Annotated in this window: 55 protein-coding genes (1 of these 55 running past the window's edge); 29 read left to right on the forward strand and 26 right to left on the reverse strand. The window is 71.6% G+C overall.

Annotated elements, in window-relative coordinates; translation table 11 throughout:
• Nucleotides 1–322 precede the first annotated feature (322 nt).
• From H504_RS42310 to H504_RS0105590, 6 genes are all read right to left on the reverse strand, one after another.
• Nucleotides 323–1,258, reverse strand: a complete 936-nt coding sequence (locus H504_RS42310; RefSeq protein WP_211239265.1) for a GNAT family N-acetyltransferase — start codon at nucleotides 1,256–1,258, stop codon at nucleotides 323–325.
• Between the two features lie 178 nt (nucleotides 1,259–1,436).
• Nucleotides 1,437–3,074: a glycosyl hydrolase family 18 protein gene (locus H504_RS0105570; RefSeq protein WP_026421973.1), complete on the reverse strand. Its 1,638-nt coding sequence runs from the start codon at nucleotides 3,072–3,074 to the stop codon at nucleotides 1,437–1,439.
• Between the two features lie 152 nt (nucleotides 3,075–3,226).
• The gene (locus tag H504_RS0105575; RefSeq protein WP_026421974.1) at nucleotides 3,227–4,735 is read right to left on the reverse strand and encodes a glycoside hydrolase family 3 N-terminal domain-containing protein; all 1,509 of its coding nucleotides are present in this window, start codon (nucleotides 4,733–4,735) and stop codon (nucleotides 3,227–3,229) included.
• Nucleotides 4,735–5,565, reverse strand: a complete 831-nt coding sequence (locus H504_RS0105580) for a carbohydrate ABC transporter permease (RefSeq protein ID WP_026421975.1) — start codon at nucleotides 5,563–5,565, stop codon at nucleotides 4,735–4,737. Before H504_RS0105580 ends, H504_RS0105575 begins: the two co-directional genes overlap by 1 nt.
• A gap of 6 nt (nucleotides 5,566–5,571) precedes the next feature.
• Nucleotides 5,572–6,549: a carbohydrate ABC transporter permease gene (locus H504_RS0105585; RefSeq protein ID WP_026421976.1), complete on the reverse strand. Its 978-nt coding sequence runs from the start codon at nucleotides 6,547–6,549 to the stop codon at nucleotides 5,572–5,574.
• Nucleotides 6,550–6,558: 9 nt separating this feature from the next.
• Nucleotides 6,559–7,860, reverse strand: a complete 1,302-nt coding sequence (locus tag H504_RS0105590) for a sugar ABC transporter substrate-binding protein (RefSeq protein ID WP_026421977.1) — start codon at nucleotides 7,858–7,860, stop codon at nucleotides 6,559–6,561.
• Between the two features lie 183 nt (nucleotides 7,861–8,043).
• On the opposite strand from H504_RS0105590, the gene H504_RS33435 reads away from it, so the two are divergent.
• Nucleotides 8,044–8,841 (forward strand): GntR family transcriptional regulator, encoded by a 798-nt coding sequence (locus tag H504_RS33435; protein ID WP_051385522.1) that lies wholly within the window; start codon nucleotides 8,044–8,046, stop codon nucleotides 8,839–8,841.
• Nucleotides 8,842–9,023: 182 nt separating this feature from the next.
• Here H504_RS33435 and H504_RS0105600 read toward each other — a convergent pair whose 3' ends face one another.
• From H504_RS0105600 to H504_RS0105615, 4 genes are all read right to left on the reverse strand, one after another.
• Nucleotides 9,024–10,559 (reverse strand): beta-N-acetylhexosaminidase, encoded by a 1,536-nt coding sequence (locus H504_RS0105600; protein WP_026421978.1) that lies wholly within the window; start codon nucleotides 10,557–10,559, stop codon nucleotides 9,024–9,026.
• 111 nt (nucleotides 10,560–10,670) lie between these two features.
• Nucleotides 10,671–11,681 (reverse strand): lactonase family protein, encoded by a 1,011-nt coding sequence (locus H504_RS33440; RefSeq protein WP_051385523.1) that lies wholly within the window; start codon nucleotides 11,679–11,681, stop codon nucleotides 10,671–10,673.
• Nucleotides 11,682–11,747: 66 nt separating this feature from the next.
• Nucleotides 11,748–13,358 (reverse strand): N-acyl-D-amino-acid deacylase family protein, encoded by a 1,611-nt coding sequence (locus tag H504_RS0105610; protein WP_026421979.1) that lies wholly within the window; start codon nucleotides 13,356–13,358, stop codon nucleotides 11,748–11,750.
• Between the two features lies 1 nt (nucleotide 13,359).
• Nucleotides 13,360–14,661 (reverse strand): amino acid deaminase, encoded by a 1,302-nt coding sequence (locus H504_RS0105615; RefSeq protein ID WP_035303358.1) that lies wholly within the window; start codon nucleotides 14,659–14,661, stop codon nucleotides 13,360–13,362.
• 1,361 nt (nucleotides 14,662–16,022) lie between these two features.
• On the opposite strand from H504_RS0105615, the gene H504_RS0105620 reads away from it, so the two are divergent.
• The 4 genes from H504_RS0105620 to H504_RS0105635 are packed head-to-tail and all read left to right on the forward strand — an operon-like array spanning nucleotide 16,023 to nucleotide 18,566.
• Nucleotides 16,023–16,970 carry a sugar kinase gene (locus H504_RS0105620; RefSeq protein ID WP_026421981.1) on the forward strand — a complete coding sequence of 316 codons (948 nt, stop codon included), beginning with the start codon at nucleotides 16,023–16,025 and terminating at the stop codon, nucleotides 16,968–16,970.
• Nucleotides 16,967–17,722, forward strand: coding sequence for an IclR family transcriptional regulator (locus H504_RS0105625; RefSeq protein WP_026421982.1), 756 nt, complete (start codon nucleotides 16,967–16,969; stop codon nucleotides 17,720–17,722). The genes H504_RS0105620 and H504_RS0105625 overlap by 4 nt, the downstream gene beginning before the upstream one ends.
• Nucleotides 17,723–17,750: 28 nt before the next feature.
• Nucleotides 17,751–18,128 carry a RidA family protein gene (locus tag H504_RS0105630; RefSeq protein ID WP_026421983.1) on the forward strand — a complete coding sequence of 126 codons (378 nt, stop codon included), beginning with the start codon at nucleotides 17,751–17,753 and terminating at the stop codon, nucleotides 18,126–18,128.
• A gap of 54 nt (nucleotides 18,129–18,182) precedes the next feature.
• Entirely contained in the window at nucleotides 18,183–18,566 is a 384-nt protein-coding gene (locus H504_RS0105635) for a PPOX class F420-dependent oxidoreductase (RefSeq protein WP_026421984.1), read from the forward strand.
• A gap of 36 nt (nucleotides 18,567–18,602) precedes the next feature.
• On the opposite strand, the gene H504_RS0105640 is transcribed toward H504_RS0105635, so the two are convergent.
• Nucleotides 18,603–19,379 (reverse strand): hypothetical protein, encoded by a 777-nt coding sequence (locus tag H504_RS0105640; RefSeq protein ID WP_026421985.1) that lies wholly within the window; start codon nucleotides 19,377–19,379, stop codon nucleotides 18,603–18,605.
• 255 nt (nucleotides 19,380–19,634) lie between these two features.
• On the opposite strand from H504_RS0105640, the gene H504_RS0105645 reads away from it, so the two are divergent.
• Nucleotides 19,635–20,354 carry a response regulator transcription factor gene (locus H504_RS0105645; protein ID WP_026421986.1) on the forward strand — a complete coding sequence of 240 codons (720 nt, stop codon included), beginning with the start codon at nucleotides 19,635–19,637 and terminating at the stop codon, nucleotides 20,352–20,354.
• Nucleotides 20,355–20,505: 151 nt separating this feature from the next.
• Here the strand turns inward: H504_RS0105645 and H504_RS0105650 are convergent, their stop codons facing one another.
• The 3 genes from H504_RS0105650 to H504_RS41825 form a co-directional block, all read right to left on the reverse strand.
• On the reverse strand, nucleotides 20,506–21,330 hold the full coding sequence (locus tag H504_RS0105650) for a hypothetical protein (protein WP_026421987.1): 825 nt from the start codon (nucleotides 21,328–21,330) through the stop codon (nucleotides 20,506–20,508).
• 118 nt (nucleotides 21,331–21,448) lie between these two features.
• Entirely contained in the window at nucleotides 21,449–23,284 is a 1,836-nt protein-coding gene (locus tag H504_RS0105655) for a DNA/RNA non-specific endonuclease (protein ID WP_026421988.1), read from the reverse strand.
• A gap of 426 nt (nucleotides 23,285–23,710) precedes the next feature.
• On the reverse strand, nucleotides 23,711–23,869 hold the full coding sequence (locus H504_RS41825) for a hypothetical protein (RefSeq protein WP_169735329.1): 159 nt from the start codon (nucleotides 23,867–23,869) through the stop codon (nucleotides 23,711–23,713).
• Here H504_RS41825 and H504_RS0105660 point away from each other — a divergent pair.
• The 8 genes from H504_RS0105660 (at nucleotide 23,853) to H504_RS0105695 (ending at nucleotide 32,363) form a co-directional block, all read left to right on the forward strand.
• Nucleotides 23,853–26,357, forward strand: a complete 2,505-nt coding sequence (locus H504_RS0105660) for a nitrate- and nitrite sensing domain-containing protein (RefSeq protein WP_245614081.1) — start codon at nucleotides 23,853–23,855, stop codon at nucleotides 26,355–26,357. The two genes, H504_RS41825 and H504_RS0105660, sit on opposite strands and share 17 nt — an antisense overlap.
• 59 nt (nucleotides 26,358–26,416) lie before the next feature.
• Nucleotides 26,417–26,851 (forward strand): roadblock/LC7 domain-containing protein, encoded by a 435-nt coding sequence (locus tag H504_RS0105665; protein WP_026421990.1) that lies wholly within the window; start codon nucleotides 26,417–26,419, stop codon nucleotides 26,849–26,851.
• Complete coding sequence (locus H504_RS0105670; protein WP_026421991.1) at nucleotides 26,851–27,222, forward strand: DUF742 domain-containing protein; 372 nt, start codon at nucleotides 26,851–26,853, stop codon at nucleotides 27,220–27,222. Before H504_RS0105665 ends, H504_RS0105670 begins: the two co-directional genes overlap by 1 nt.
• Complete coding sequence (locus tag H504_RS0105675; protein ID WP_026421992.1) at nucleotides 27,203–27,799, forward strand: GTP-binding protein; 597 nt, start codon at nucleotides 27,203–27,205, stop codon at nucleotides 27,797–27,799. Before H504_RS0105670 ends, H504_RS0105675 begins: the two co-directional genes overlap by 20 nt.
• A gap of 146 nt (nucleotides 27,800–27,945) precedes the next feature.
• Complete coding sequence (locus H504_RS0105680; RefSeq protein WP_026421993.1) at nucleotides 27,946–29,268, forward strand: hemolysin family protein; 1,323 nt, start codon at nucleotides 27,946–27,948, stop codon at nucleotides 29,266–29,268.
• Entirely contained in the window at nucleotides 29,265–30,326 is a 1,062-nt protein-coding gene (locus H504_RS0105685; protein ID WP_026421994.1) for a hemolysin family protein, read from the forward strand. The genes H504_RS0105680 and H504_RS0105685 overlap by 4 nt, the downstream gene beginning before the upstream one ends.
• Before the next feature lie 69 nt (nucleotides 30,327–30,395).
• Nucleotides 30,396–31,199, forward strand: coding sequence for a hypothetical protein (locus H504_RS0105690; RefSeq protein ID WP_026421995.1), 804 nt, complete (start codon nucleotides 30,396–30,398; stop codon nucleotides 31,197–31,199).
• Nucleotides 31,200–31,277: 78 nt separating this feature from the next.
• Entirely contained in the window at nucleotides 31,278–32,363 is a 1,086-nt protein-coding gene (locus H504_RS0105695; RefSeq protein ID WP_026421996.1) for an FAD-dependent oxidoreductase, read from the forward strand.
• A gap of 3 nt (nucleotides 32,364–32,366) precedes the next feature.
• Here the strand turns inward: H504_RS0105695 and H504_RS0105700 are convergent, their stop codons facing one another.
• The gene (locus H504_RS0105700; RefSeq protein WP_026421997.1) at nucleotides 32,367–34,769 is read right to left on the reverse strand and encodes a glycoside hydrolase family 65 protein; all 2,403 of its coding nucleotides are present in this window, start codon (nucleotides 34,767–34,769) and stop codon (nucleotides 32,367–32,369) included.
• Nucleotides 34,766–35,497 (reverse strand): HAD family hydrolase, encoded by a 732-nt coding sequence (locus tag H504_RS0105705; RefSeq protein WP_026421998.1) that lies wholly within the window; start codon nucleotides 35,495–35,497, stop codon nucleotides 34,766–34,768. Before H504_RS0105705 ends, H504_RS0105700 begins: the two co-directional genes overlap by 4 nt.
• A 135-nt stretch (nucleotides 35,498–35,632) precedes the next feature.
• On the opposite strand from H504_RS0105705, the gene H504_RS0105710 reads away from it, so the two are divergent.
• Nucleotides 35,633–35,995, forward strand: coding sequence for an STAS domain-containing protein (locus tag H504_RS0105710; RefSeq protein WP_026421999.1), 363 nt, complete (start codon nucleotides 35,633–35,635; stop codon nucleotides 35,993–35,995).
• Nucleotides 35,996–36,375: 380 nt separating this feature from the next.
• Nucleotides 36,376–36,654, forward strand: coding sequence for a WhiB family transcriptional regulator (locus H504_RS0105715; RefSeq protein ID WP_245614082.1), 279 nt, complete (start codon nucleotides 36,376–36,378; stop codon nucleotides 36,652–36,654).
• Nucleotides 36,655–36,688: 34 nt separating this feature from the next.
• On the opposite strand, the gene H504_RS0105720 is transcribed toward H504_RS0105715, so the two are convergent.
• Together H504_RS0105720 and H504_RS0105725 are read right to left on the reverse strand one after the other, a co-directional pair.
• On the reverse strand, nucleotides 36,689–37,486 hold the full coding sequence (locus H504_RS0105720) for a SigB/SigF/SigG family RNA polymerase sigma factor (RefSeq protein ID WP_026422001.1): 798 nt from the start codon (nucleotides 37,484–37,486) through the stop codon (nucleotides 36,689–36,691).
• Nucleotides 37,483–37,884: an ATP-binding protein gene (locus H504_RS0105725; protein ID WP_026422002.1), complete on the reverse strand. Its 402-nt coding sequence runs from the start codon at nucleotides 37,882–37,884 to the stop codon at nucleotides 37,483–37,485. The genes H504_RS0105720 and H504_RS0105725 overlap by 4 nt, the downstream gene beginning before the upstream one ends.
• Before the next feature lie 226 nt (nucleotides 37,885–38,110).
• Here H504_RS0105725 and H504_RS0105730 point away from each other — a divergent pair, with 226 nt between their 5' ends.
• From H504_RS0105730 to H504_RS0105740, 3 genes are read left to right on the forward strand one after another with little or no spacing between them, the layout of a single operon-like run.
• Nucleotides 38,111–38,527, forward strand: coding sequence for a phage holin family protein (locus H504_RS0105730; RefSeq protein ID WP_026422003.1), 417 nt, complete (start codon nucleotides 38,111–38,113; stop codon nucleotides 38,525–38,527).
• Nucleotides 38,524–38,784: a DUF3618 domain-containing protein gene (locus H504_RS0105735; RefSeq protein WP_026422004.1), complete on the forward strand. Its 261-nt coding sequence runs from the start codon at nucleotides 38,524–38,526 to the stop codon at nucleotides 38,782–38,784. The genes H504_RS0105730 and H504_RS0105735 overlap by 4 nt, the downstream gene beginning before the upstream one ends.
• A gap of 3 nt (nucleotides 38,785–38,787) precedes the next feature.
• A complete protein-coding gene (locus H504_RS0105740; protein ID WP_026422005.1) occupies nucleotides 38,788–39,051 on the forward strand; it encodes a DUF4235 domain-containing protein in 264 nt (87 codons plus the stop codon).
• 23 nt (nucleotides 39,052–39,074) lie between these two features.
• On the opposite strand, the gene H504_RS0105745 is transcribed toward H504_RS0105740, so the two are convergent.
• Complete coding sequence (locus tag H504_RS0105745; protein WP_157440234.1) at nucleotides 39,075–39,464, reverse strand: hypothetical protein; 390 nt, start codon at nucleotides 39,462–39,464, stop codon at nucleotides 39,075–39,077.
• Between the two features lie 3 nt (nucleotides 39,465–39,467).
• Between H504_RS0105745 and H504_RS0105750 the strand changes: the two genes are divergently transcribed.
• The gene (locus H504_RS0105750) at nucleotides 39,468–41,372 is read left to right on the forward strand and encodes a SpoIIE family protein phosphatase (protein WP_026422007.1); all 1,905 of its coding nucleotides are present in this window, start codon (nucleotides 39,468–39,470) and stop codon (nucleotides 41,370–41,372) included.
• A 142-nt stretch (nucleotides 41,373–41,514) separates the two neighbouring features.
• Here H504_RS0105750 and H504_RS0105755 read toward each other — a convergent pair whose 3' ends face one another.
• Together H504_RS0105755 and H504_RS0105760 are read right to left on the reverse strand one after the other, a co-directional pair.
• Nucleotides 41,515–41,886: a Vir family protein gene (locus H504_RS0105755; protein ID WP_026422008.1), complete on the reverse strand. Its 372-nt coding sequence runs from the start codon at nucleotides 41,884–41,886 to the stop codon at nucleotides 41,515–41,517.
• A 9-nt stretch (nucleotides 41,887–41,895) separates the two neighbouring features.
• Nucleotides 41,896–42,990, reverse strand: coding sequence for a carboxylate-amine ligase (locus H504_RS0105760; protein WP_035303360.1), 1,095 nt, complete (start codon nucleotides 42,988–42,990; stop codon nucleotides 41,896–41,898).
• Nucleotides 42,991–43,067: 77 nt separating this feature from the next.
• Here H504_RS0105760 and H504_RS0105765 point away from each other — a divergent pair, with 77 nt between their 5' ends.
• Nucleotides 43,068–44,552, forward strand: coding sequence for a CYTH and CHAD domain-containing protein (locus H504_RS0105765; protein WP_026422010.1), 1,485 nt, complete (start codon nucleotides 43,068–43,070; stop codon nucleotides 44,550–44,552).
• Between the two features lie 69 nt (nucleotides 44,553–44,621).
• Entirely contained in the window at nucleotides 44,622–45,251 is a 630-nt protein-coding gene (locus H504_RS38420) for a hypothetical protein (protein WP_051385526.1), read from the forward strand.
• Nucleotides 45,252–45,341: 90 nt separating this feature from the next.
• Here H504_RS38420 and H504_RS39480 read toward each other — a convergent pair whose 3' ends face one another.
• Entirely contained in the window at nucleotides 45,342–45,758 is a 417-nt protein-coding gene (locus H504_RS39480) for an anti-sigma factor antagonist (RefSeq protein WP_169735330.1), read from the reverse strand.
• A 170-nt stretch (nucleotides 45,759–45,928) separates the two neighbouring features.
• On the opposite strand from H504_RS39480, the gene H504_RS41830 reads away from it, so the two are divergent.
• Genes H504_RS41830 through malQ form a run of 3 tightly spaced genes read left to right on the forward strand, consistent with a single transcriptional unit; the run spans nucleotide 45,929 to nucleotide 49,736 of the window.
• A complete protein-coding gene (locus tag H504_RS41830; RefSeq protein WP_026422011.1) occupies nucleotides 45,929–46,471 on the forward strand; it encodes a hypothetical protein in 543 nt (180 codons plus the stop codon).
• A gap of 20 nt (nucleotides 46,472–46,491) precedes the next feature.
• On the forward strand, nucleotides 46,492–47,853 hold the full coding sequence (locus H504_RS33460) for an SDR family oxidoreductase (protein ID WP_281173599.1): 1,362 nt from the start codon (nucleotides 46,492–46,494) through the stop codon (nucleotides 47,851–47,853).
• Nucleotides 47,854–47,879: 26 nt separating this feature from the next.
• Entirely contained in the window at nucleotides 47,880–49,736 is a 1,857-nt protein-coding gene (gene malQ, locus H504_RS0105790) for a 4-alpha-glucanotransferase (protein ID WP_026422012.1), read from the forward strand.
• Here malQ and H504_RS40865 read toward each other — a convergent pair.
• Both H504_RS40865 and H504_RS0105800 read right to left on the reverse strand, forming a co-directional pair.
• Complete coding sequence (locus tag H504_RS40865) at nucleotides 49,733–49,873, reverse strand: hypothetical protein (protein WP_157440235.1); 141 nt, start codon at nucleotides 49,871–49,873, stop codon at nucleotides 49,733–49,735. The two genes, malQ and H504_RS40865, sit on opposite strands and share 4 nt — an antisense overlap.
• A gap of 114 nt (nucleotides 49,874–49,987) precedes the next feature.
• Entirely contained in the window at nucleotides 49,988–50,584 is a 597-nt protein-coding gene (locus tag H504_RS0105800) for a DUF7711 family protein (protein ID WP_157440236.1), read from the reverse strand.
• A gap of 168 nt (nucleotides 50,585–50,752) precedes the next feature.
• Here H504_RS0105800 and H504_RS0105805 point away from each other — a divergent pair, with 168 nt between their 5' ends.
• Both H504_RS0105805 and H504_RS0105810 read left to right on the forward strand, forming a co-directional pair.
• A complete protein-coding gene (locus H504_RS0105805) occupies nucleotides 50,753–51,943 on the forward strand; it encodes a cytochrome P450 (RefSeq protein ID WP_026422014.1) in 1,191 nt (396 codons plus the stop codon).
• Between the two features lie 2 nt (nucleotides 51,944–51,945).
• Complete coding sequence (locus H504_RS0105810; protein WP_211239266.1) at nucleotides 51,946–52,161, forward strand: ferredoxin; 216 nt, start codon at nucleotides 51,946–51,948, stop codon at nucleotides 52,159–52,161.
• Between the two features lie 48 nt (nucleotides 52,162–52,209).
• On the opposite strand, the gene hisG is transcribed toward H504_RS0105810, so the two are convergent.
• Entirely contained in the window at nucleotides 52,210–53,067 is an 858-nt protein-coding gene (hisG, locus tag H504_RS0105815) for an ATP phosphoribosyltransferase (RefSeq protein WP_026422016.1), read from the reverse strand.
• Between the two features lie 919 nt (nucleotides 53,068–53,986).
• On the opposite strand from hisG, the gene H504_RS0105820 reads away from it, so the two are divergent.
• Together H504_RS0105820 and H504_RS33465 are read left to right on the forward strand one after the other, a co-directional pair.
• Entirely contained in the window at nucleotides 53,987–54,400 is a 414-nt protein-coding gene (locus H504_RS0105820) for a VOC family protein (protein ID WP_026422017.1), read from the forward strand.
• Nucleotides 54,401–54,501: 101 nt separating this feature from the next.
• A complete protein-coding gene (locus H504_RS33465; RefSeq protein WP_169735331.1) occupies nucleotides 54,502–54,990 on the forward strand; it encodes an STAS domain-containing protein in 489 nt (162 codons plus the stop codon).
• 49 nt (nucleotides 54,991–55,039) lie between these two features.
• Here H504_RS33465 and H504_RS33470 read toward each other — a convergent pair whose 3' ends face one another.
• Nucleotides 55,040–56,174, reverse strand: the 3' portion of a protein-coding gene (locus H504_RS33470; protein ID WP_169735332.1) for a bifunctional 3-(3-hydroxy-phenyl)propionate/3-hydroxycinnamic acid hydroxylase. 212 nt of this gene lie beyond the right edge of the window; only the last 1,135 of its 1,347 coding nucleotides appear in the window; the start codon falls outside the window, past its right edge; its stop codon occupies nucleotides 55,040–55,042.

The following is a 56,174-nucleotide window of genomic DNA, read 5'->3' on the forward strand; positions in this document are numbered from 1 at the left end:
CCGCGCGCCTCGGGACCCGCCGACACCAACCGCCCGTTGTGGTGGAGTTGTTTTGTTTGGGGGGAGCGGTGGCCTAAGCCGGCCGGCGGGTAAGGCCACGCTTTCCAGTGGCCCCGCCTTTTAGCCTTACCCAGGCTACCGCTAGGGGCCCCAAACAAAACAACTTCACCACAACGGGCACCCCAGCTTTAATCTGGCGCCCAAGCGCCGGCGTCGCCGAAGGCGACCAGGCCGAACCCCGAGGCGAAGCCGAGGCCCAGAGCCCCATCAAACGCAAATCGCGCCCCCAGCCCAAGCCAGAGACGCGATTCGCAGCAACACCTCACCCTATCGGCAACTCAGCCCGCACATCATCCCCATGATGAGTCAACGTAGCCCCACAAGTCCGCAACGCACCCAACGCCGCCGAGTTCCCCGACGCCGTATCCGCCACTATCGTCCGAACCCCCACCGCCGCAGCCTCAGCAACCAGAGCCCGCAAAGCGGCAGTCCCAATCCCCTTCCCCCGCGCCGACCGCCCCAACCACATCCCGGTCTCCGCCTCATCCTGAGAAACCCGCGCCATCCGAATCATCCCAGTCAGACTGCCTTCAGCTTCCACCGCATACATCACAGTCCCATTGGCCCCTTCAAAGTGCGACCGATGGAACTCACGAAAGGCGTTCTCCGCCGCAGGTGTCCACGTAATCGTCGCCTCCTGCACCGGCATCACATCCACCGGCCGCGCCTCATGCACAGCCACCGTCAGCAACCGCTCCGTAGTGGCCTCATCCAGCGGTAACAACCGAACCACCGGCTTGCTCGGCTTGTCCGCTCGCACCACGTCGTGCATGCGTTCCAGGAAGCGGCGGGCGACCGCCAGCTCGCCCCCGTCGAACTCGCGCATGGCGTCGACCATGTCGGTGATGATGCCGCCGTAGAAGGACCAGCCGAGGCGCACGGCCTCGTCCTGCACCGTCAGCAGCACCCGTCTGCGGTCCCTGTTGTCCCGGGTCCGGCGCACGTACCCGGCGCGGACCAGGCGGTCGACCAGCGCGGTGACCGAGGCGGAGTTGAGCGCCAGCTTGCCGCTGAGCCAACCCGGTGTCGCCGGGATCTCCTCGCGCCGCGCGTCCAGCAGGTGGATCAGCGCGCGCAGATCGGTCGGGTGCAGGCCGTTGGCAGCGGCGAACTCCGAGCCCATCAGGTCGAGCCTGCCGGTGATCCGGCGCAGCAGGTGTACCAGCTCCAGTCCCGCGTCCCCGTCGTCCACGTCCACGTGGCACCTCCGCGTGAGCACTCCGCCCAGTACCGAGTGGACGGCAGTGAGATGAAGAGAGATGAAGTCCGTTCGGTCTACACCGGGAGGCTTTCCCGGGCTTGGCGGCAACGGGCTGAGCGGCTGCCCGGGGTTGACCCGGGCAGCCGCCCACATCCGGCCCGTCCCAGCCGGAGATCTAGCCGCGCAGTGCGCTGATCAGCTCGCCGTTGGTGGTGTCACCGGACAGCTCCCAGAAGAAGGTGCCGCCGAGACCCTGCGAGTTGGCCCAGTTGCGCTTGCCCGCGATGGTCGCCGGGGTGTCGTAGCTCCACCAGTTGGAACCGCAGTAGGCGTACGCGGTGCCCGCGATGGTGCCGTTCGACGGGCAACTGTTCTTGAGGACCTTGTAGTCCTCGATGCCCGCCTCGTAGGTGCCCGGGGCCGCGCCGGTCGCCGTGCCGCCGGGGGCGGCCTGGGTGACGCCGGTCCAGCCGCGGCCGTAGAAGCCCACGCCCAGCAGGATCTTGTTCGACGGGATGCCCTTGGCCTTCAACTTGTTGATCGCGTCAGCGGTGTTGAAGCCGTCGTGCGGGATACCGGCGTACGAGGTCAGCGGGGAGTGCGGGGCGGTCGGGCCCTTGGCGTCCCACGCGCCGAAGAAGTCGTAGGTCATCGGCGAGACCCAGTCGAGGTACTGCACGGCGCCGTTGTAGTCGGTGACGTCCATCTTGCCGCCGTCGGAGGCGTCGGCGGTGATGGCGGCGCTGATCAGGAAGCTCGAGCCGAACTTGCTGCGCAGCGCGGACAGGAGGGTCTTGAGAGCGTCCGGGCCGCTGGTGTCGCAGGACAGACCACAGGCGTTCGGGTACTCCCAGTCGATGTCGATGCCGTCGAACAGGCCCTTCCAGCGCGAGTCGTTGATCAGGTTGTAGCACGAGTTCGCGAAGGCGGCGGCGTTCTTCGACGCCTGGCCGAAGCCGCCGGACCAGGTCCAGCCACCGAAGCTCCAGAGGACCTTCAGGTTCGGGTACTTCTTCTTCAGCTTGATCAACTGGTTGAACGAGCCGCGCAGCGGCTGGTCCCAGTTGTCGGCGACACCGTCGACGCTCTGGTCGGCCGTGTAGGCCTTGTCGTAATCGGCGTAGGAGTCGCCGATGGCGCACTGGCCGTTGGTGACGTTGCCGAACGAGAAGTTGATGTGCGTCAACTTCGCGGCCGAGCCACTCGTGTCGATGTTCTTGACGTGGTAGTTGCGGCCGTAGACGCCCCAGTCCACGAAGTAGCCGATCGTCTTGCCGCCGCCACCGCCGGGGTTGGTCGTGGTGGTGGTCGTCGTCGTGGACGGCTTCGTGGTGGTCGTGCTGCTGGTGGTCGTCGTGGTCTTGGTGGTGCTCGTGGTGGTCGTCGTCTTGGTCGTGGTGGTCGTGGGACCCGTACCACCGGAGCAAGCCGCGCCGTTGAGCGTGCAGTTACTCGGATTCCCCGGCCCGGTGCCGTTGAAGCCGAACGAGGCGGTGCCACCGACCGGGACGGAGCCGTTCCAGGACAGGTTGGCGAACTTGTAGTGGTCGCCCGTCTTGGTCAGCGCCGCGTCCCACGCGGACGGGATGGAGGTGCCCGACGGAAGGTCGAACTCCACCGCCCAACTGGACAGCGCCGTGGAGCCACCGTTGGTGATGGTCACCTTGCCGCTGAAGCCGGTGCCCCAGTCACTGGTTTTCTGGAATTCGGCTGTGGGAGTGGTCGCGCCACTGGCTGGCGCGACCACGATCCCGAGCGTGACAGCCGCCGCGGCCACAGCGGCCGCGGTGAGATGCCATCGGAACCTGGACAATTGTTCACCTCGAAGGGGAGCAGGGATAACAGTGTCTACCGTGGTCCAGACCAATTATTCGGGACAAGGTCTAGACCAATAGTCTCACTCGGACGGACTAATCGTGTCAATCGAGTGGACCGCACTGGTGCGCGTGGGACTACGCGCGGTCACTAATTCGTCAGGCCGGTGGGGTCGGTATGTCTGAGTCGCCCGGAAACCGCCGAACCGGCGATCACCTCGGCGGCGGCACGCAGGCTCGCCCACGAACCGCCGAAGGTGTCGATCCGGCCCAGCGTGCCCAGTTCGGGCCCCGGTGCGCCGGTCTCGACCTGCACGACCGAGGCCGCGGCCCGGACCAGGCCGCTGACCAGGTCGAGCACCGCCGGGTGCCGGTGGGCGTCCCGGGTGGCCACCACGACCTCGCGCCCGTGCGCCCGCTCCAGCAGGTCGCCCGGCTCGGCCGCGGTCACCCGCACCGCCGTGGACCCCGGCAGCAGCTCCGCCACGTGCGGGCCCAGGCCCCACGGGACGTTGCCCGCCGCGATGGTCGGTTCCACCACGACGTCGACCACCAGCGGTCGGTCGGACAGCGCGGGCAGGTGGGTGGTCCGCAGCGCCTTGCGCGCCACGGTCATCCCCAGCTCGACCTCGTCCCTGGTCACCAGGGTGCCGGTGCCCAGGCTGCTCAGCGACCTGGTCCGCTCGGCGGCCTCGGCGAGCCGTTCCTCGGTGAGCGTGCCCGCCTCGACCGCGGCCACGATCCGGTCGATCACCGCCGAGATCGCGTCGGCGTCGGAGATCTCGCCGCCGACGCACAGCGCGTCCGCACCCGCCCTCAGGGCGCGGACCGAGGCGTCGGCGAGCCCGGCGGCGTTGCCCAGGTGCCCGGCGACCGCCCCCATCTCCAGCGCGTCGGTGACGACCGCGCCGGTGAAGCCCAACTGCCCGCGCAGCACCTCCTGGATGGCGGTGGCGTTGACCGTGGCGGGGTCGTCGCCCCAGCGCGGCACCACCAGGTGCCCGGTCATCACCGACCGGGTGCCCGCGGCGATGGCGGCCCGGAACGGCACCAGTTCCATCGCGTCGAGCTCCTCCGGTGTGCGGGGCAGCACCGGGAGGGTGAAGTGCGAGTCGGAGGTGGCCGCCCCGTGCCCGGGGAAGTGCTTGGCGCAGGTCGCCACGCCCGCGCTCTGCATGCCGCGGATGTAGGCGCCCACGTGCGCGGCCACCGCGTACGGGTCGGAGCCGAAGGCGCGCACGCCGATGATCGGGTCGTCCAGGGTGAGCGTCAGGTCCGCGCACGGCGCGAGGTCCAGGGTGACCCCGCAGGCGGCGAGCCGGGCGCCCAGCGCGGCGCCGACGTCGGCGGTGAGGCCGAGGTCGCCCGCCGCGCCGAGCGCCAGCGGTCCGGGCAGCCTGGAGCCGGTGGCGACGTCGAGCCTGGTGACGTCGCCGCCTTCCTCGTCGATGCCGACCACCACGTCGTCGCGTTCGGCGCGCAGTTGCGCGGTCAACGCGGCGACCTGCTCGTCGTCGACGATGTTGCGCCCGAACAGCACCACCCCGCCCAGCCCGGCGGCGAGCCGGGCGCGGACCCAGTCCGGGGCGGTGGTGCCGGTGAAACCGGGCAGCAGCACCGCCTCGGCCAGTGCGCGCAGACGGGAGTTCGCCTCGGCCATCAGCCCTTCACCGCCCCGGCGGTCGCGCCGGAGACCAGCTTGCGCTGGACCAGCAGGAAGAAGATCAGCGCGGGAATCGCGTAGATCACCGAGGCGGCCATGATGCCGCCCCAGTCGGTGCCGAACGCGGTCTTGAACGACGAGAGCCACACCGGCAGCGTCTGCTTGTCCTTCTCGCGCATGAACACCAGGGCGTAGAGGAACTCGTTCCACGCGGTGATGAAGCTGAACACCGAGGTCGCCACCAGGCCGGGGCCCAGCAGCGGGAAGGTGATCCGGCGGAACACCCCCCAGCGTCCACAGCCGTCGACCATCCCGGCCTCCTCCAGCTCAACCGGGATGCCCTTGACGAAGCCGCGCAGCGTCCACACGGTGAACGGCAGCGTGAAGGCCACGTAGACCAGGCCGAGGCCGAGCAGCGAGTTGAGCAGGTCGGCGTCGCGCATGATCAGGTACATCGGCACGAACAGCGCCTCCAGCGGCGCCATCTGGGCGACGAGCACCAGCAGGATGAAGCCCTTGCGGCCGCGGAAGCGCAGCCGGGCCAGCGGCACCGCGGCCAGCATGCCCGCGAGCAGCGCGCAGGCGACCGCGCCGAGGGTCACGACGAGGCTGTTGGTGAGGAAGGTGCCGAAGTCGGGCTTGGTGATGGCGTTGGTGAAGTTCTTCAGCGTCGCCGACAGCGGGATCAGGTCGTAGTCCGGGGACAGGATCTGCGCCGGTGTCTTCAGGGCGGTGGTGAACATCCAGTACACCGGGAACACGAAGACCGCGGCGACCAGCAGCCCGAAGACCGTGAGCACCACCCGCTGGGCGCGGGACTTTCGCAGCATGGCTCAGAGCTCCGTTTCCGGTGAGCGGACCAGCAGCCGGACGTACCGCCAGGTCACCGCGACCAGGATGACCAGCATCAGCACCGCGACCGCGGCCGAGACGCCGAAGTGGCTGCCCGCGATGCCCTTGAGGTAGAGCAGCACCGGCAGGGTCGTGCTCTTGCCGTCCGGGCCGCCTTGGCGGATCGCCCAGACCTGGGTGAACGCCCGGAAGTCCCACAGCACGGACAGGAACGTGGTCAGCATCAGCAGCGGGCGCACCGAGGGCCAACTGACCGCGCGGAACGCGGACCAGCCGTTGGCGCCGTCGATGGCGGCGGCCTCGTAGAGGTCCTTCGGCGTGCCGATGAGCCCGGCGTAGAGGGTGAACGCGATGAACGGCACCGCCTGCCACACGATCAGGATGCCGATGACGGTCAGCGTGCTGGTGCCGGTGCTGAACCAGGAGTAGCCCTGGTAGGAGTCGAAGCCCAGCTTGACCAGGGTCTTGTTGAGGATCCCGTAGTTCTGGTCGAACATCCACTGGAAGATCGTGGTGGTCGCCACGATCGGGGTGGCCCAGGCCAGCACCAGGCAGACCTGCAGCACCACCCGCACCCACCCGGCGAGGTGGCGCATCAGCACGGCGATGCCCAGGCCGATCAGCAGCGTCGAGGCGACCAGGACGACGGTGAAGACGGCGGTGCGCAGGCTGATGACCCAGAAGTCCGGGTCGGTCAGCACGTTCTTGTAGTTGTCGAAGCCGACCCACTTGACCTCGCCGCGCACCAGTTCGCCGAGGTCGAGCTTGCGGAAGCTGATGAACAGCACCTGCACCGCGGGCCAGCACAGCAGCGCCAGCATCACCAGCACGGCGGGGCCCAGCATCAGGTAGGGGGTGGCCAGGTCGGACAGGGAGCGACGGGCCCGGCGCCGGACGCCGGGCCGCGCGGCCGGCGGGGGAGTCCCCGCCGACCGCGCGGTGTCCACGGTTGAGGTCATCATGTCCCTCTAGCTGGAGAACGCCTTGTTCAGCGCGTCGTCAGCGTCCTTGGTGGCCTGCTCGAAGGTCTTCGCCCCGGTCAGGTAGGCGGTCAGCATGTCCTTGATCGGGTTCTGACCGGCCTCGATGGTGGCCCAGCCCGGGGTGGCCGGGGTGGACTTGCCGTTGGGGGAGGCCTTGGCCATGGCCGCGTTCACCGGGTCCGCCTGCAGCGCGCTGACGTCCTTGGAGGTGCCCGGGATCATGCCCGCCTTGGCGAACTGGGCCTGGTACTTGTCGCTGGTGATCAGCTTCAGGTACTCGCGGGCCAGGTCCTTGTTCTTGCTGTTGCCCGGGATGGCCAGGTCCGAACCGCCCTGGAAGACCGGCGCGGTCTGCCCGGCGGTCTTCGACGGGATCGGGAAGCCCGAGGTCTTGTCCTTGATGGTGGGGTCGGACTTGGCCGCGGTGGCGACCTCCCACGGCAGCGCGACCATCATCGCGACCTTGCCCTGGCCGAAGATGCCCGCCTGCTCCGGGGTCTGCTCGTCGGCGTCCTTGGGCGCCTTGGTGCCGGAGACGTCCACGAGCTGCTTGTAGAAGTCCAGCGCCGCCTTGACCTCGGGGGTCTCCAGCGAGCCGGTGAACTTCTTGCCGTCCTGCTTGGCGATGTCGCCGCCCTCGTCGTAGATGAACGACAGCAGGGTGTACCAGTTCTGGCCGGGCAGGTAGAGGGCCTGGAAGTTCGGGTCGCTGCCGAACTTGGCCTTCAGCTTGCCGATCGCGTCGAGCCACTCCTGCCGCGAGGTCGGGGGGGCGGTGATGCCCGCCTGCTCGAACAGGTCCTTGCGGTAGAGGATCTCGCGGTTGGCCGCGTAGAACGGCACGGCGTACTGCTTGCCGTCCCACTGGCCGGAGGCCTTGAGGCTGGCCAGCCAGTTGGCGCCGTTGAAGTCGTTGACGTTGGCGGTGACGTCCTCGAGCACGCCGTCACTGGCGAACTTCGGCGCCTGGGTGTTGCCGATCTCGATGACATCCGGCGGGTTGTTGCTGGCCAGCGCGGTGGTGAGCTTGTCCTGGATGCCGTTCCACTGCTGGATCTCGTACTTGACGGTGACGTCCTTGTGCGAGTCCTGGAACTCCTTGTTCAGCTCGTCGGTCAGCGTGGTGGGCGCCGAGCCGTTCATCAGCCACACGGTGATGGTGCGCGGGCCGGCGGGCGGTGCCGTCGTGGTGCCGCTGGAGCTGGAGCTGCTCCCGGACCCGGCACACCCCGCGACCGTCAGGGCGACCGCGACCCCTCCGATCAAAGCCTTCGACCAAACTCTCACAGTGATGCATTCCTTCCGGACGCTGCTCCCCCCGGCACGAGGGGAGCGAAGGACTTGAGTGGTTTAGACCATTGCGATTAGAGTGGTCCGTACTTCTCGGGCTTGTCAAGATAAATGCTTAAACGTGACATCAGATGTCCGTCTCGACGCGGGTCGCCGACGCATGGGCGAGCAAGGAACAACATGGGTGAGAACCTGCCCGGCGATGCCGTGGAAAACGGCAAAAAATCGCCTCGAACACCGAAGCACTGGGAGCTCAAGGAGCGGCTCGCCGAGCTGCTGCGCGCCGTCTCCCCCGGCGGCTCGCTGCCCGGGGAGCGAGCCCTGGCCAGCGAGTTCGGCGTGTCCCGCACGACCGTGCGCAAAGCGCTCGCCGAGCTGACCGCGGAGGGCAGGCTGACCAGGGTGCACGGCAGCGGCACCTTCGCGGGCGAGGGCAAGCTGACCCAGCGGCTGCAACTGTCCTCCTACACCGAGGACATGCGCTCGCACGGCCGCAGACCGACGTCGTCCCTGCTCGACGCCCGGATAGGGGCCGCCGACCCCGAGCTGGCCGCCCTGCTGGGCATCCGCTCCGGCGACGACGTGCTGCGGCTGCGCAGGCTCCGCCGGGCCGACGGCGAGCCGATGGCGATCGAGACCTCGCGGCTGCCGCTGCCCCGCTTCCCCGGCCTCGACCGCTACGTCGGGGACAGCTCGCTCTACGGCGTGCTCTACGAGCGCTACGGCGTTGAACTGGGCCACGCGGAGGAGACGATAGAGACCGCGTTGGCCACCCCGGCCGAGGCCGCGCTGCTCGGAAACGAGGCGGGCGCGTTGATGCTGCTGCTCTCCCGCCATTCCTTCGACACCGAGGGCAGGCCGGTGGAATGGGTCCGCTCCGTTTACCGGGGCGACCGTTACAAGTTCGTTGCCACCCTCGTCTCGCCGAACGTCGTCCACTCGTCGGACGTATCCGGGGAAGGCGGCCGAGAACTCTGAGCGCGTTATCCGGTCCGGTCGGCGAACCGGACCGGAATGAATTCCCCGGCCGCGTTCGGACCGCGGTCCGCCTGGCTCCTCTCCTGTCCGCCGTGCTGGGTCTGTCCACCGTGCTGGGTCGAGCGGTGGTCGGTAGAGCGGTCGGTCCGGCGTGCCGCGCGGTGGGGACGGTGCGGCGGCGCTCACCGGTCCGCGCGGGGGCGGCCCGGCACGCCGGGTCTGCGCTGCCAGGGCAGCGGACCGGTCAGCGGCCGGTACTCCACCCCGAGTGCGTCGAGCCGGGGCAGGTGGTGCTCGGCCACGCGGTCCACGAACTCCTCGACGGGACTCGCGTCGTCGGCACCGGTTCCCGGTTCCAGCCGCGGGCTCCACACCACCTCCGCGAACGCCGCGAGGCGGGGGAAGGCAGCGTAGTCGACCCGGCGCGGATTGTCGAAGTACTCCGACCACAGTTGCGCCTGCGCGCCGAGCACCCGGTGGTGCGCGTGCTCGGGCAACTCCGCCGGGATGGGCTCGTACGCCCGCACGTCGGCCAGGGTGCGCACGAAGCCGACCGGGATCGGCTCGTCCGGGCTGTCGGACTGGCGGTGGTCGAGGTAGACCCGCTGTTCCGGGCACATGACCACATCGTGCCCCCCGACGGCGGCGCGCACACCCGCTGCCTCGCCCCGCCAGGACGCCACGATCGCGCCCTCCGGCAGGTCACCGGCGTCGATGATCTCGTCCCAGCCCAGCGTGCGTCGCCCGTTCGCGGCGAGGTGGCGGGCCAGCGTCCGGATGAACCAGCCGTGCAGGTCGTCCGGGGAGTCCAGGTCCAGGTCGCGGACCCGCTCCTTGACCGGGACGCTGTCGTGCCACTGGGTGGTGGGCACCTCGTCGCCGCCGAGGCAGATGACCTCGGAGTCGAAGATGTCCATGACGTGGTCGAGCACCGCGCGCAGGAAGGTCAGCGTGGTCTCCGACGGGTCGAGCACGACCTCGCTGACGCCCCAGCCGTGCCAGACGTCGACCTGGTCCCCGGTGACGCCCAGTTCCGGGTAGGCGGCGATGGCGGCCTGGCTGTGTCCGGGCAGGTCGACCTCGGGGACCACGGTGATGTGCCGGGCCTTGGCGTAGGCGACGATCTCGCGCAGGTCGGCGGTCGGGTAGTAGCCGCCGTGCGGGCGGTTGTCGTGCGTCGGGTCGCCGTCGGGTTGCCTGCCCACCCAGGTGCCCGCCCGCCAGGCGGCGACCTCGGTGAGCCTGGGGTAGCCGGGGACCTCGACCCGCCAGCCCTGGTCGTCGGTCAGGTGCAGGTGCAGCACGTTGAGCTTGTGCGCGGCCATCAGGTCCAGGAACCGCAGTACCGCGGCCTTCGGCATGAAGTGCCTGGCCACGTCCAGCAGCACGCCGCGCCAGCCGAACCGCGGGTGGTCCTCGATCTCGCCGCACGGCAGCGTCCACGGGCCGTCGTGGATGTCGGCGGCGCGGAAGGCGTCCGGGCCGAGCAGTTGGCGCAGGGTCTGGGTGGCGTGGAAGGCGCCTGCCGGATCGTGCGCGACGGCGGTGACCCCGGTGGGCGAGATGGAAAGTCGGTATCCCCCGGGGTGTGGCACGGCGGTCGGGTCGAGCGCCACTGTGGAGGGGTCGAGCAGCGCCGCGGGCGAGTCCACCGCCAGCTCTCCCGCCGCCGCCCTGGCCGACACCGGCCGGGGGAGCAGGGTCGCGAAGCCGGTCATCGGGTCCGTTCCCTTCAATCCACCAGGTTGCACAATGTGCAACCTATGTTTCACTGGCGGCAATGCTGTGGATGGTAGGGCGGCCGCTCCGGTGGCACAAGCTCCACCCGGTCAGGCGAAGGCGACCCAGCAGGCACCACGCACAGTGACGGCCACCGCCGCCGGTCCGAGCCGCCCCGCGGCCGGGTCCCAGGGCAGCCGGGTGACCGCGCCGGAGTTCTGGTTGGCCACGTACAGACTGGTCCCGTCCGGTCCGAACGCGCAGTGCCGCGGCCACGCCCCACCGGTCGGTGAGGTCTGGACCAATTGTGGCGCACCCGGCTCGATCCGCAAAACCGCCACCGCGTCCTCGCCGCGCGTGGTCACGCAGAGGAACCGCCCGTCCGGGCTCACCGCGATCTCCGCCGGGTAGGTCGGCACCGGCGCGCCCGGCCCGGTCACCACGACGTTCCCGGTGGCCGCCAGGGTGCCCGCGTCGGCGTCCCAGGTCGCCGTGGTCAGCGTCGGCTTGAGCTCGCCGAGCACGTGGACCCGGCTGCCGTCCGGGTCGAACACCAGGTGCCGGGGGCCGGTGCCCTCGGGCAGCCGCAGCCGGGAGTGCTCGGTGATCTGCCCGGTGACCTGGTCGAGCCGGTGCACGAACACCGTGTCCAGGCCGAGGTCGACCGCCAGCAGCCACCGCCCGGACGGGTCCGGCACGACCTGGTGCGCGTGCGGGGCGGCGCCGGTGGTCGGGTCCTCGTGCAGCAGCGCGCAGGCCAGCGGGCCGATCGAGCCGTCACCGGCCAACGGGTGCGAGGCGACCACGCCGTCGGTGTAGTGCGCGGTGACCAGGTAGTCGCCGAACACGGCCAGGTGCGTCGGTCCCGCGCCGCCGGAGGGTTGCGAGCCCCAGACGGCGGGTTGCCGCGGGTCGGTGATGTCCACGGCGCTCACCCGGCCATCGGGCAGTTCCGCCGTCGCGTACAGGGTCTTGCCGTCGGCGGAGAACGCCAGCGCGGACGGCTCCGGCAGTTCGGGCAGCGCGCCGACCACGGTCAGCGCACCGTCCTCCCCGCCCGCGACGACGAGCCCGTCGCCGCCCAGTGTTCCGATGTACGCGGTCAGGTCTGCGGTGGTCACAACGGTGCGCCTGTTCGTTTCGGGGCCGGGAATCGAGGAGGTCGGTCAGAGCTGTCGGTCCGGGGTTCAGAGCGTGGCGCCGGTGCGGCGCAGGGAGTGGCCGGGCAGGGCGCCGGTCGGCTCCCCGTCGGTGAGGACCGGCACCCCGTTGACGAGAACGTGCTCGATCCCGGTTGCCCGCTGCCGCGGTTCGGCGAACGTGGCGGTGTCGCCGACCGTGGCCGGGTCGAACAGGACCAGGTCGGCGGCGTGGCCAACCCGGACCAGGCCGCGGTCGGTCAGCCGCAACCTGCGGGCGGCCCGGCCGGTCAGGTGCGCCACGCACTCCTCCAGGCCGAGGACGCCGAGCTCGCGCACGTAGTGGCCGAGGTAGCGGGGGAAGGTGCCCCAGCCGCGCGGGTGCGGCCGGTCGCCGACCAGCAGGCCGTCGCTGCCGCCGGTGTGCGCGGCGTGCCGCATGATCGCCCGCACGTTGTCCTCGTGGCCGACGTGCATCAGGCAGGAGGTGCCCAGCCGCTCGGCGACCAGCGTGTCGGCGAACAGGTCGAACGGGTCCACCCCGGCCGCGGCGGCCGACTCGGCGACGGTGCGGCCGACCAGGTGCCGGTTGCGGTCCAGCCGCACCCCGTTGATCTCGATGGTGGTCCAGTCCACCGGGACGCCGTGGCAGCCGTCCGAGCCGGTCACCTCCAGATCGGCCCTGACCAGCGCCCGGGTGTCCACATCGGACAGTCGGGCCAGTGTGTCGTCGGCGCCGCCCGCCGCCGCCCAGCTCGGCAGCAGCGCGGACAGGTAGGTGGCGCCCGCCAGGTACGGGTAGCTGTCCAGGGTGATGTCCGCGCCGCGCGCCGCCGCCTCGTCGAGCAGCGCCAGCAGGTCACCCGCGCGGCCCTTGTTCTCCGGGAAGTTCATCGTGGCGTGCGCCAGGTGCAGCGGGCAGCCGGTGCGCAGGCTCAGGTCCACCATCTCCCGGTAGGCGTCCAACGCGCCCGCGCCGTAGCTGCGGTGGTGCGGGCTGAAGTAGCCGCCGTGCGCGGCGACGACCTCGCACAGCGCATCCAGTTCGGCCAGGTCGGCGTACATGGCGGGGGCGTAGGTGAGCCCGGCGGACAGGCCGACCGCGCCTTCCCGGAGCCCGGTGGCGACGACCGCGCGCATGCGGTGGATCTCGTCGGTGGTGGCGGGGCGGTCGTCCCAGCCCATCACCAGCATCCGCACCGTGCCGTGCGGCACCAGGTAGGCGGCGTTGACGGCGATGCCCTTGTCCAACCTGCCCAGGTAGCAGCCGACGGTGCGCCAGTTCCAGTCGAACCCCTCCGGGTCGCCGTTCCAGCCAGCCAACTGCGCCCGCAGCACCTCGATCGTCGCGTCGTCGACCGGCGCGTACGACAAGCCGTCCTGCCCCAGCACCTCCAGCGTCACGCCTTGCGACACCTTCGCCACGTGGTCGGGCTCGGCCAGCAGCCGCAGGTCCGAGTGCGAGTGCATGTCGACGAACCCGGGCGCCAGCACCAACCCGCCCGCGTCCACCGCGCTCGCGCCGGTGGTCGGCAGGCAGCCGGTCGGGTCGATCGCGGCGATCCGACCGGCCACCACCCGAACGTCGGCCCGGTAACCGGGGGAGCCGGTGCCGTCCACGACTGTTGCCCCTCGGAAGAGGAGTTCCGGTGCGTCCATGTCAGAAGAAGGTACGGACAAGGTCCACGACCGTCTCCCCGTCGGTCCCCGTCAGCGGCACCAGTTGCCACTTGTCGAACACCGTGCACGGGTGCGACAGGCCGAGCCCGACCCAGTCACCCACCTCGACGGTCGAGTCGTCCTCGAGCGCCAGGAACGCGTGCTGGTCGTTGAGAGCGGTCACCCGCGCCCCGTTGAGCGCGTGCGTCCCGGCGGCGTTGCGCAGCACCTGCGGCTCGGGCAGGTCCAGGTCGTAGGGCACGTCCCGCTTGCCGACCGCCAGCAGCGCCAACCCCGGCTCGGGCCGCGACGTCACCTGCGCCCACGCCCGCAACGCCGACCGCAGCGGCGGGGCCTCGGTCAGCCTCGGGTGCGCGCCCAACGGGGAGATGTCGCGGTAGAAGCCGTCGTCGTGGGTGATGTAGGCGCCGCTGCGCAGCACCGGCAGAACGGTCAGCCCCGCGGGCCACGGCGCGGTGAGCGCGTCCGCGACCCGGTCGAAGAACGCGCTGCCCCCCGCCGTGACGATCACCCGCTCGGTCTCGAACCGCCCCCGCAACATGACCACGGTCTCTCGCACCCGCCGCAGGAACGCGTCCACCGCCGCCAAGCTCTCGTCGCCGCCGTCCGACCCCGCGGGCCCCTCGTACCCGCCGACCCCCGCCAACCGCAACACCGGGCTGCGCTCGATCGCCGCGGCGACCGCCCGCGCCGTCGACTGGTCCCGCACCCCCGTCCGCCCCCCGGCGATCCCCACCTCGACCAGCACGTCCACCGCCCGCGGCGCGTCCCTGAGCCCCTCGGTCATCAGCTCAACCGCCCGCACCGAGTCCACCCAGCTCACGAACTCGAACCCCGGATCGGCGAGCTCGCCCACCAACCACGCCAACCCACCCGGATCCACCAGCGCGTTCGCGAACAGCACCCGACTCACCCCGAACGCCCGGTACACCCGCGCCTGCCCCACCGCGGCCGCCGTCAACCCCCACGCCCCGTGATCGATCTGCCGCGCGAACAACGACGGCGCCATCGACGTCTTCCCATGCGGCGCCAACGCCAACCCGCGCTCCGCGCACCACGACGCCATGGTCTCCAGGTTGTGCTCGACCGCCTCGTTGTCCAACGCCACCACCGGCCCGACAAACCCATCCCGGAACAACCCCGGCCGCCGCGCCACCGCCTCCCGCACGGTCAACCCGAACAACCCACCCGGCACCGACTTGAACCGCCAGTCCAAGGTCTCCTCGGCCAACCGCGCCACCGCGCCCCGGTCAATCCCCGCCCGCTCCACAGGCCCTCCCATCACAACCCCGACCCACCAACCACTCACCCGCGATCACACACGCGCCCCCACCCCCCGCACATCCGCCCGTCGACTGATCCCACACCGAGACAGCGTGATCACCGTCCGTACCCCTGGCTCACCACAGCCCCCCGCCCCCGCCGCTCGTGCCACAGCCGCCCTCGCCACCACCGCTGCTCCGTCACAGCACGCACCACCACACCCGCCACCGCCGCTTTCGCCACGGCACTCGCCGCCACCGCTACTGGCACCACACCAGCCATCTCCACTCGTGCCTCGGCCGCTATCCCGCCACAGCACTCACCACCGCCGCTTGCCGTAGCACTCGCCGCCACCACACCAGCTACCGCCGCTGGTGCCATGGCCACTGCCCCGCCACTCACCATCGCGCTCCTGCCGCAGCATTTGCCGCCACCACACCAGCCACTGCCGCTCGTGCCACAGCCGCTACCCGCCACAGCACTTGCCGCCGCCGCCACGGCGCCGCCGCCACGGCGCCGCCGCCACAGCACTCACCACTGCGCCCCCGCCACGACCGCACCTCGTTCCCGTTTCTGTTCCCCAACTTCTCACCCGGTCCAGCGCTTGACTCGTGCTCCACCCGGGTCCAGGCAGGAGCCCGCCCACCCGGGGGCCGGGGGCCCATTCCTGAAGGTAGCGCGGATCGTGGCTTGTCAAGAGGGGTGACGAGTCTGCTGTGGATGGGCGGATGGGATGTGGACAGCCCGTCTGCCAAGGGCGGCCGGGTGGTAGACCTTGGCCCGTTGTGGGCGGTTGGAACGCAGACAGCCGTTGTGGGACGGACGCGCCAGCGAGCCTGCTTCGGGCGGATGGGACGTGGGCGGCAGCCCATTGGGGTGGATGCGACGCAGGCAGTGGTCCCGCTGTGCGGCGGAGGGACAGCGAGCCTGCCGTGGGCGGACGAGAGGTAGCCGGCGACTTGTTGTGGCGGATGCGACGCAGGCGGCGGTCCTGCTTGTGGGGCGGAGGGACAGCGAGCCTGCCGTGGGCGGACGAGAGGTAGCCGGCGACTTGTTGTGGCGGATGCGACGCAGGCGGCGGTCCTGCTTGTGGGGCGGAGGGGCGGCGAGCGTGCTGTGAGTGGCGAGACGTAGACAGTGGCCCGTTGCGGGCGGGACGCAGATAGCCCGCCGTAGGACGGACGGGCCGGCAGACCCCCTGTGAGCGCGCGAGACGTGAGGGCAGCGTGTCCGCCGCTCGGTGGGTGGAGCCTGTGGCAAGAGCACTGTCCCGCCCGTCACGTCGGAGGGGTTGCATGATTTGCAACGAGTAGTGCGTCAGGTGATACGCAGTGTGTAGCATCTGGCCGGTGTCGGTCAATCGGCCGTGGAGGGGTGGGGATGCGGGTGGCCGAGGTGGTGTGCCTGGGGGAGTCCATGGCCGTGTTCGTGCCCGCCGAACCGGGGCCGGTGGAGCGGGTCAGCCAGTGGACCCGGACCATCGGCGGCGCCGAGTCGAACGTGGCGTGCACGTTGGCCCGCCTCGGGGTCCGGTCCGCTTGGGTGAGCGCGGTGGGTGATGATCCGTTCGGCCGGGCCGTCGTCGATTCGGTGCGGCGGGCGGGGGTCGACACGAGTGGCGTTGTGGTCGACCCGACGCGGCCGACCGGGCTGTACGTCAAGACCACCCCGGTCCGCTACTACCGGCGGGGGTCGGCGGCGGCCGCGATGGGGCCGGACGTCGTCGAGCGGCTCGACCTCGCCGGGACCAAGATCGTGCACGTCAGCGGTATCACGGCCGCGTTGTCGCCGGGGTGTCTCGCTCTCCTTCGGGCGGTCATGGACCTGCCCCGGACCTCCCACCAGGTCTCCTTCGACCTCAACTGGCGCCCGGCGCTCGGGGCCGATCCGGGTGTGCTGCGTGACCTCGCCGACCGGGCCGACATCGTGCTCGTCGGCGCTGATGAGGCTGAGGCCGTGTGGGGCACCACGACACCGGCCGCGATCCGGGACCACCTGCCCGGCCCGCGCACCATCGTCGTGAAGCAGGGGGATGTGGGGGCCACGCTCATCTCCGGCGATCACCGGGTATTCGTGCCCGCGCTCAAGGTCGAGGTCGTCGAGCCGGTTGGCGCGGGCGACGCGTTCGCGGCGGGGTTCCTCGCGGCGCTGCTCGACGGGCATCCGCCCGCCAGGGCGCTCCGGGCCGGGCACCTCCGGGCCGCCACCGTTTTGTGCTCCCACCACGACGTCACCGAGCCGCTCACCGGTCCGGTGGTCGCGGACCTGCTCGACGCGGACGCCGAGACGTGGGCGTCGGTGACCTTCACCGAGGCGGGCATCCGATGAGCCAGAGCCTCGACCGCGCGTTGACCCTGCTCGACGCCCTCGCCGACGGACCCAGCACCCTCGACCAGCTCGCCGAGCGCGCGGGCGTGCACAAGACGACTGTGCTGCGGCTGCTGCGGACCCTGGAGGCGCGGCGGTTCGTGCAGCGCGACGACGCCAGGCACTACCGGTTGGGCACCGCGTTGTTCGACCTGGCCAACCGGTCGTTGGACAGCCGGGACGTGCGGCGGGCCGCCGAGCCCGCGTTGCGGGAGCTCAACGAGCTGACCGGGCACACCGTGCACCTCGCCAGCTATGAGGGCGGCGAGGTCGTCTACATCGACAAGTACGAGAGCCGCCACCACGTGCGGATGTACTCGCGGGTCGGGAAGCGGGCCGCGCTGCACTGCACGGCGGTGGCGAAGGTGCTGGTGGCCGCGTTCGACGAGCCGCGGCGCGAGCGGGTCGCCCGCGGGATCGAATACGTGCGGATGACCGACAACACGATCACCTCCGCCGAGGCGTACCTGGCGGAGCTCGCGGCGGTCGCCGAACGCGGGTGGGCGCTCGACGACTCCGAGCACGAGGACTTCATCCACTGCGTGGCCGCGCCGGTGCGGGGGCCGCGTGGGGCGGTGGTCGCGGCGGTGTCGGTGTCGGTGCCGCGGATGCTGCTCGACCACGACGGGCTGCTCGCGCTCGTCCCCGACCTGCTCCGCGCCGCCGACCGGGCGTCGGCGGCGTGCGGGCACACCGAGGCCGACCCGGCCTGACCGGCAACACCCACCCAGGAGGAGTTCCATGCCCAGGACCGCCATCACCCCGTTCGCCGCGCCGTCGGACGTGCCGATCTCGCCGGGGGTGCGCAAGGGCAACATCGTGCAGGTGTCCGGCCAGGTCGCGTTCCACCCCGAGACCGGCGAGGTAGTCGGCACCACCGTCGCCGAGCAGACCGAGCAGGTGCTGCGCAACGTGCTCGCGGTGCTCGACGCGGCGGGCGCGAGCGAGGCGGACGTGGTGATGTTCCGCGTCTACCTGACCGACAAGACCCACTTCGCGGCGATGAACGAGGTCTACTCGCGGTTCATCTCCGACCCGCGCCCGGCCCGCACCACCGTCTACGTCGGTCTCCCGGACGGGCTGCTGGTGGAGATCGACGCCCTGGCCGTGCTCGACTGAGGTCGGCGGCTTCCTCGGCGACGACGGCCGAGTGCGGCGGGTAGCGTGGTCGGGGTGACCGAAGCCCCCGGGGAGTTCGCCGAGTTCTGGCGCGAACGGCACCTGTGCACCCTGACCACGCTGCGCCCGGACGGGACCCCGCACGTCACCCCGGTCGGCGCCACCTACGCCGACGGGATCGCCAGGGTGATCACCTCCCGCGGCTCCCGCAAGGTGCGCAACGTCCGCGCCACCGGCCGTGCCGTACTGTGCCAAGTGGACGGTCGCAGGTGGACGTCGCTGGAAGGCGCTGCGTCCGTGGTGGACGATCCGGTGTCGGTTCGCGATGCCGAGAACCGTTACGCGCGGCGCTATCGCGAGCCCCGCCCCAACCCGGACCGCGTGGTGATCGAGATCGTCGTCGACCGGGTCACCGGTACCGTGACGCCGACCCCATAATCCACAGTGGATGGTGGGATCGGCGCGGCGGGTTGATCAGGTGGTGCCCGCGGCCTTGAGGCCCGCGTAGTCACCCGCGCCGAGCAGCCTGCGCGAGGTGTCGCACGGCGCGCTGGACGGGGTCATCGTCTGGGCGGCGTTGCGGACCTGGTCGACGTGCGCCAGCCCCGCGGTGTGCAGCCGCTCGTGGGTCATCGTGGTCTCCAGGTCGTAGAGTTGCCCCGCGCAGTTCGCGGGCTTGGTGGTGAACCACGTGTAGACGACGTTGTCGATCAGCGCGTCCGAGGCGATCACCTGGCCCTTGGCGTTGAAGAAGGTGCAGGTGTAGGCGAGCACCTTCGGCGGCAGCGAACCCCAGCCGGTGACCGACTTGCCGTCGTTGCCGGTGCAGGTCAGGTCGCTGGCCACCTGCGGCTTGGCGGTGGCGGCGCCGCCGTACTTGTAGTCCGTGGTGAACGAGGTCGGCAGGTTGCAGCGGTTCTTGCCCTTCGCCACGTTGTCGCCCGCGTCGGTGATGGCCCCCAGGGCCGTGCTGGCGACCGCGGCGGGTGCGCCATCGCCGTTGTAGTACCAGGTGAAGGTGCCGCTGACTTTCCAGGTTTTCAGCGCGTAGCTCGAGTCGGTGCACGCGGTCGTGTCGTCGACCGGGCCCGCGGCCCCCGCGAACTGCGCGTCGTCCGCGTCCGCGGCGTAGATGGCCTCGCCGACGACGAACACCTGGTCGTGCGGTGCCGGGTCGGACGCCCTGGGTACGACCGCGACGGCTGCGGAGAGCGCGACGGCGGCGATGACGGTGACCTTGGTGCGGCGCATGGTGACGGGCCCCTTCCATCCAGTGTCGTGTGGTGTGGGTCACTATCGACGTCACCCTGCGCCGGTTCGGGAGCGACGGGGTTGAGCGGACAGTTGCCGTTCGGTTGCAGAAAGTAGCCGCTTGTGGGTGACGGCGCGTCATGCAGGCCGCCGCCGCCGGATCTACGTTGGGATTGCGGACCGGGATCACGAACCGGGAACCACCGGGCGCACCCTGGGGGCTGACACCCATGTCGGAGGGGGGTGACCACGGCGATGGCCAGGATCCTCGCGGTCGACGACGACCCGGATGTCCTGGAGGTGCTGCGGGCGCTGTTCGAACCCGCGGGCCACGACCTCGTGTGCGCGGACGACGGCCGCGCCGGTCTGCGCGCGCTGCACGAACAGCGACCGGACCTGATGTTGCTCGAACTCGGCGTCCCCGGGATGACCGGCTGGGCCGTGCTGCGCCGGGTCCGCGACCTGGCCGACCTGCCGGTTGTCCTGCTGACCGGCAACACCGGCGTCGCCGACAAGGTCCGCGGCCTGCGCGCGGGCGCCGACGACTACCTCACCAAACCGTTCTCGCCGAACGAACTGCTCGCCAGGGTCGAGGCCCTGCTGCGCCGCGCGGGCTGGACCGATGTCGCCCTGCGCCAGGTCTACGACGACGGCGTCGTCCGCATCGACCACCGCACCCGCCTCGTCACCGCCCGCGGCCGCGAGGTCGAGCTGACCGGCACCGAGTTCCGCCTGCTCAACGTCCTCGTCCGGGACGCGGGCGCCGTGCTGAGCCTGCCCGACCTGCTCGCCTCGGTCTGGGACGACCCCACCGGCATCGCTCCCGACCGCGTCAAGTTCGCCGTCCTGCGCCTGCGCCGCAAGCTCGGCTGGTCCGGCAACGGCTCACCTTTGTCGGCGGTGCGCGGCGTCGGGTACCGCTACCGGCCGGGCGGGGTGGGCGCGGACGAGGTGAGCCCGCTCAGCTCCAGCTAGTGGCCCGACCCAGGAGGTTGGCCGGGTCTCGACCTGCCCATACCCAACCAACCTCCTGGGTCGAGCCACTGAAACCGGCCGTGCCCGCCCAGCGGAGGCTGGACGGGCACGGGGTTGGGGGTGGGAGAGAACCTGCGGGTGGTGGGGAGAGCTACTTGGTGGCGCTCGCTGCGGCCTTCAGACCGGCGTAGTCGCCCGCGGCGAGCAGGCGGCGGGAGGTGTCGCAGGGGGCGCTGGCCGGGGTCATGACCTGGGCGGGGTCCTTGGCCTGGTCGACGTGGGCCAGGCCCGCGGTGTGCAGGCGCTCGTGGGTGAGGGTGGTCTGCAGGTCGTACTTGGCACCGGTGCAGTTGGCGGGCTTGGTGGTGAACCAGGTGTAGGCCACGTTGTCGATCAGGGTGTCGGAGGCGACCACCACGCCGCGGGCGTTGTAGTACGTGCAGGTGTAGGCGAGGACCTTGGTGGGCAGCGCGCCCCACCCGGTGACCGACTTGCCGTCGTTGCCGGTGCAGGTGCCGTTCGAGGCGACCTGCGGCTTGACGGTGGTGGTGCCGCCGTAGGTGAAGGTGCTGGTGGTGCTGGTGCTGGTCGGGAGGCCGCAGCGGTTGGTGCCCTTGGCCACGGTGGTGGTGGCGGCCTTGATGGTGTCCAGCGCGGTGCCCGCGACGGTGGTCGGGACGCCGGTGCCGTTGTACAGCCAGGTCAGGGTGCCGACCTTCCAGGACTTCAGCGCGTAGGTCTTGTCGGTGCAGGAGGTGTCGGTCGCGGCCGCGGCGGTGGACGTGGTGTTCGCGTCGCCGGTGCTGAAGTAGTCGGTGGTCGCGGCCGGGGTGCCGTCGCCGTCGAAGGTGTAGGCGGTGGCGGCGACGTAGAGGCCCTGGTCGTCGGCGGCGTTGGCGACCGGCTGCTCGGCCAGGAGGACGCTGCTGGCAGCGAGCACGGTGGCGAGTGCGGCGATCGTCTTGCTGCGGCGCATCGGTGTTCCCCTTCGGCTTCCTGGCTTGATGGGACAAGCCTGTTGGCCGGGGGGAGCGGACCGGGTACGCGGGCGGGTGTGTTTCGGGTGCGCTGCTTCCGTTCAGTGAATCCGCAGGTCAGGACCAGGAAATCTGTTCCAGGGCGGTCAGCGGGGCGCCGGTGGTGGCCGGGGCGGTGTCGGCGGCGAGCAGGGCGTCGGGGAAGGTGAGCGAGACCCGCTGCGCCAGGTCGGTCAGCGCAACCTGGTAGACCCGGAACTCGGCGAAGTCCAGCGCTTCCAACTCGTCCAGGTTCTGGCTCAGCACGAACGCGCTCGCCTTGAGCGCGCCGCCCTGCACCGAGGCGATGACCTTCCAGTACTCCCTGGGCAGCAGGGCGCCGCGGTAGGGCCGGTCGTCCTGGCGCAGCACCGGGCCGCCGAACACGCTGATCCGCAGGTGGTCGACCTCGACGTCGGCGTAGATGGCGTCTTCCAGCTTGCCCCACAGCCCGTCGCGCATGCTCTGGTTGAAGTCGTCCATCTGCGGGGTGATGTTGGTGAAGTAGAAGGAGTCCCGGTTGGCGCGCTGGGCGTCCGGGCCCCAGGTCAGGTCCGCGCGGCGGGCGATGTGGCCGCGGTCGAGCCGGTTGTCCTTGTAGACCTCGTCGCCGGTCTGCGCGGTCGCCGGGATGCGCGGGTCCTTGACGAACTGGAGGCCGGTGCGGGCCAGTTTCTGCATCTGCTTGCCGTCGACGTTCCACGCGACCCACAGCGCGAACTTGCGCGCGGTGCTCAACGCCAGCGAGAAGTGGGTGTAGTCGATCTTCGTGGACCCGTTGAGGACGAACGCGTCCCGCGCGGTCGTCGCGGCGAACCCGGGCGCGGGCAGCGCGAGGCCGAGGAACTGGGCGTCGTAGCCTGCGGCCTTGGCCGGTTTCGCGGCCTTCGCGGCCTCGATGTCCTCGGCCGCCGGGCGGCGCAGCGAGACCTGCAGCTTGTCGAACACCGACTGGGGCAGGCAGGCCAGCGCGTGCTCGTCCGGGTCGCCGGAGCCCTCACCGGCGAAGTGCAGGCCCGCCAACACCTTCGCGGGCCTGCCGTTGCCGGACTTGAACAGCCACGCCGCGCCCGAGTCGCCGCCCTGGCTGATCTGCCCGCCCGCGGGCTTGTGCGCCGGGTCGACGCCGATCTCGAAGCAGCCGACCTGCTGCACGCCGGCCGAGCCGCCGTAGTCCAGCTTGACGATCGTGTCGACCCTGCGCACCACGCCGTGCGTGACGCCGCTGGTCCGACCGCTCTTGACGACCTTGTCGCCCAGTTCCGGGTCGCCGATGTCCTCGGGTGCCACGTCGATGCCCAGCACCGACGGGTCGATCCCGCGTCCCACGACGGTCGCCACCGCCGCGTCCCCGGCGATGCCCAGGTAGGAGCGGGTCAGCTTGCCCAGGCCGTTGCGGTCGACGCGGTTGTCGTCGTAGGCGCCCGGCTGCACCACCTCGTCGCCGAGGACACCGGCCGCGCCGTTGAGCACGTGCCAGTTGCTGAGCACGTAAGGGGTTCCGTCTGCCTTGTCGTAGACGATGGCACCGATTGTGCCGCAGGTGACCTTCGGGTGCCCCACGCTCACCCCCGGCCGCACCGGATCGATCCGCACCTTGCGGTCGTCGGCCTGAGCTTCCTCGACGACCTTGAAGCTGGGCCGGTAGGAGCGCTCCAGGACGTCGGTGGGCACCTCGACCCCGGCGACGGTGATGCTTTCCGGCAGGGCGGTCGTGTTCAACCCGGGCAGCGCCTCCAGGCTGACCTTCGTGCCGACGGTGAACTGCACGGCGACCTGGTCGGTGTGCCTGCCGTCGACGACCTTGTGCCCGATGCCGATCGAGGTGACGTTCGGGTCCGCGAGGTAGGCCGCCCCCCGGGTGCGGACGAAGTCGCGTAACGCGCCGGTCAGGTCAGTGTTGTCCGGGGCCATGACGGCCTCCTTCACGCGCCGGGGGAACCGACGATGCGCGTGCTCACGCATCGTTGGCAAGGGTCCTGGATCAAGGGGCAGCGCGGACAGCACGGAGGGGCGAAATGCGGGTGTCCAACAGGCCAGCGGCAGTCGAACCCAACCGGCCGGAGCCTGTGGCGACGTGGGATGTCAAGTCGGGAACGATGCCGGGTGGGGACGTGGGGGTGGGTGGTGGGAGGGAGGGTTCCGGCGGTGGGCGGTGGTACAACCCGGACCGTCCGGTGCGGACGGTGTACGGGTCGGCTACCTGGTGTTGGTCCCGTCAGGGGTTCCAGGACTTGGACCGGACGCTTCCCTGTGTGGGTGAGCCGGTACTCTCCTAACTCGCGTACCGCGTGCGATTGCTGGCCCTGAGTTAGATTGATCTTGAATTGATCGAGCCTGTCACTCGCCGGGGGATAGTCCGTGCGGTGGGGTGAGTGGCAGTCGACGAGTGTGGAGAGCTGTGAAGCGGAACAGCGGGTCGCCCGCGAAGTCGACCACGACGATCCGGTCCCGGCTCACCGGCGTCGTGGTGGTGCCCAGCGTGATCCTGCTGGTCATGTGGGCGGTGTTCTCCTCCTACACCGTGTTCGACGGCATCTACCTCAAGGCGATCACCAACGGCGTCAAGGACGCCTCCATCCCCTCGGTCGACACCTTCGCCGCCCTCGAACGCGAGCGGCAGCTCACCATGACCGTGCTCAGCACGCCCAACCCGGACACGCTCGCGCTCAAGACCCAGCAGCAGGCCACCGACAAGGCCATCCAGGACCTGCGGACCGCGCTGGAGGCCCTGTCCAACGACGCGCCCGCCGAGGTCAGCGCCCGGGTCCAGGCGCTCAACCAGGCGCTGTCCCCGTTGCCGCAGCGCCGCGCCCAGGTCGAGTCCGGGCACGCCGACAAGATCGAGATCTACACCTACTACAACTCCGTGCTGGACGCGGGCACCGCGCTGTTCGACACCCAGGCGCGCAGCCTGCCGGACGTGGTCGCCGTGCAGTCCGGGCTCACCGCGACCGACATCTTCCGCGCCGCCGACCGGATGTCGCGCGCGTCGTCGCTGGGCTCGGCCGCCATCGCGAGCGGCACGTTCACCCCGAGCGACCACGTCGAGTTCGCCACCCTGGTCGGCTTCTACCGCACCTCGGTCGCCACGACCGTCACCTCGAGCACCGACCAGGTCCGCGCGCACTACCAGCGGTTGACCGGCTCGGAGTCCTGGCTGCGGCTCACCGCGTCCGAGAACGCCCTCATCGGCGCCGCCCCGAACACCGACACCGGCCGCGCCACCAACGGCAGGCGCGCCGAACCGGCCACGCTGCCGATCGGCCTCGCCGACTGGGAGGCCACCACCCAGTCGGTGTCCGAGGAGCTGCTGAAGCTGGCCATCGAGGAGGCCAGCGACGGCGTGCAGTTGGGTCTGCAGCGCGCCGACGACAAGTTCTTCCAGGTGATCATCGGCAGCCTGATCGCGCTGCTGGCCGTGGTCACCGGCATCGTGCTGGCCGTGCGGATCTCCCGCAGGCTGGTCAACAAGGCCCTGGTCACCCGGCTCGACCAGCTCAAGAACGACTCGCTGCGGCTGGCGCACGAGATGCTGCCCGGCATCGTCGACCGGCTCCGCCTGGGCGAACGGGTGGACGTGGGCACCGAGGTGCCGCCGCTGGACTACGGCACCGACGAGATCGGCCAGGTGGCCGACGCGTTCAACGCCGCCCAGTACACCGCCATCGCCGCCGCCGTGAAGGAGAGCCAGGCCCGCGAGGGCGTCAACCGCGTCTTCCTCGGCATCGCGCACCGCCACCAGGGCCTGGTACACCGCCAGCTCAAGATCCTGGACAAGATGGAGCGCGAGGAGGAGAACGCCGAGCACCTCGACTCGCTGTTCCAGCTCGACCACCTCGCCACCCGCGCCAGGCGCAACGCGGAGAACCTGATCATCCTGGCCGGCGAGCAGCCCGGCCGCCAGTGGCGCAAACCCGTGCGGCTGCTCGACATCCTGCGCGCCGCGGTCGCCGAGACCGAGCAGTACGTGCGGGTCCGGGTCCGCCAGGTGCCGGACGTGGCGCTCAACGGCGTCGCCGTCGCCGACACCATCCACCTGGTCGCCGAGCTGGTCGACAACGCCGCGTCGTTCTCGCCGCCGCGTTCCCAGGTCGAGGTCTACACCAGCCAGGTGTCCGGCGGGGTCGTGGTGGAGATCGAGGACCACGGCCTGGGCATGACCGCCGAGGACCGTGAGCAGGCCAACCAGATGCTCGCCCACCCGCCCGAGTTCGACGCGATGGCGCTGCGCGGCGAGTCCCGGCTCGGTCTGTTCGTGGTGGCCCGGCTGGCCGCGCGCCGCGCGATCCGGGTGGAGCTGCGCGAGTCGCCCTACGGCGGCACGGTCGCGCTGGTGTTCATCCCGGCCGACATCGTCGCCGACACCCCGGAGTTCGTGCCGGAGAGCGACACCCCCAGCCCGCGCCCGCGCAAGGCCATCGACCGCGCGGCGACCCTCGCCGACGACACGCTGGTCGAGCTGGTGCCGGGCGGGCAGCGCGGCGGCATCGACAAGTTCTGGTCCGACGCGCCCGATGACGCTCCGTCCGCGGATTTCACGGCCGACCTGGCACAGTGGCCGTTGACGGACGAGGAGGCGCCCGCGGGCGCCATGGACGCAAGCGGGGTCGAGAACGGGGTGGGCGACTCGTCGCACACGGACAACCGCCTCGGCATGGTCATCGGTCCGGTCGACGGCGCAGTCGACCGCAACGCCGACCGCCACGTCGAGGGCACGCGGTCCGACGCAGCCAGGGCGGACGAGCCTGCCGGGGTGGACGGGCTCGCCGACGCGGGGCCGTCGGCGCCGGGGGAGCGGCCCCGGTTGCCGCGCCGCAAGCGGCAGCAGAACCTGGCGCCGCAGTTGCGGGCCGAGCCGTTGCTGCCGGACCTGGCGGCCGACCCGGACCTCAGCGAGCAGAACGCCGAACGGGTGCGGGACACGATGGCCGCGTTCCAGCGCGGCACCAGGCAGGCGCGGCGCACCGACGGGGCGCAGCAGTGAACCCCCCTGGCGCGGCGGTGGGGTCGACGGCGGGGACGATCGCGAAGGGACAGACCGAGGTGAACGACAAGATCGGCCAGGACCAGCAGCTCAACTGGCTTTTGGACGACCTGGTCCGCAGGGTGGTGGGGATCCGCCACTCGGTCGTGCTCTCCGCAGACGGGCTGCTGCTCGGCCGCTCCGCGGAGCTGTCCAAGGACGACTCCGAGCACCTGTCGGCGATGGCGTCGGCGTTCCAGAGCCTGGCCCGCGGCACCGGCCGCCAGTTCGGCGGCGGCCAGGTCCGGCAGACCATCGTGGAGATGGACCACGCGTACCTGTTCGTCACCGCGGCGGGCCGCGGCGCCTGCCTCGCGGTGCTCGGCGAGGAGGACGCGGACGTGGGCATGATCGCCTACGAGATGAACATGCTGGTCAAGCGGGTCGGCGCGCACCTGGCCTCGGCCCCGCGCGGCGGCGCGTCGCTCACCGTCCCCGGCCGCCGTCCGTCGTGATGTCCGGCGAGGGCGACTGGTGGTTCGACGAGGCCGCCGGGCCCATGGTCCGGCCCTACGCGATGACCAGGGGCCGGACCCGACCCAACGCGCCGAACCTGAACCTGGTCACCCAGGTCCGGGCGACCCGCAGGCCGTCGGACCCGTCCACGCTGACCCCGGAGCACCTGCGGATCGTCGAGCTCTGCCAGGTGCCGCTCTCGGTCGCCGAGGTGGCCGCCTACCTGAACGTGCCGCTGGTGGTGGTCAAGGTGCTCATCTCCGACCTGATCGAACGCGGCGACGTGCAGACCGGGGCGCTGTTCCAAACCTCGGAGATCGCCGACACGAAGCTCCTGCAAGCGGTACTCGATGGCATTCGGAGGATCTGAACAGGTGAGCGACACCCCGGTGGTCCCCACCTCCATCAAGATCGTCGTGGCGGGCGGCTTCGGCGTCGGCAAGACCACCATGGTCAACTCGGTCAGCGAGATCCCGCCGCTGCGCACCGAGGAGGTGCTGACCGAGGCAGGCGTCGGCATCGACGACATGCGCGGCATCGAGGGCAAGGAGACCACCACGGTCGCCCTGGACTTCGGCCGCATCACCATCAACGCGCAGGTCGTGCTGTACCTGTTCGGCACGCCGGGGCAGAACCGGTTCTGGTTCATGTGGGACGAGTTGGCGCACGGCGCGCTCGGCGCGATCGTGCTCGTCGACACCCGCCGCCTGGACTCCAGCTTCCCGTCGATCGACTTCTTCGAGCGCCGCGACATCCCGTTCATCATCGCGGTCAACGGGTTCGAGGGCGCCTGGGAGCACACGGTCGACGAGGTCCGCCAGGCCCTGGACATCGACCCGGGCGTGCCGGTGGTCAACTGCGACGCGCGGGTGCGGGAGTCGAGCAAGGACGTGCTGGTGCACCTCGTGCAGTACACCATGGACCTGCTGGACAAGGCGCCGGTCTGAGCCCGCGCGGGTTCCGGACACCGAACCGGACACCGTGTTAGCGTGGGTGGCATGACCTCGCCGGATGGCTGCAGCACCGGGCCGAGTACCGGGCCGGGTAGCGCCCGGCCCCCGTCCCGGCCCGACGCGCCCGCGGCAGCCGCCCGGTGCTGATCCTCGTCGGCCTGATCTCGGTCGCGGTGCTCACCGCGGCGACCGGTTACTTCGTCGCCCAGGAGTTCGCCTACGTCGCCGTCGACCGAGGCAGGCTCCAGGCGCTCGCCGAGGACGGCGACAAGGCCGCCGAGCGGGCCTACCGGGTCACCCAGCGGCTGTCGTTCACCCTGTCCGGCGCGCAGTTCGGCATCACCGTCACGGCCCTGCTCGTGGGTTACGTGTCCGAGCCGTACCTGGGTGTCGGCATCGCCGACCTGCTCGGCTTGCCCGAGGCGGTCTCCGCCGTCGTGTCGGTGGTGTTGGCCCTGCTCGTGTCCACCGTCGTGCAGATGGTGTTCGGCGAGCTCGCGCCGAAGAACCTGGCCATCGCGCGCGCCGAGGCGGTCGCCAAGGCGCTGAGCCGGTCCACCCTCGCCTACCTCGTGGTCGCGGGCCCGCTGATCCGGTTGTTCGACGCGGCGTCGACCCGGCTGCTGCGGGCGGTCGGCATCGAGCCGATCGAGGAGCTGCCGCAGGGCGCGACCGCCGAGGACCTGCGCGGCATCATCGACGAGTCGCACCAGGGCGGTCACCTCGACGCGGGCACGACCCGGTTGTTGGAGGGCGGCCTGGACTTCCGCACGCTCACCGCCGGTCAGGTCATGACGCCCCGGGTGGACGTGCACCTGCTGCGGGCCGACGACCCGGCGGTCCGCGCGGTGGAGTTGCTGGACACCGGGCGGTCCCGGTTCCCCGTCGTCGGCGCGGACATCGACGACGTGATCGGCGTGGTGGGTCTGGCCGAGGTGCTGACCGTCGCGCCCGCCGACCGCGCGCGGGTCTCGGCCAGGGAGATCGCGACCGCGCCGCTGTTCCTGCCGGACAGCCTCCCGCTGCCGGAGGTCCTGGAGCGGCTGCGCGCCGAGCACCGGCAGCTCGCCTGCGTGGTCGACGAGTTCGGCGGGTTCGCCGGGGTCGTGTCGTTCGAGGACGTCGCCGAGGAGGTCGTCGGCGAGATCCTGGACGAGGACGACCACGCGGAGGTACGCGCCGTCGCGCACCCGGACGGGTCCTGGTCGGTGCCCGCGCGGTGGCGGGTGGACGAGGTCGCCGAGGTCACCGGCATCGAGCTGCCGGAGAGCGTCGGGTACGACACGGTCAGCGGGTTGGTCATGCAGCACCTGGGGCGGGTGCCGCGGCCGGGTGACCACATCGAGGTGGCGGTCGCCGACCTCGACGAGGTCAGGCGAACCGCCGTCGTGTCGGTCACCGAGGTCCACCGGCACGTGCCGCGGACGGTGTTGGTGTCGGTGGTATCGGCGGTGTCGTCATGAGCACCGGTGCCGCCCTGCTCGTGTCGTTGGTCCTGTTGGTGGCCAACGCTTTCTTCGTGGCGGCCGAGTTCGCGTTGGTCGCCAGCAAGCGCCACCGGCTGGAAGAGGCGGCGGCCGGGGGCAGCCGGTCGGCGCGGGCGGCGGTGGCCGGGACCCGGGAGCTGTCGGTGATGCTCGCGGGCGCGCAGTTGGGCATCACGCTGTGCACGCTGGGGCTCGGCGCGCTGGCGAAACCGGCGGTGGCGCACCTGCTCGACCCGCTGTTCACCGCGCTGGGCCTGGCCGAGGCGTGGAGTTACCCGATCGCGTTCGTGCTCGCCGTGGTGATCGTGGTGTTCCTGCACATGGTGGTGGGGGAGATGGCGCCCAAGTCGTGGGCGATCTCGCACCCGGAGCGCTCCGCCCAGTTGCTGGCGTTGCCGTTCCGGGCGTTCACCCGCTGCACCCGCCCGGTGCTGACCCTGTTGAACGGCCTGGCGAACGCGACGCTGCGCGCGGTCGACGTCGAACCGCAGGACACCGTCGCCCAGGCGCACGGACCCGACGACCTGCGGGTCCTGCTGCGCGCGTCCCGGGAACACGGGCTGCTGCCCGACCACCAGCACCAGCTCCTCACCGGCGTGCTGCAGGTCCAGCACACCACCGTCGGGCAGGTCATGGTCCCGCGCGACCTGATGATCACCATCGCCGAGTGGGCCACCGCCGCCGACATCGAGGACGCCTGCCGCGCGGTCGGCCGCTCCCGGCTGGTCGTGGTCGACGACGCCGACAACCCCATCGGCATCGTGCACGTGCGCGAAGCCGTCCGGGCTACGTTGGTGTCCTCCGCCGCCACCGCCCGCGACCTGATGACCCCGCCCCTGCTGCTGTCCGCCGACATGACCGCCGCCGACGCCGTCGCCCGCATGCGCGCCGAACGCGCCCAACTCGCCCTCGTGACGCGGCCGGGTGAGCGGGAACCGATCGGCCTGGCGGCCTTGGAGGACTTGTTGGAGGAGATCCTCGGTGAGTTCGAGGACGAGACGGACGACAGCGGCGGTCCAGGACGAACCGCCTGATCCATCCCGCCCAGCGGCCCTGCCTGCGACCGGTGTCACATCGGACGTCCGACCGGCGATAGGTTTGTCGTGATCGAAGTCTGTACCGATGAAGGCTGGTCGCCACCGGTCGCCGGGATCTACCCGTTCGGGCGGCCCGCGTTGCGCCGCTCGCCGCGCGTGCCGTGGACCGCGCACGCCGCCGCTTTCGTCCTCGGTGTCCACGCGGGCGCCCTGCGGGTCCGCTGGACCCGCCCGACCGGCGGCCCGATCGCCGCCCTCGCCGTCGACGACGAACCCGAGTGGTGCCCCACCGACCCCGACCACACCTCCCGGATCGACGCCTGGCGGCACACCGTCGGCTGGCGGCCCGAGTGGGGCACCGTCGACTTCGCGGGCCACGACCCGGCCCGGTTGCTGCGCACCGAGGTCCTCGACCCCCTCGGCCTCGACCCCCGCGCCGTCTACTCCACCGACTGCCTGCCCACGTACCTGGTCAAGTCCGGTGCCCGCCAGGACCGCGCCATCGCCCAGTACAACGCCTTCGCCGTCAGCGCGGGCCTGCCCCGCGCCACCCTGCACCACCGCCCCGACACCCGCTCCCTGGTCCACCAGGCCCTCCGCCAGGAAGGCCGTGAACTGCTGGGCCAACTCCGCGACGCCGACGCCCCCGTCGTCATCACCCTCGGCAAGGAGGCCGCCGACGTCTTCGCGGGCCTGGCGGGCGTCGACCGGGTCCCCTTCCGCCTGACCGGCGACTACGGCACCCCCCGCCAAGTCCCCCTCGGCGGCCGCGACCTGTGCTGGTACCCCCTCATCCACCCGGCAACCCGCCGCGGCGCGGGCTGGCGCAACACCCACACCCGATGGGTGCTGGAACAAACGGTGGGCTAGCTGCGCCGCGCGATTGCTCCCGGCGTGGTCCCCGGTGCCGTGCGACGATCCGGGGACGCGATCCGGAAGGAGTCGGCCATGCGCAGCACCCCGGTCACGATCGTCGGCGGTGGGCTCGGTGGCCTCACGTTGGCGCGCGTGCTGCACATCAACGGCATCGCGGCCACTGTCTACGAGGCGGAGGACTCGCCGACGGCGCGCACGCAAGGGGGCATGCTCGACATCCACGAGCACAACGGCCAACGGGCGCTCGAAGCGGCCGACTTGGTCGACGAGTTCCGCAGCATCATCCTGCACGGCCACGAGGCCATGCGGATCCTCGACCGCGACGGCACTGTCCTGTTCGACGAGCCCGACGACGGCACAGGGTCCCGACCCGAGGTGCACCGCGGTGAGCTCCGGCGAATCCTGCTCGAGTCCCTGCCCGACCACACCGTCCGCTGGGGGCACAAGGTCACCGGCGTCCGGGACCACGAGCTGACCTTCGCCAACGGCGCCACCGTCACCACGGACCTACTGGTCGGCGCGGACGGGGCGTGGTCCCGAGTCCGCGCACTGCTCTCCGACGCCACCCCCGAGTACGTCGGCACCTCCTACATCGAGACCTACCTCCACGACAGCGACACCCGCCATCCCACCACCGCGAAAGCCGTGGGCGGCGGTTCGATGTTCGCGCTCGCCCCCGGCAAGGGAATCCAGGCCCACCGCGAAAGCAACGGCACCCTGCACGCCTACGTGCAACTGACCAAGCCGCGCGACTGGTTCGACGACATCAGCCCCGCCCGTGTGGCGAAGGAGTTCGACGGGTGGGCGCCCGAGCTCACCGCGTTGATCACCGAGGGCGAGCCGCCGCGCGTGCTGCGGCCCATCACCACGCTCCCGTTGGACCACTGCTGGGACCGCGTGCCCGGGGTGACCCTCATCGGCGACGCCGCCCGCCTGATGCCGCCGTCCGGGGAAGGCGCGAACCTGGCCATGTTCGACGGCGCCGAGCTCGGTCGGGCGATCGCCGAGCACGGCGACGACGTCGAGGCCGCGCTGACCCAGTACGAGCAGGCCCTTTTCCCGCGCAGCGCCGAAACGGCCGCCGAGGGCGTGGACATCTTCCGCATCGTCTGCTTCGACGACGACGCGCCGCGGCGCCTGCTCGCGATGTTCGCCTAGTGCCTATGCCTGTGGGGCCGGGGTTGGTGTGGTCATCTCGCGGGAGCCGCCTGCCTTGGTGCGGCGGCGGGGTTCGCGGCCCGCCGGGGCGGATGGGGTGGGGAACTCGGGTGGGGCCGGGATGCCCAGGGTCACCTCGCCGTCGATCACGACCTCGGTGCCGTGGTGGGTGGTGTGCACCGGGTCGCCCGCGATGAGGCGGTAGGTGGCCTGGTCGGCGGTGATCTCGACCTGGATCCGGCTGCCGCGGAAGCACATCCGGAACGCGACCCTGGTCAGCGCGGACGGGAGCCGGGGGGCGAAGGTGAGGGCGCCGCCGTGGTCGCGCATGCCGCCGAGACCGGCGACGATCGCCTGCCACGCGCCCGCCAGCGAGGCCATGTGCAGGCCGTTGGCGACGTTGTTGTGCAGGTCGTTCAGGTCGGTCAGGGCCGCTTCGGCCAGGTAGGCGTAGGCGAGGTCCATGTGCCCGCACTCCGCGGCGATCACCGACTGGGTGCCCGCGGACAGCGACGAGTCCCGCACCGTCCTGGCCTCGTAGTAGGCGAAGTCGCGGGCCTTCTGCTCCAACGTGAACACCTCGCCGCGCAGGTGCAGCGCCAGCACCAGGTCGGCCTGCTTGACGACCTGCCGCCGGTACAGCTCGAAGTACGGGTAGTTCAGCAGCAGCGGGTAGTTCTCGCCCGGGGTGTTCTCGAAGTCCCATTCCTCGTGCGCGGTGAACCCCTCGGCCTGCTGGTGCACCTGGAGCAGGTCGTCGTACGGGACGCGCATGCGCTCGGCGGCCACCCGCCACTGGTCGGTCTCCGTTGCGGTGACGCCCAACCGCCGCGCCACCTCGGGGTTGCGTTCGCAGGCGGCGATGGCCTCGGTGAAGTTCTTCTGCGCCATCAGGTTCGTGTAGACGTTGTTGTCCACCACCGCCGAGTACTCGTCCGGGCCGGTGATGCCGTCGATGCGGAACCCGTCGTGCGGGTCGTGGTGGCCCAGCGACCACCACAGCCGCGCCGTCTCCACCAGCAGCTCCGTGCCCGCCTCGGCGTCGAACTCGGTGTCCTGGGTGGCCGCGTGGTAGCGGGCGACGGCGTCGGCGATGTCGGCGCTGACGTGGAACGCCGCCGTCCCCGCGGGCCAGTACGCCGAGCACTCCTGCCCGTTGATCGACCGCCACGGGAACGCCGCGCCCCGCTTGGCCAGCACCCTGGCCCGCTCCTGGGCCAGCGGCAGCGTCGCGTGCCGCCACCGCAACGCGTCCCGCGCCGCCTCCGGCATCGTGTACGTCAGCACCGGCAGCACGAACGTCTCGGTGTCCCAGAACGCGTGACCGTCGTAGCCCGGTCCGGTCAGGCCCTTGCCCGGGATGGCCCGGCTCTCGCCGCGCGCCCCGGCCTGCAGGATGTGGAACAGCCCGAGCCGGATCGCCTGCTGCAGCTCGTCGTCCCCGTCGACCTCGACGTCGGCCGACTCCCAGAAGTCCGCCAGGAACTCCTCCTGCTCGGCCAGCAGCCCGTCCCACCCGGTCTGCCGCGCCCCGGCCAGCGCCGCCTCCACCTGCGCGCGCAGCGCCGGGCCGGACCGGGAGCTCGACCAGCCGTAGCCGATGTACTTGGTCAGCCCCAACACCCCGCCCAACGGGATGTCGGCGGCCAGGGTCAGCCGGGCCAGGTCGGCCTCGGCGGAGATCTCGGCGCGCAGACCGGGTGTGTCGTCGACGTCGTGGTCCATGCCCGCCGCGATCCGCAGCCCGGACTCCCGGGTGCGGTGCACCAGCACGGCCCGGGTCCCCTCGCAGCGGTACGACTCGGTCGCCAGCGGCGCCTTCAACGCGGCCGCCACCCGCGGGTCCCGGGTCGCGGACTCGATCGGCTCGTTGGCCAGCAGGTCCGACTGCACCACCAGTTGCGTCGGCCGCGGCCCGCCGTCGTCCGCGGCGACCGGCTCGACCTCATAGCGGATCGCGGCCACCGCGCGCTGGGTGAACGACACGAGCCGCCGCGTCCGCACCCGCACCCGCCGCCCGGTCGGCGACTCCCACAGCGTGTCCCGGCTGAGCACCCCGGTGCGGAAGTCCAGCGCCCGGTGGTGTTCCAGCGCCCGCCCGTACCGCATGTCCAGCGGCTCGTCCTCGACCAGCAGCCGGATGATCTTGCCGTCGGTCACGTTCACCACGGTCTGCCCGGCCTCCGGGTAGCCGTACCCGGCCTCCGCGTAGGGCAGCGCGTGCGCCTCGTAGAACCCGTTGAGGTAACTGCCCGGCAGCCCCACCGGCTCACCCTCGTCGAGCGACCCGCGCAGCCCCACGTGCCCGTTGGACAGCGCGAACACCGATTCCGTCCGGTGCAACTGGTCCACCGCGAGCCCGGTCCACCGCAGCTCCCACGGCGCCAGGTCGAACCCGCCGCTCACCGGTCCTCCAACAGGTCCGCCAGGTCGTCGACCACCACGTCCGCCCCGTGTTCGCGCAACTGCTCGGCCTGGTCGGCCCGGTTGACGCCGACGACGTAGCCGAACCCGCCCGCGCGCCCGGCCTGCACCCCCGAGAGGGCGTCCTCGAACACCGCCGCCTCGCCGGGGTCGACGTCGAGCGCCCGTGCCCCGGCCAGGAACGAGTCCGGGGCCGGTTTGCCGCGCAACCGCCGCTCGGTGATCGTGATCCCGTCCACCCTGGCCTGGACGTACCGGGTCAGGTCGGCCACCGCCAGCACGTGCTCCCCGTTGGCCGACGAGGTCACCACCGCGATCTTCAACCCGGCCGCCTTGGCCGCGTCGAGGTAAGCGACCGAACCGGGGTAAGGGGTGACACCGCGCTCGTCGATCAGCTTGAGCAGCGCCTCGTTCTTGCGGTTGCCGACCCCGTTGACCGTCTCCGCGTCCGGTGGGTCGTCCGCGCTTCCCTCGGGCAGCCGGACCCCGCGCGCGGACAGGAAGGTGCGCACCCCGTCGGCGCGCGGTCGGCCGTCGACGTAGGCGTTGTAGTCGTGCTGGGTGAACGGGGACGTGTCACCGTCGTGGCGACCGGCGAGGAACGCGTCGAAAGTCTGCTTCCAGGCGATCTCGTGCAGGGTCGCGGTACTGGTCAGCACGCCGTCGAGGTCGAACAGGCAGGCGCGGACTCCGTCGGGCAGACCGATCATGCCTGAACGCTACCGGCGGCGCGGCGGCCGGGCAGGTCGACCAGGCGGGTCCACCCGGGCGAATCCGCCGCGCCCGGGTGGGACCCGACGTGGTTCACGCTGCCGCTGACGCGCCGCGACTGGGAGAATGCCCGCATGCCCGACGCAACGACCCCGCCGCCGCTGCTCGACGTCGCCTTGGACGAGCACCCGGACGGGGCCGTCGTGGTCCGCCCGGCGGGCGAGATCGACCTGCTCACCGCGCCCCGGTTCGCCCAGGGCATGGCCGCCGCCGTCGACGGCGGTGCCCGGCTGGTGGTGGTCGACCTGGACCGGGTGTCCTTCTTCGGCTCGGCCGCGGTGGCGAACCTGGCCAGGGCCGCCGAGCGCGCCGACGAGCGCGGCATCCGGTTCCGGCTGGTGGTCGGCGAGTCGATGGCGGCCAGGGTGCTGGAGATCAGCGGCCTGTCCGAGGTGCTGGAGTTGCGCGCCAGCGTCGCCGACGCGCTGGCGGGCTAGTCGACACGCCTGCGGGCTGGGTCGACGCGCGGGCCGACCGGACAACGGGTCTTTATCGGTTACCGCGGGGTTACTCCGGAGAGTGACCAACGCCACCTCCAGTCGGGAACGCACGGGGCGGTCCGCTCGTTGGACCGGATGTCGCCACGGGGGAACGGGCGCGGACGTTTCCCGGCTGGTGTTCCCCCCAACACGCTGGACGCACTCCCGTCCGCCCCCGTGTGCGACACCCAGCCGCCGACCGGACAACCCCCCACCCCAGTCCGGTCGGCGGCCACCCCGGGTCGCCCGCCCCGTCGCCAGTTGATCACCCAGCGTGGCTTGGGGGTCCCGCTAACGCGGGCGTTTCCCCCCGACCGCCACCGGGTATCGCGCAGGGCGTGAGTATCGCGATCGAGCCGTGGCAGACCCGCGGCGCCTGCCGTTCGGTGCCGACCGAGCGCTTCTTCAGCCCCGACAACGAGCGGGGCAGGGCCCGGGACCGCCGGGTCCGCGCGGCCAAGCAGGTGTGCTCGTCCTGCCCGGTCCTGCGCCGCTGCCGCGACCACGCCCTGCGCACCGCCGAGCCCTACGGCGTCTGGGGCGGCCTCGACGAACACGAACGCGCCGAACTCCGCCGCCGCGCCCGCCAACGCTGCCAAGTCCAAGCCCCGGTGTAACGGCACGATCCACCGGACACCACGCTGCGGGCCCTTACTCTTCGATCATGGCTTCGCGGAGGAGGGTAAGGGTCTTGGTCAGCAGGCGGGAGACGTGCATCTGGGACAGGCCGATCTGTTCGGCGATCTGGCTCTGCGTCAGGTTCCCGTAGAAGCGCAGCAGCAGGATGCGCCGTTCGCGGTCGGGCAGTCGGGCCAGCAGCGGTTTGAGCGTCTCGTGGTACTCCACGCCCGCGAGTGCCTTGTCCTCCACCCCGATGCGGTCGCCCATGGACTTCGTGTCCTCGTCGGGGCCCAGGACCTCGTCCAGGGAGCGGCTCCGGTATCCGGCGCCCGCTTCCAGGCCCGCGTAGATGTCCTCCACCGGGAGTTCCAGCCGCGCCGCGAGTTCGCGCGGGGTGGGCGCGCGGCCGATGCGCTGCGCCATGTCCGCGGTGGCCGCGGCGATGCTCAGGTGCAGTTCCTTGAGCCTGCGCGGTACCCGCACCGACCAGCCGGTGTCCCGGAAGTGTCTGCGCACCTCGCCCATGACCGTGGGGACGGCGAAGGACAGGAAGTCGGCGCCGCGGTCGGCGTCGAACCGGTCCACCGCGTTGATCAGCCCGACCGTGGCGACCTGCAGCAGGTCGTCGTAGGGCTCGCCGCGGTTGGCGAAGCGCTGGGCGACGTGTTGGGCGATCGGGAGGAACCCGGTGACCAGTTCGTCGCGCAGCCGGTGTCGACAGGGGTCGTCGGCGGCCAGCGCGCCGAACTCGACCAGCGACGGGGTGAGGTGCGCGTACCCGGTGTTGTCCGCCCGCCGGGTCCAGCCCGCCAAGTGCGTCTGCGTCACGCGTCGGCCGTCCTTCGCGCCATCCGGAACTCGATCACCAGGTCGGCGAAGACCTCCCCGGGGTGCACCTCGCAGCTCAGCGACTCGGCCAGCGCGCCGAGCAGCGACCAGCCCAGCCCGGACCGCGTGGGCGGCGCCTCGTCGAGGACCTGGACCGAGCAGCGCACGGTGACCTCGTCGCGGCCCACGTCGAAGCGCACGGTCAGCGACCCGAACGGCAGGGCCCGTGCCAGCAGCAGCGTGCACGCCTCGTCCACCAGCAGCCGCAGGTCGGCCACGGAGTCCATGTCGTAGTCGCGGCGGATGGCCACGGCGGCGGAGACGGTGCGCACCAGCGACAGTTGGGCCAGGGTCGCGTCCACGCGGAGGTCGACCAGCTCACCCGGGTTCGCGCGCATGTCCTCACTCCTGTGTCCGGTGGATCTCCAGGTGCCGCGAACCGATCTGCCCTTCCGCGACGAGGTGGGGGCGGTCGAGGCCCGATCCAGGCGGTGGGGTCGCGGTGAGGTCACTCGGGCCGGTTACCCAGCCTGCCGACTCCCACACCTCTGTAGCTGCCCCGCGTCGTTCCCAGGGGGTGGGGGCACAGGAGTAACCGCACGTGGTCCTGGGTAGCCCAGCGGCATGAACCGCACGGGAACGAGCGATGTGAGCGCGCGCGAGCCGACCACCGGTGAACTCGTCGGCAAGCTCGGCGAGCAGGTGTCCCGGCTGGTGCGCGACGAACTGGCGCTGGCCAAGGCCGAGCTGCGCGACAAGGGCAAGCAGGCCGGCCTCGGTGCCGCCCTGGGCGGGACGGCCGGGGTGCTCGTCTGGTTCGCCGTCGGGACCCTGGTGGCCGCCGCGGTCGCCGGACTGGCGGTGGTGTGGCCGGTGTGGGCGGCGGCGCTGGTCGTGGCGGGGGTGTTGCTCGTGGTCGCGGCGGGCCTGGCCGGTTGGGCGGCCAGGAGCGTGCGGCGCGCGACCCCACCCATCCCGGAGCAGGCGATCGACAGCACCCGCCGCGACATCGAGGCCGTGAAGGAAGGAGCGCACCGATGAACCGGCCCGGCCAACGGGAGTTGCGCGAGGAGATCGAGCAGACCCGCGAGGAACTCGCCGACACCGTCGACGCGCTGGCCGCCAAGGCCGACGTGCGGCACCGGGTCGGCGAGAAGATCGGGCAGAAGACCGAGCAGGCCCTGGAGCGGGCGGGTGAGGCGGTCGTGGTCGTGCGCCGCAACCCGGTGCCGGTCGCGGCCATCGCCGCCGTCGTCGTCGCGGCCGTGGTCGCCCTGCTGGTCCGGCGGGGGAGGTGAGCCGTGCGGCTGCTGTACCGACCGCTCAGCCTGCTCATCAGCGTTCTCGGTGGCCTGCTCGCGGGCACGGTGTTCAAGCGGGCGTGGCGCACGGTGTCCGGCGACGACGAACCACCCGAGGCGACCTCCCCGGACCACTCCACCCGCGAGGTCCTGCTCGCCGCGCTGCTGCAGGGCGCGATCTTCGGCGTGGTCAAGGCGAGCGTGGACCGGGCGGGCGCCAAGGGCTTCCGCAGGCTGACCGGGAAGCACCTGGACGAGGACTGAGCCGGTCGGGCCGCGCCCACCGGTCAGTCCGCGCTCTGGTCGTCGGCGTCCGCGGTGACCCGCTCGACCGAGATGGGTTCGACGGTCTGCTTGCGGGCGTAGTCCTCGATCGGCGCGCTGCTCCGGTCGGCCAGGTCGTCGGTCTTGCGGGCGTCCTGCGCGTCCGCGGTCTCCAGATCCGTGTTGTCGCTGTTGTTGTCGTTGTCGCTTTTCGTGTCTGTTCGGTGATCCTGGGTCACGCCCGGCGGGTATCCAACCCGGGTGCCCACCACACCCGTCCGCCGGATTCCGTTGGTCCGTTCGCCGTCGGTGTTGCGTGGGATCGGCGCCGGGTAGAGGCTGACCGGCGGGACGGCCGGGCGTACCGCGTCGTCGACCGGCACCGGGTGGCGTGAGGGGGCACGGAGCTGCACGTCATGGACCCCGAGTCGGTCGGCTTCGAGTTCGCGCCCACCATCCTGTGGATGTTCGCCGGGCCGGACCACCGCGTGCTGGCCGCGAACCGGTTGGCCAGGGCCAGCGTCGGCGACCGGCCGGGGCTGATCGGCACCCCGATCCGGGACGCGGTGCCCGAGGCGGCGGGCCAGCAGGTGTTCGAGCTGCTGGACCAGGTCGCGCTGACCGGGGAGCCGCAGTTGGGCGCCGAGCGCCGGGTCGAGGTCGACGCGACCGGCACCGGTGAGCTGGTGGAGCGGTACTTCACCTACAGCGTGGTGCGCGCGTTCGCCGCGGACGGCACCCCGGTGCTGATCGCGCACGGCATCGACGTCACCGAGCCCGTACGGCGCCGCCGGGCCGCCGAGGCCGAGGCCGCCGACGCGCGCGAACGGCTGGCCGCCGAGCGCAGGGTGGTCCTCCAGTTGCAGACCAGCCTGCTGCCAACGGGCCTGCCGCTGCTGCCCGACCTCGGTCTGAGCGCGGCGTACGTCCCGGCGGGGGAGTGGCTGACCGCGGGCGGCGACTGGTACGACGTGGTCCCGATGCCCGGTGACCGCCTCGGGTTCGTGCTCGGTGACGTCGTGGGCCACGGACCCATCGCGTCCGGTGCCATGGGGCAGCTTCGCGCGGTCGCGGCCGAACGCCTGGTGCGAGGCGGCACGGTGACCGAGGTGCTGCACGCGTTGGACACCGTGGCACGCATGTCGTCGGAAGCCCGAGGGTCGTCGGTGTGTGTGGCAGTGCTCGACCGACTCACCCGCGTACTGGAGTACGGCAGCAGGGGCCACCCGCGGCCGTTGTTGTTGGGCGCTGACGGTGTCCCGAGCTTCCTCGAAGGTCCGATCGGCCCGCCGCTGGCGTTCGGCGGGCGGGACACGCCGGTGTCGTACTCCACCCTGAGCCCCGGGGAGACGCTGGTCTTCTACTCCGACGGTGTCATCGAGGCCCCCGGCCGGGGCTACCACGACGCCCGCGACCGGCTCGCCGAGTGCGTCGCCCACGTCGCGTCGCTCGGCGTGGAACCCCGGGACCTGCCAGAGCGGTTGTGCGCGGCCGTGGCAGTCATGGTCGACAACCAGACCTCCCGTGACGATGTCAGCGTCCTCGCCGCCACCGTGCTCACCGACCCCGCGCCCACCCTGGACTTGGCGCTACCGGGCACCGCGGACCAACTCGCCGTCGTCCACCGCGAACTCAACCGGTGGCTCGACGCGCTGTCCGTGCACCGCGACGACCGCACCGCCATCGCCCTGTGCGTGGTCGAGGCGGTCACCAACTCCATCGAACACGGCTACCGCGACTACACCGGCACCGTGACCGTCCTCGGCGAACTCGACGGCATCGGCGGCGTCGAGGTCACGGTGTCCGACAACGGCATCTGGCGCGAACCCGTCGAACGGAGCCCTTACCGCGGTCGCGGCATGCTGATGATGCGCGAATGCAGCGACGAACTGTCGGTCGACGCCGCCGACAACGGCACCACCGTCCACATGCGACGAACCGTGCGCAGGCCCCCGGTGCCCCTGCCCGAGTTCGGCCTGGCCGACCACGCCCCGGTGCCGCACACGATCTCGGTGAAAACCGAGTCCACCGGCGCCACGGTCCGGGTCCTGGCCTCCGGCGTGGTGGACTCGTCCAACGCGGGCGAACTCCGCGCCGCCCTCCAGGAAGCGGCCCGCAGCGGAGTCGGCACCTGCGTCCTCGTCCTGGATGGAGTGGACCTCCTCGCCAGCGCTGCCCTCCGCGTCCTCTATGAACAGGCAGCCGACCTCCGCGCCGCCGGCCGCACTCTTACCCTGATCGCCGCCCCCGCCAGCCCAGCGGCGGCCGCCCTCATCGCCAGCGGACTCGACCAAGTGCTGCCGGTCGCCGAGCAGGACTGATCCGCGCGCGTGGTCATGGAGCGGAGAATGTCGGCTTGAGCGGCCGTTCACCCGGGGTCAGCCCGGTGCCGAAGATGAACCTGTTGTCGGACAACAGTTGTACCGCCGCCTACTGGGCGACCACCACTGGGGTGGTAGCGCGTCAGCCCTCGCGTAGGGCGTCGGCGACTGAGCCGCCTGCCTCATCGGCGGCTTGGCCGCGCAGTTCGGCGTCGGTGTGCCGCGGGTGCGTGGGTTCGGGCGGGGTGTCCACAGTGGTCTGCTCGTCGATCCGGTCGTCCAGTTCCGCCAGCGGGCTGTCCGGGCCGGGAAGGTCGTCGACCGTGACGTCCGGTTCTTCCTCGGCCAGCCGGTGGTCGAGGTCCTCGCCCGCGCGCGCCTCGGCCGGGGTCATGCCGAACCGGTTCGCCTCCGCCCAGTGTTCGGGTGGCTCGATGCCCTCCTCCAGCGGGTCCACCCGGAGGTTGTCCTCGTCGAGGGACTCGGTCTGGCTTTCGGTGCGGTAGCCGTCCATGCCCCGGTGCTACCCCTCGGTGGTCCGCGACAAACTCGTCTGCTCGGCCAGCATCCTGGTCACGTCGTCGATGTTCCCGGCGCGTTCGAACGCCTCCCGCTGCCGGTGCGCGCCGTCGCCGTGGTGGTCCAGCCAGGTCGCGGTGGCCCGCATGAAGTCCAGTTCGCCGGAGGCGCGCAGGTCGTCTGTGTGGTCGCGGATGAGGTCGCCGACCACCGCCGTCGCCTCCCGCAGGGTGCGCAGCCGCGGGTCCGGCACCGACGCCGACCGACCGCCGCGCGCGGCCCGCCACGACGCGGCCCGGATGATCTCCGTCGGCACCGGGTCGGGATCTCCGCGCAGCGCGTCCGACACCAGCAACCGCACGAGGACGGCGATGAAGGTGGCTTCCTGCACGGTCCCCAGCACGTCCGGGATGCGCACCTCCACCGTCGGCTGGGCCTCCGAGGGGCGCACCTCCCAGTAGACCATCTTGCGATCCATCGCCGCGCCCGTCGCGAGCAGCCCCGCCACGATCTCCTCGTACTCGGCCAAAGACGACACGTACGGCGGCGGCCCCGCGGTCGGCCACCGGTTCCACAGCACGTGCCGGGTCGAGGCGTACCCGGTGTCGACGCCGCCGTGGAAGGGCGAGTTGGCCGACCAGGCGAGCAGGGCGGGCAGCCACGGCCGCAGGTGGTTCGCCACCCGCAGCCCGGCCGCCCGGTCCTCGACCCCCACGTGCACGTGGCACCCGCAGGTGACGTCGCTGGCGATGAACGACCCGATGTGCCGGGCGATCCGGTTGTAGCGGGTGCCCGGCCCGATCACCGAGATCTCCGGCTGCGGGTGCGGCGCGGTGCCGGACGCGATCAGCGCCGCTCCCTGGTCCGCCGCGCCCTTGGCCAACAGGCCGCGCAGTTCGACCAGCTCGCCGCGGATGTCGTCGGCCGTGCGCAGCACCCCGGTCGCCGACTCGACCTGGCACCGCAGCAGCTCCGGCTTCAGGTCGACGCCGGTGGCGTCGGCGACCGCCTCCGGCCCCTGGTTCACCAGCCCGCCATCCGGTCCGACGAGGAAGAACTCCTCCTCGACCCCGACCGTCAGCTCAGGTTGTCCGGACAACAGGCCTCCTCGATGTGTCCCCACTGCCCACTTAGTACCCAGGCGCAGGCCCGGCCACGCGGTGTAATAGTTGAGGGATGGCTACCCGAGTGCGCGAGACCGAACGCAAGTACGAGGCCCCCGCCGACTTCGCGTTGCCCGATCTGGCGACCGGGCCGGTGCGCAGCTTCGCCGGTCCCCGCCGCTCGGACCTCGACGCGACCTACTTCGACACTGTCGACCTGCGGTTGGCCCGCGCGGGCATCACCCTGCGCAGGCGGACCGGTGGGGACGACGCGGGCTGGCACGCCAAACTGCCCGTCGCCCCGCACGTGCGCGACGAGATCCGGGTGCCGCTGAGCAGCGCGAAGACCAAGGTGCCCGCCGACCTGGCCGCCCTGGTCCGTTCGCACACCCTGGGCGCCCCGCTCGAACCGGTGGTGCGGATCACCACTGAGCGTGACGAGTGGGAGTTGAAGGGCGCGGACGGCACCACCATCGCCCTGCTCGCCGACGACCGGGTGACCGCGCACCCGCTGGACGCCGAGCCGCACGCCTGGCGCGAACTGGAGATCGAGGCCACCGACCTGGACGTGCTCGCCGCCGTCGGCACCGCTCTCGGCGCGAAACCGGCCAAGTCCACCTCGAAGCTCGCCCGCGCCCTCGGCGACCGGGCACGGCCGCGCAAGCCGGTTTCCCTGCCTGCCAACCCGACGGCGGGCGAGGTCGCCCTCACCTACCTGCGCGCGCAGGCCGACGCGTTGCGCGCGCACGACACCGGCGTCCGACTCGACACCGACGACGCCGTGCACCAGTTCCGGGTCGCGTGCCGACGGTCGCGCAGCGCGTTGCGCGCGTTCCGGCCGTTGTTCGATTCCGCCAGGGTCAACGCGTTGCGGGACGAGCTGAAGTGGCTCGGGGCGGCGGCTTCCCCGGCGCGTGATGCCGAGGTGCTCGCCGGGGAACTGGACGCGGACGTGCACCGGTTGCCGGTGGAGGACGTCCTCGGCGCCGTCCCGGCGCGGATCGACGCCGAGCTGAGCCGGGCCGCCGCCGACGCCAGGACGGCGCTTCTGTCCGCTTTGGACAGTGACCGCCACCTGGCCCTGTTGGCGGATCTCGACGGTTTCCTCGACGAGCCGCCGGTGACCGAGCGGGCCGGTCACCCGGCCGTGCGGGAGCTGCGGCGTCCGGTGCGCCGTGCGTGGCGTGAGTTCGCCGCGTCCGTCGCCGCCATCGACGCGGCCGACGACCGCGACGCCGCGTTGCACCAGGCTCGCAAGGACGCGAAGAAGGCCCGGTACACCGCCGAGGCGGTCGCCCCGGTGTTCGGCGGGAAGCTGGACCGCTGGCGCCGCAAGGTCAAGAAGGCGCAGTCCGCGCTCGGCACCCACCAGGACGCCGTCGTCGCCCGGGGCGCCCTGCGCGACCTGGGTATCCGCGCCCACCTCGCCGGGGACAACGGCTTCACCTACGGCCTGCTGCACGCCCGCCAGGGCCACCGCGCCGAGCAGGCCGAGCGGCGGTTCACCCGGGAGTGGAAGTCGCTGCTGGGGGTCCGGCCGCCGCGCTGGCTGCGCTGAGCCGTTTCGCGGGCCGGTCACCGGGGTACACCCAACCGTGACCGGCTGTATGCGGAAAAGGGGCCCATCGTGGACGACAGCACGTACGTCTTGTTCCTGGTCCTCGGCATAGCGCTCGTCCTGGTGGATGGCCAGATCATCTACCGCAGCGGGCTGAGGTACCTCTCCGACTCCTACGGCGAGATCGAGTCCGCCCGCTCCATGGCCCGGCTCGTGTCGGTGCTGTTCCACTTCGCGGTGCTCGGCGTGCTCGCCCTGATCTCCGCCATCGACCTCGGTGGCGACACGGCGCTGATGGCCATCGTCCGGAAGCTCGGCGTGGTCCTCCTCCTGCTTGCAGGCGCGCACGCGATCGCCATCAAGGCCCTCACCCGCCTCCGCGACCGCCTGGACGCGGAGAACATGACCAAGCAGCGCGCGCAGAACGCCGTCATTGACCCGCCGACCCCGCCCACCGGGGTTGCCGCGCCCACGGGCGGTGCCATCGACTCCGAGGACATCGCCCGCGCCCCGGGCAACGCCGAGACCCGGCTGTCCCGCGCACCCGGCGCCGAACCCGGCATCGGCACCGTCCCGGCCAACGCCGACGGCACGCTGCCGCCCTCGGTGGTCCCAGGCCAGGAGGTCCCGGTTCAGCAGCGCCGGGCGGCCCAGCCCAACCTCGGCCCCGAGACCGTCGCCCGCCGCGCCGAGCGGTAGACAAGCAGCACAGGCAGCACAGGCAGCGTCCCCGATATCGCACAAGGGAAGGCGACCACCCGAGATCGGGTGGTCGCCTTCCCTTGTGGGCTAACGAGAAGTGGTGTCCGCGTAGCGGGCGAGCGGGGTGTCCACCCGGTCGTGCAACTGGAAGGTGCGGCGCAGACCCGTGACGTCGAGGGGGCGCAGCACCACCCGCCCGGTGGCGACCAGCCGCAGGTCGACCGCCCGCGCCCGTGCTCGGTCGCGCACCTCCACCAGCACCCCGAGTCCGGCGGCGGCCAGGAAGTCCACTGGGGACAGATCCACCACCAGCAGTAGCAAGTCCGGGTCGCGCAGGGCGGTGTTCAGGGTCTCGCGCACGGCGGGGGCGGTGACCAGGTCGACCTCACCGCGGACGGTGACCACGCTGGCCCAGCGGCTCACCCGGTCCAGGGATGCCGTCGGGGTCGGCACGCCCGCGCGCCGTGGGCGGGGGATGGCGGGGGAATGGGTGCGGGCTGCCATGGCGGCCTCGGTTCGTGGGGTCGAATGCGCGGAGGTGCATGGGAGTCTTCGAAGCATAGAGCACCGGGCACCCCGGGCAAGCATGTCTGGCGGGCTTCGCCCGAAGGTCGCAGGATCTGGGTTGGGCGGGTCCGCTCAGGGGTAGCTCACGAGTGAGTCGAGGAGGGCACGTGCTGCGTCTGCGTCTGGTGCGCTCTTACCGCGCTGCGTGGTTCGCGCTGGCGGTCGTCGCGGTGTTCACGGGTGTCGGCTCGGGCGTGGTGTTGCTGCGCACGTGGACGTTGTTCTTCCTGGCGGTCACCGCGGTGTGCCTGGCGCTGTCGCTGTCGGCGGCGCTGTCCGGCAACGGGAACCCCGATCCGGGCGCGATCTCGTTGTCGTTGCTGATTTTCGGGTCGCTGGTGGGGATCAGCGGGCTCGTCATGCTCGTCGAGTGGGTGGCCTTCGCTATCGTGGGCGCCCTCGCCGTGGCGGCCATACCGTTGCGCGGCGGTCGCGGGCAGAGCACGCAACGCCTGTGCGCGCGGTGGCAGGAAACCCTGCACTCGCTGCGCGCGGCCACGACCACCACAGAGGCCGCGGTGATCCTAAGAACCAGGCAGCGCTTCCTCGACGAGATGGAGCGTCGCCACCCCGAGGCGTTCCACCGCTGGCTCGCCACGCCGGACGCCGACCCGGCCACCATCCTCCGGCCGAGGCAGGGATCCCTCTGACGACGCGCCAAGATGGGCCGGTGTCCACCTGTCTGGTTCTTGGTGCTAGCGGCTACGTCGGAGCTCACTTGGTCCACGCCCTCGTGCAGGCTGGTCACCGGGTACGAGCGTTCGCGCGCTCGGCCACCGAAATACCCGGCGTCGACAGCATCCGCGCCGACGTGCTCGACGAGGTGGCGCTCGCGGCGGCGATGAGCGAGGTCGACGTCGTCTACCACCTCATCCACTCCATGACCGGCGACGACTTCGTGGCCACGGACGCCCGCATCGCCCAGACCGTCGCCGACGCCGCCGCCAGGGCCGGTGTTCGCCAGGTGGTCTACCTCGGTGGCCCGCGCCCGACCGACGAGCCCTCCCCGCACCTGGCGTCCCGGGCGCAGGTCGGCGACCTCTTCCTGGCCGCGCCGACCCCGGCCGTGGTACTGCAGGCGTCGATGATCATCGGGGCCGGGTCGGCCAGCTTCGACCTGCTGGCCAAGGCGGCGCGCGGCGGTCCGGTCGTGCCGAACCCGGCGTACATGGGCAACCGGAGCCGACCCATCGCGCTCCGGGACGTCCTGTACTACCTCGTCGAGGCCGCTTCGCGAGAACCGGTGAACACCGTCGCCGACATCGCCGGGCCGGATACGTTGACCTACCTGGAACTCTTGCAGCGTTGCGCACGAGTCGCCGGTCTCCCCAAACGGCTCCCGATCCCGGTAGTCCTACCGCCGACCATTGCGGCCGCGTTGAGTTCGGAGCCGCTGGTACGCGCCCTGGTCGACTCACTCAAACACGACCTCGTGCCCACTCACCCCCTCCCGCCACCGCCGTACGGCAGCACCAGCATCGATCGGGCGCTAAGAGAGGCGTTGGGCATATCCGAGCCGGAAGGCCCACCGCTCGACGCGCCCGATCTGCTCAAAGACCGCAAACAGGTTCGCGTCCGAGCCGAGCGGTTCGCGTTGTGGAAGGCGATAACGGACATCGGTGGCGCCAACGGCTGGCACACGCTGCCCGGCGCGTGGTCGCTGCGTGGTGCTGTTGATCACCTCTTCGGCGGAGTCGGCCTGCACCGGGGGAGGCCAACCGACCTTGCCCGGGGAGACGTCGTCGACAGTTGGACGGTCGTCGACCGCCACGACGGGGACACCGAACTCGTCCTGCGCGCCGACCTGCGGCTGCCCGGTCGTGCCTGGTTGACGCTGCGCGCGACCGACGGCGACCACCCGGGCGAGTGCGGTTTCGAGCAGACGACGCTGTTCCAACCGCACGGTCTCGCGGGCAAGATCTACTGGTACACCCAGAAGCCGCTGCACGACGTCGTCTTCGGCACCATGGCGCTGGGCATCGCGCGGGCCGCCGAGGAGTCCGGCGGGACCGGCGCGAGTCCGGTTGAATGAGGGCACCCTCCCCGAAAGGCTCCCTTGTGGACGATCGACTCGCCGAGCTGGCCGCCGCGCACGGCGTCGCGTTGGAGTACGAGAACGGCGAGCGGGAGACGGTGCGGATCGACCCCGCCGTGGTCCGGGCCATCCTCGACGAACTCGGCGACCCGCCCGCCCGCGCGGCGCTCCCGTCGGTCGTCAAGCAGGGCGCGCACCCCGAGGTCGGTCGGGGCGAGGTGGTCTTGGAGGACGGCACGGTCGTCCCCGTCGACGGGGCGCTGCCTGACCTGCCGCTCGGCTGGCACCACCTGCGGGTCGGCGGCGCGGAGACCTCGCTGGCCGTCACCCCCACCCGGCTGCCGGAGGTACCCCGCGGCTGGGGCTGGATGGTGCAGCTCTACGCCCTGCACACGCCCGGGTCGTGGGGCATCGGCGACTACCGCGACCTGCGTCACCTCGTCAACCGCGCCAAGGCCGACGACGCGCACGCGGTCCTGGTCAGCCCGGTCGCCGCGGGCGCGTTGACCAAGCCGGTCCGCAAGTCCCCGTACTCGCCGTCGAGCAGGCGCTTCCTCAACCCGCTGCACCTCGCGGTCACCGACCTCCCCGAGTTCGCCGCCGCCGACGCCCCACTCCGCGCCCGCGTCGAGGCGCTGCGCCCCGAGCTGGGTGACCGCATCGACCACGACGGCGTGTGGGCGGCCAAGACCGCAGCGTTCGACCTGCTGGACCTCGACCTGCCCGACCTCGCGGCTCTCGATCCGGCCCTGCTCGACTTCGCCACCTTCAGCGCCATCGCCGAACGCCACGGCCCCGACTGGCGCACCTGGCCCGCCGGGCTGCGCCACCCGGGCAGCCCCGAGGTGGCCACGGCGCGGGCTGACCTGGCGGACCGCGTCGCCTTCCACGCCTGGCTGCAGCAGCGGTCCGGGCAGCAGCTCGACCGCGTCCGCGAGTCCGCGCGCGGGATGCGGACCGGCGTGATCCACGACCTGCCGGTCGGCGTCGACCCGGGCGGCGCGGACGGCTGGTCGTTGCAGGACGTGCTCGCCTCCCGGGTCACCGTCGGCGCCCCGCCGGACGCGTTCAGCCCGCTCGGCCAGGACTGGGTGCTGCCCCCGATGCGCCCGGACAAGCTCGTCGAACAGGGCTACCGGCCGCTGCGCGACATGATCCGCGCGGTCCTCTCACACGGCGACGGCATCCGCGTCGACCACGTCATGGGCCTGTGGCGGCTGTGGTGGATCCCACCGGGCGAAGGCCCCGAACGGGGCACCTACGTGCACTACGACGGCGAGGCCATGCTCGGCGTGCTGGCCCTGGAGGCCCACCGCGCGAACGCCGTCGTCATCGGCGAGGACCTCGGCACGGTGCCCGAGTACGTCACCGAGGACCTGCAGGACCGCGGCGTGCTGAGCTGCGCGGTCGCCTGGTTCCAGCGCGACCGGGACAACCGGCCGCTGCCGTCCGACCGCTACCCCCGGCAGGCGGCCGCCAGCATCTCCACCCACGACCTGCCCACCGCGTCCGGCTTCCTCGCGGGCGAGCACGTGCGGGTCCGCACCGAGCTCGGCCTGCTCAAGGACCCGGCGGCGGAACGGGTGACCGCCGAGGCCGAGCGCGCCGCGATCATCGGCATGCTCGCCGCGGAAGGCCTGGTCGGACCCGATCCCACGGTCGACGAGATCGTGCCGGCGCTGCACCGGTTCATCGCGCGGACCCCCTGCGCGCTGGTGTTCGCCGCCCCCCAGGACCTGATCGGTGAGCTGCGGCAGCCCAATCTACCCGGCACCGTCGACCAGTACCCCAACTGGCGGCTCCCACTGCCGCTCGACGTCGACGGTGTGCTGGACCACCCCGCGGTGCGCGCGGCGGTCGAGGTGTTCCGGGCCCGCTAGCGGCTGCCAGCGACGGCGGGCTCCGGTTCAGTGGTCTTGGTGGTCTTGTCCTCGGCCTGCGCCTGGTCGTCGGCGAGCCCCTGCTCCGCCAGCAACGCGGTGTAGATCGGGGTCAGGTCGAAATCGGCCACGGTCACTCTGCTTTCCCTCGCATGTTCTCGGACGGTCACTGGATATCCAACGACACCCAGTCTCACACGTCCGTTCGAGTGACAGTTGCCAGTTCGCAATACTGTGAAAGCGCTCTCTGATCACAGCCGGTGTGGATCGGTGGCCCCGAGCAGGTCCAGGTACCCCGCGCTCGCCTGCCAGAGGGCGTCCGACACCGGCTCCACCTTGCCCGGTTTCCACCGCCGCCGCTCGTACTCGGCGGTCCGCTCCCGCAGCGCCCGCAGGCTCAACGCCAGCTCGTCGGCCAGCCGGGCGGTGACCTCGGCGGCCGGGGGAGCGGCGGGGCGCAGCGCCCTGGCGGACCCGTCCGCGATCGCGTCCAGCACGTCCTCGCGGACGCCGTCCTCGGCCGACCACACCAGCACCGGCCGCTCCAGCACGTGGTTCCACACCGGGGCGTGCGCCGACCGCCAGTACACCGCCGCCGGGGTCTGCGGCAGCCGCGCGGCCGCCGCCCAGTGCCGGGCGCCGTTGGGCTCGGTCAGCCACGGCACCTCGTCGATGTCCACGGTGAGCGCCACGGTGATCTCGTCCAGCTCCCGTTGCCCGCCGAGCAGGTCGCCCGCCACCCACAGGCCGCCGACCCGCAACGGGAAGATCGACGCCGGTCTGGTCGCCATGTCGGCGCAGGTCGCCGCGACGGTGCGCAGGTGGTGCACGGCTCGGGTCCAGTTCACGCCGGACATCCTGCCGCACTCGTCCCACTGCGCCGGGTTGGCGTGCTCGTCCGCGTTGTCACCCTACGCGACTGGTCGTTGACGGTCCGGCACCCCGGTCGTACGTTGAACTTTGGCGGGACCCGGGAGTCCGCCGGTGGGGATTGACAATCGTTCGGTGGAGGAAAGATGACGGTGGCGCCGGAACGCGTGCACGACTACCCGTTCAACCGGCCGGAAGGCCTCGACCTCGCCCCGGCCTACCGGGCCGCCCGCACCGCGCCCGGGATGATCCGCGTCCAGCTCCCGTTCGGCGATCCCGCCTGGCTGGCCACCCGCTACGAGGACGCCCGGTTCGTCCTCGGCGACCGCCGGTTCAGCCGGGCCGCCGCGACCGACCGCGACGAGCCGCGCGTCCAGTACCACCGGGGCAACGGCGGCATCCTCGCCATGGACCCGCCCGACCACACCCGGCTGCGCGTCCTGGTGGCCAGCGCGTTCACCGTCCGCCGGGTGGAACGGTTACGTCCACGCGTGCGGGAGATCGCCGAGGGGCTGGTCGCCGACATGGTGGCTCACGGTTCCCCCGTCGACCTCGTCGAGTCGTTCGCCCTACCGCTGCCGGTACAGGTGATTTGCGAACTCCTCGGTGTCCCCGCCGAGGACAGGCACCTGTTCCGCGAGTGGAGCGACGGCCTGCTGTCCACCGCGGCTCTTACCGCTGAGGAGTTCACCCGCAACGACCAGGAGCTGTCCGCGTACATGGCTGGCCTGGTCGCCCAGCGGCGCGCGGAACCGGCGGACGACCTCATGTCCGCCCTGATCGCCGCCCGCGCCGAGAACGTCGACCGGCTCACCGAGCGGGAACTGGTCGAGCTGTGCGTCGGCGTGCTGGTCGCCGGGCACGAGACCACCGCGACCCAGATCCCCAACTTCGCGCACGTCCTGCTCGCCCAACCCGAGCGGTTCGCCGAGCTGCGCGCCACCCCGGACCTCATCCCGGCCGCCGTCGAGGAGCTGATGCGGTTCGTCCCGCTCGGCGCCACCTCCGCGTTCGCCCGCTACGCGCTGGAAGACGTCCAGGTCGGCGCGGTGCTCGTGCGCGCGGGGGAGCCGGTGCTGGCGGCCATCGGGTCGGCCAACCACGACGAGACCCGGTTCCCGGACGCCGAACGCCTCCGCTTCGACCGCCCCGAGACCGGTCACCTCGGTTTCGGCCACGGCGCCCACCACTGCCTCGGCGCCGCGCTGGCCAGGGTCGAGCTGCAGGAGGCGCTGCGGGCGCTGCTCGCCCTGCCGGATCTGCGCACGGCCGGTGATCCGGTGTGGAAAACCGAGATGTTGGTCAGGGGCCCACGCAGTATGCCGGTAGCGTGGTGATCATGACCTGGACTGTGAGCGTCGACCGCGGCGCCTGCCTCGGCTCCGGCATCTGCGCCGGTTCCCGCCCGGACGTCTTCAAGTTCGACGGCCACCACGGCACCCCGGTGACCGCCACCGTCGACCCGGACGAGGACGTCCTCGACCTCGCCGACACCTGCCCCTCCGCCGCCATCTTCATCCACGACGAAACCGGCGCCGAACTGGCACCCCGCTGACACTGGCCGGATTCCGGGTGCGGGCGTCCTGCCCGCCCCGGTTTCCGGTCAGATCCGGCTGGATTCCAGCGGGGTCACCAGGATGGCGCGCGCGCCCACGTCCCACAGTTCGTCCATGACGAACGGGGCCCGGTCGCGCGGCACCAGCGAGCGCACCGCCACCCAGCCCTCGCGGGCCAGCGGCGACACCGTCGGCGACTCGATGCCCGGGGTCAGCGCGCACGCCGCCTCCTGGGCCGCCACCGGGCAGTCGAAGTCGATCATCACGTACTGCCGCGCGATCAGCACGCCCTTGAGCCGCCTGCGCACCCGCTCCACCGCGGTGGCGACCTGGTCGTCGGTGTCCGGCCTGCGGATCAGCACCGCCTCGGACTGCAGGATCGGGTCCCCGAACACGGCCAGCCCCGAGTTGCGCAGGCTCGTCCCGGTCTCCACCACATCAGCCACCGCGTCCGCGATGCCCAACTGCACGGACGTCTCGACCGCCCCGTCCAGCCGCACCAGCGTCGCGTTGACGCCGTGCCGCGCCAGGTGCGCCGACACCAGCCCCGGGTAGCTCGTCGCCACCCGCTTGCCCGCCAGGTCCGCCACCGTCGTCATCGCCTCCGGCCGCGCCGCGAACCGGAACGTCGACGCGGAGTAACCGAGTTCGAGCACCTCCTCGGCCCCGGTGTCGGCGTCGAGCAGCAGATCCCGCCCGGTGATCCCGGCGTCCAACGTCCCGGTGCCGACGTAGAGCGCGATGTCCCGCGGCCGCAGGAAGAAGAACCGCACGTCGTTGCGCACGTCGTCAAGCATCAGTTCGCGGTTGCCCCGATGAACCCGATACCCCGCCGCGGTGAGGAGCTGTTCGGAGGGGACACTCAACGACCCCTTGTTGGGCACCGCGATGCGTAGCGTGGTCACGCGCTGGAATCCTGCCACACCCGCCCCGCCCCGGTTGACCACCCACGACCGAACACCCGATGACACCCCGGCACCGCTCCCCACCCTCCGCGGGCACGTCCACTCCACCGCCACCCGCAAGGTGGACCTGTGCCGATCGGATCGCCAATCGTCGCCGATTCCAGGCGACGTGCCGCAGCCCCTACGGGGACCCGGCCGCGACCTCACCTACCGCAACGACCACTCGCGAACACGCACCGCCACCCCACCAGCCGCCCCACGCCCCGCAAAACCACACCATCGCCCAGGCCCCCAAGCCCGCCACACCCACCCGAAATCCCCACCCGCGGGCACAAACCCCAACCCCGGGCGGCCCCCACCCTTCCCGGGGGGCGTCCCCGAGGCCAGTCTACCCGCCGACCATGATCATCAGGGGCGGGCGGTGTTGGCTGTGGACGGCGGCGGTGGTTGTGGACAACTCGACACATCCGCGGGCCGGGTGGGTGATCGACGCACATCCGCGGGTCGAGTATGTGATCAACCAGGCGGGGAACCCGGCAAGGCCGGACACGCAGGGCGTAGGTCGCGTGTCCGGCCCGTACCCGTGGCCGACCCACCATTCGGGTGGCCCGGGGCCCGGAGCGGACGGCCGGTTTCCGCGACGGCCGTCTCAGCTCCGATCGGAGTGGTGCAGGGTGACTTGAGCATGCCGTACCGCTCGGGGGCCGCGCCCATCCCAATGACTCATAGTTTCGGGTTATGCACCATTCGCCCGATAGCAGGCCTCGGTGCGCCGAATGGGTGTACGGTGCGCTCAATACTTGACCTTCGCGGCGTTCTGCGCAAGGGACCAATGCCCCCACCGGCGCCCGGTTCGGTCCACAAGAGACTGTCAGACCCCCGGCGTAGCGTGACCCCACCGACTGAGGAGGGGTTCACCATGGGTTTCCGGGTTGATCTGACGCTCGACTGCGTCGATCCAGTGCGGCTGGCCGAGTTCTACAAGACCGCCCTGGGCTACCGCGACGAGCCGCCGCCCGCGCCGTTCGCCACGCGCGGTGAGTGGCTGGCGCAGTTCGGCGAGGAGGACGAGGGCGGCGGCGCCTGGCTGCACGACCCGGACGGCGTCGCGCCGCGGTTGTTCCTGCAGCGGGTGCCCGAGCCCAAGGCGGCTAAAAACCGGTTACACATGGATGTGCGGCTTGATCGGTCCGGCACCCCGGAGCAGCGGTGGGCGCGGATCGTCGAGGCGGCCGACCGGTATGTGGCCGCGGGCGCGACCAGGCTGGCCGAGTTCGCCGGTCACCACATCGTGCTGGCCGATCCGGAGGGTCACGAGCTGTGCCTGGCTTGAATTGTCCACTTAGGACAAACTGATAACTGCCGATCACGGGGGTTGCCGCGCGGTTACACTGGGGCCACGAGGTGGGGGAGTGATGTCGGGGGGCGTCCGCGGTGAGTGCTCTGTTGCGATTCGTGCGTTCGGCCACGGCCGGACAGGTGGTGTTGGCCGTCTCCGGTGAGGTCGACATGTCCAGTGCGCATTTGCTGGACACCCAGTTGAGCCTGGCCCAGCGCTGCGCGGGGGTCGTCCGCGCGGAACCGGGTTACCGGGCGCCCGAGCGGTGTCGCGCCCCTGCGGAAAGGACGGTCGCGGTCCGCGAGCCCGCCGTGTCCGTCCGCGCCGCGCCCGAGTTGTCGGACCACGACCCCCAGGCCGCGGTCGTGCTCGACCTCACCGGCGTCCGCTTCCTCAGCGCGGTCGGGGTCGACGTGATCGCGAACGCGGCGTTCCGGGCGCGCGAGACGCAGGTCCCGTTGATCGTGGTCGCCCCGGTCGACGGCCCGGCGCACCGCACGATCATGTTGGCGGGCCTGGAGAACGCCATCCCGTCCCACCCCACGGTCGACGCCGCGCTGCGCTCGGTCGGCCAGTCGCCGTGACCCGCGGGGAGTCCGGATGGGGCGGTGTTTCGGCGCGGCCCGTCCCGGGTCAGTCGTGCCCGCCGAGAGCCGTGGCGATCTCCGACAGCCGGATCGTGTCCGTGGTGGACTTGGCGGTGCCCAGCACGATCCGGTCGGGACGGATCAGTGCCGCCTGGACGCCCGCGCCCCGTAACCACTCGGCGTAGGGCGAGTCGAGGTCGACGACGGTCGGGTGCGGGCCGAGCAGGTCGTCGCTCCAGCCGTCGGCGGTGCGCCACTGCGGACACAGCGTGCCCGCCAGTGGGGTCCGCCGCACGAGGCGGCCGGGGTCGAGGGCGGGGGAGGAGAACCGGAGCGCCGCCGTTGGTATGCCGGGGAGCCGGGCGGCGGCGCCGATCACCGATCGTCGGACCGGCCCCGCGCTCAGGGCCCAGCCGACGATGTGCGCTGCCCGGATCATCCGCGTCACGTGCGGCGCCCGTTCGGTCTGGTACGTGTCGAGGATGCCCGGGTCGCCGCCGTCCAGGACGAGGGCGAGCTTCCAGGCGAGGTTGTGCGCGTCCCGCAGCCCGGCGCCCAGTCCCTGTCCGATGAACGGCGGCCCCTCGTGCGCCGCGTCGCCGAGCAGGAACACCGGCCCGCGGCGCCACCGTTCGGCCACGCGGGACCGGAACGTGTACGTCGCCGCCCGGATGATCTCGATGTCGTCCACCGGGGTCCACCGCGCCAACAGGGTCCGCGGGTCGGCCGGTCCGTCCACCCGGAACTCCCAGCGGTAGTGGTCGCCGACGACCCGCATGAACGTCGCGGGCCGCCGCCGGTCGCACACCTGGTGCACCCCACCCCAGTCGACGACGCCGTCGCCGCGCACGTCCACCACAAGCCACTGCTGCGGCCTGCCCAGCACCCGGCTCGTGATCCCGAGCTCCCGCCGCACAAAGCTATCCGCGCCGTCGCACGCCAACACGTACTCGGCTCTTATCTCGCCGCGGTCGGTCTGCACGGTAGGCCCATCGACACCGGTGACGGTCACGCCCCACTCCACCCGATCGCCGACCTCGTCGAGCAACAACCGCTCCAACGCCGGCTGCTCGAACATCGACGACTCCGCGACCCCATTCGCCCCGACCGCCGAGTCCCGAGCGAACTCCGCAAGCACCCGCCCTCGCGGCTCGACCAACCGCAACCCCGGCATCCCCCGG

The sequence above is a fragment of the Actinokineospora inagensis DSM 44258 genome, assembly GCF_000482865.1.
In the GTDB taxonomy this organism is placed as follows: Bacteria; Actinomycetota; Actinomycetes; order Mycobacteriales; family Pseudonocardiaceae; genus Actinokineospora; species Actinokineospora inagensis.

Coding starts and splice junctions, on each gene's coding strand:
- H504_RS0105575 (WP_026421974.1), bottom strand. CDS start 4,735: ATGGCCGAGGCGAACTCCCGTCTGCGCGCACTGGCCGAGGCGGTGCTG.
- H504_RS0105585 (WP_026421976.1), bottom strand. CDS start 6,549: ATGACCTCAACCGTGGACACCGCGCGGTCGGCGGGGACTCCCCCGCCG.
- H504_RS33435 (WP_051385522.1), top strand. CDS start 8,044: ATGGGTGAGAACCTGCCCGGCGATGCCGTGGAAAACGGCAAAAAATCG.
- H504_RS0105600 (WP_026421978.1), bottom strand. CDS start 10,559: ATGACCGGCTTCGCGACCCTGCTCCCCCGGCCGGTGTCGGCCAGGGCG.
- H504_RS0105610 (WP_026421979.1), bottom strand. CDS start 13,358: ATGGACGCACCGGAACTCCTCTTCCGAGGGGCAACAGTCGTGGACGGC.
- H504_RS0105615 (WP_035303358.1), bottom strand. CDS start 14,661: ATGGGAGGGCCTGTGGAGCGGGCGGGGATTGACCGGGGCGCGGTGGCG.
- H504_RS0105620 (WP_026421981.1), top strand. CDS start 16,023: ATGCGGGTGGCCGAGGTGGTGTGCCTGGGGGAGTCCATGGCCGTGTTC.
- H504_RS0105625 (WP_026421982.1), top strand. CDS start 16,967: ATGAGCCAGAGCCTCGACCGCGCGTTGACCCTGCTCGACGCCCTCGCC.
- H504_RS0105630 (WP_026421983.1), top strand. CDS start 17,751: ATGCCCAGGACCGCCATCACCCCGTTCGCCGCGCCGTCGGACGTGCCG.
- H504_RS0105640 (WP_026421985.1), bottom strand. CDS start 19,379: ATGCGCCGCACCAAGGTCACCGTCATCGCCGCCGTCGCGCTCTCCGCA.
- H504_RS0105645 (WP_026421986.1), top strand. CDS start 19,635: ATGGCCAGGATCCTCGCGGTCGACGACGACCCGGATGTCCTGGAGGTG.
- H504_RS0105650 (WP_026421987.1), bottom strand. CDS start 21,330: ATGCGCCGCAGCAAGACGATCGCCGCACTCGCCACCGTGCTCGCTGCC.
- H504_RS0105655 (WP_026421988.1), bottom strand. CDS start 23,284: ATGGCCCCGGACAACACTGACCTGACCGGCGCGTTACGCGACTTCGTC.
- H504_RS41825 (WP_169735329.1), bottom strand. CDS start 23,869: ATGACCAGCAGGATCACGCTGGGCACCACCACGACGCCGGTGAGCCGG.
- H504_RS0105670 (WP_026421991.1), top strand. CDS start 26,851: ATGTCCGGCGAGGGCGACTGGTGGTTCGACGAGGCCGCCGGGCCCATG.
- H504_RS0105675 (WP_026421992.1), top strand. CDS start 27,203: ATGGCATTCGGAGGATCTGAACAGGTGAGCGACACCCCGGTGGTCCCC.
- H504_RS0105685 (WP_026421994.1), top strand. CDS start 29,265: ATGAGCACCGGTGCCGCCCTGCTCGTGTCGTTGGTCCTGTTGGTGGCC.
- H504_RS0105695 (WP_026421996.1), top strand. CDS start 31,278: ATGCGCAGCACCCCGGTCACGATCGTCGGCGGTGGGCTCGGTGGCCTC.
- H504_RS0105705 (WP_026421998.1), bottom strand. CDS start 35,497: ATGATCGGTCTGCCCGACGGAGTCCGCGCCTGCCTGTTCGACCTCGAC.
- H504_RS0105710 (WP_026421999.1), top strand. CDS start 35,633: ATGCCCGACGCAACGACCCCGCCGCCGCTGCTCGACGTCGCCTTGGAC.
- H504_RS0105725 (WP_026422002.1), bottom strand. CDS start 37,884: ATGCGCGCGAACCCGGGTGAGCTGGTCGACCTCCGCGTGGACGCGACC.
- H504_RS0105730 (WP_026422003.1), top strand. CDS start 38,111: ATGAACCGCACGGGAACGAGCGATGTGAGCGCGCGCGAGCCGACCACC.
- H504_RS0105735 (WP_026422004.1), top strand. CDS start 38,524: ATGAACCGGCCCGGCCAACGGGAGTTGCGCGAGGAGATCGAGCAGACC.
- H504_RS0105750 (WP_026422007.1), top strand. CDS start 39,468: ATGGACCCCGAGTCGGTCGGCTTCGAGTTCGCGCCCACCATCCTGTGG.
- H504_RS0105755 (WP_026422008.1), bottom strand. CDS start 41,886: ATGGACGGCTACCGCACCGAAAGCCAGACCGAGTCCCTCGACGAGGAC.
- H504_RS0105765 (WP_026422010.1), top strand. CDS start 43,068: ATGGCTACCCGAGTGCGCGAGACCGAACGCAAGTACGAGGCCCCCGCC.
- H504_RS39480 (WP_169735330.1), bottom strand. CDS start 45,758: ATGGCAGCCCGCACCCATTCCCCCGCCATCCCCCGCCCACGGCGCGCG.
- H504_RS0105805 (WP_026422014.1), top strand. CDS start 50,753: ATGACGGTGGCGCCGGAACGCGTGCACGACTACCCGTTCAACCGGCCG.
- H504_RS0105810 (WP_211239266.1), top strand. CDS start 51,946: ATGACCTGGACTGTGAGCGTCGACCGCGGCGCCTGCCTCGGCTCCGGC.
- H504_RS0105820 (WP_026422017.1), top strand. CDS start 53,987: ATGGGTTTCCGGGTTGATCTGACGCTCGACTGCGTCGATCCAGTGCGG.